The organism is Nocardia sp. NPDC049707 (assembly GCF_040674855.1).
Taxonomy (GTDB): domain Bacteria; phylum Actinomycetota; class Actinomycetes; order Mycobacteriales; family Mycobacteriaceae; genus Nocardia.
On record NZ_JBFANN010000041.1, the window covers coordinates 1 to 56,354 of the forward strand.

Below are 56,354 nucleotides of genomic sequence, written 5' to 3' on the forward strand. Positions count from 1 at the left end.
CCAACACACGGGGGGTATGAGAGGCCGGAACCAAAAATATTTGGCACTGACATTCATCGACACACTATTGAGTTCTCAAAGAACACACGCACACAACTTGACCCCAGATTCTCTCAGGGGGCTTGTTGAGGCAACTGTGCTATCTTAGCCAACCGACCGGGCAGAGTCAAGTCTGCTCGTTCGATCCGGCAATGCTGATCGTCAGGCGCTCCTCGTCCTACCTCGTTTCCCAGGCCGTTCGGCTCCGGGTCGGTGTCCGTGTCGCTCTGACTTGGATAAAGTTACGCGGCGGAGAACGTCGAGTCAAATCCGCACTACACACATGTGATTTCGCAGGTCAGAGGCCATTCGAGACCCCCGAAAACGGGCTCGGGCCACCCGAATGTGACCCGAGCCACGTGATCTTTATGCGCCCGCCCGCAGAACACCCGCGAAGTTCCGCTTACCGCGGCGCAGCACCAACCACCGTCCGTGCAGGTAGTCGGCATCGGCGGGCGTCCATTCCAGATCCGAGATCCGCTCGTTGTTCACCGACGCCCCACCTTCGTTCACCGCGCGACGTGCGGCACCGCGGCTCTCCGACAGTCCGGCGGCGACCAGCAGATCGACGATCGTGCTCGATTCACCCACACCGACCTCGGCGACTGTGCCATCGACCGCGGCTTCGCGCAGGGCTGCCGCGAGCGTCGGCTCATCGAGTTCGCGCAGATCCGCACGGCCGAACAAGGCTTGACTTGCCAACTGCACGGCCCGGGTGTTCGCCTCGCCGTGCACCAGATTCGTCATTTCCTCGGCCAGCTTGCGCTGGGCTTCCCGTGCGTGCGGACGCTCGGCGGTGGCCGTCTCCAGCTCGGCCAACTCCTCGCGGGACAGGAAGGTGAACCAGCGCAGGTACCGAACAACATCGGCGTCGGCGGTATTCACGAAGTACTGGTACCAGGCGTACGGGCTGGTCATTTCCGGATCGAGCCACAGGCTGCCGCCGCCGGTCGACTTGCCGAATTTCTTGCCGTCGGCCGAGGTGACGAGCGGTACGGTCAACGCGTGTACCGAAGCACCATCGACGCGCCGGTTCAGCTCGACACCCGCGATGATGTTGCCCCACTGATCCGAACCACCGACCTGCAGTGTGCAGCCGTAGTTGCGGCGCAGCTGCAGGTAGTCATTGGCCTGCAGCAGCATGTAGCTGAATTCGGTGTAGGAGATGCCCTCGCCATCCAAGCGGCGCTTGATGGTGTCGCGGGCCAGCATGACGTTGACCGAGAAGTGCTTGCCGATATCGCGCAGGAAGTCGACGGTCGACAGCTGGCCGGTCCAGTCCATGTTGTTGGCGATGATGGCGCCGGTGGGTGAGTCGTCGAGGTCGACGAAGCGCTCGAGCTGCGAGCGGATCCGGACCGACCATTCGGCGACGGTATCGGTCGAATTCATGGTGCGCTCGCCCACGTCGCGCGGGTCGCCGATGAGTCCGGTGGCTCCGCCGGCCAGCACGATCGGGCGATGGCCCGCGCGCTGGAACCGCTTCAGCGCTAGCAGCGGGACCAGATGGCCGGCGTGCAGGCTGGCCGCGGTGGGATCGAAACCGGCATAGAGGGTCAGCGGCCCGGCGGCTGCCGCCGCGCGCAGGGCGTCCAGGTCGGTGGACTGCGCGATCAGTCCGCGCCAGGTCAGTTCGTCGATGATGTCGCCGCTCACGCTGTCCCATCTTTCCGCACCGGTCCCCGCGACCAGCATGCCCCTCAGTGTCGCCACGCAGGGCGAACCATTTTCGGTGAACGCGACAACGATCGGCAGACCGCGGTCTGCCGATCGTGTGCGTTATACAGATGTTCAGCGAGCCAGCAGCTCCCGCGCCGCGATGATGCTGTCGCGACGCTGCCAGGCGATCCAAACGAACACCACGGCGAGTACCAGCGGGAAGGGCGCGAGCGCGGGGGCGCCGAGCAGGAAGATCTGGGTCAGCGCGGCGCAGACCGTGGTGATGGCCAGGCCGACGGCCGCGGGCCCGGTCAGGCGCGGCACCAGCAGGCCGATGCCGCCGGCGAGTTCGACCACTCCGGTGAAGTAGCGGAACCACTGGCCCCAACCGATCGTGTCGAAGGATTCGACTGCGGCATGCGCGCCGAGCAACTTCGGGGCGCTGGAGGCGATGATGAAGAACAGCGTGAGCACGATCTGCACGGTCCAGAGCGCGATATTCGTCTTCTTGCCGGGGCGGTGGGCGGCGTTGAACGGAGCGGTGGGGACGATGGCAGCCATCTGTCTTTCCTTCGGGTCGGTTGCGCCGGGTGGAGCGCGTTCAACAGATAGGACGGACGCCGCCGGAAAAACTCATCGCTGACCCCGAACTTTTGTGGCCTGGAGTTATACCGCCTCGATCGGGGCACGCGGGCTGCGCCGGTAGACCGAGACAGCCGGCGATGCGAGCCAGAATCGCCACGGCACATCCGCCGCACTGCTGACCCCGACGCGCGGTCCGCTGGAAATCTCGGCGGGGTCGATCGCGCCGTTCAGCTGCAACTGGATCGGCGAGGCCGGATCGAACAGCGGCGTTCCGTAGTCGCTCAGCGTGATTCCGAGCGCGCTGCCGAGATTCCCAGGGCCCCTTGCCAAATCGGCATCGGTGTGGACCGCTGACCGCCGCTCCCTCGCCGTCGCCAACCCGGCGATCACCTCGCCCGACCGGATGAGTACGGCACTCGCTGTGCCGTCCGGACCGCTGGTCACGTTCACACACCTATGCGTGCCGTAGCTGAGGTAGACGTAGAGCACTCCGGCGGGCCCGAACATCACCGCATTGCGCTTGGTCCGCCCGCGTCCGGAATGCGATGCCGGATCCGGCCATGGTCCGGCGGGATCGCCGCCATAGGCCTCGACCTCGACGATTCGCACGCCCACCGGTCCGGACCACAGCGTCGAGCCGAGCAATCGGCAAGCCGCGGCGGGCGGTTCGACCGCGAGTTCCTCATTACGCACAACTCACCATTGTTCCCGAAAGTCAGACGTAGTGACTGTGCTGGTCCGAGTGCAGCGTGACCAGGTCGTCGATGATCACCGCGGCATAGTCGACCGCGAGCAACACCGCCAGCTGTGCCCAGGCGACCCACGCGATACCGATCGGGATCGTCGCGGCCACCGCCACGGCGGCGAGCTGTCGCGACCACGGGCGTTGCAGAGCAGGGGCGAGCCGGAAACAGAATTGGCCGAAGAGATACCGTGCGACGCCAGCCGAGAACGTGGAGGCAGCGGCGAAGGGGGCGGCGTGCGCGATGGTCATAGTGCTGCCCGCCGTGGCGACGGTGATGCCGATCAGCAGCGGGGTAGAGCGCGTAGCCGTAGGCGAGCACCGCAGGACATGAGCGTTCCCGATCCGGGACCGCCGCAAGCGCTTGCGCACCGCGGTCGTCATCGATCCCGAAGTACCTGTCCGCTGTCGACGTTCGTTCCGCGGTCTGGTCACGGGTGGTTACCCGAGCACGTCGGTCCCCATATAGAGCCCCGCGAGCTTGCTCGGGTTCACCTGGAAGCGCAGGTTGTGGATATGGCCATCGATGATGTCGTAGGTGAACGTCGCCACCGGATTTCCATCGATGCGCGCCAGCGCACCGAGTTCCCCATTGATATGCGCGGGCTCGAGGACGATGCCCGCGACCGACGGCTTGGCCAGGACACCGAGAACCCAGCGGGCCACATGATCCGGTCCGTACAGCGGACGGCGGGCCGCGGTGACCACACCGCCGCCATCGGACCACGAGGTGACATCGGGAGCAAGCAGATCCATCAGCGCATTGAGATCGCCACCGGCGCACGCAGCCATGAACTGTTCGGTGATGTGGGCGCGCTCGGCCTTATCGGTATCGAAGCGCGGACGGCGGGACTGCACATGAGAGCGGGCTCGATGCGCGATCTGTCGCACGGTGGCTTCCGGCCTATCGAGGGTGTCGGCGATTTCGGCGTGGCTGAAGCCGAAGACCTCGCGCAGCAGGAAGACCGCGCGCTCCACCGGACTCAAGGTCTCCAGGACCACCAGCATGGCGGTGGAGACGGTGTCGGCCAACTCGGTCTCCTCGGCGATATTCGGTGAAGTCAACAGAGGTTCGGGCAGCCACGGGCCGATATAGGTTTCGCGCTTGGCCTTGGCTGAGGTGAGCCGGTTCAACGACAGATTGGTGACCGTGCGCACCAGATAGGACTTGGGATGCTGGACTGTCGACTGATCGGTTTCATTCCATTTCAGCCAGGTGTCCTGGAGCATGTCCTCGGCATCGGTGACGGTGCCCAGCATCCGGTAGGCGGTGGCAAAGAGCAGCCGCCGGTGTTCGATGAATGGGTCCTGCGCGGGCGTAGCGTCGACCATGCTCATCCGCCTCCCCGAATTTTCGGGCGATACAAGTCAGGTGTGCACCTACGTTGCGAAAGCGAATCTACCGCCCGTCGATGATTTTCTCGGCAAGCGGCAGATTTTGTGCGCTCATGCGGTAACACGCGTAGCCTTGCCGCCCTTGGACAGCTGGACCGAAACCGTCATCTTCTTGCTGAGCTCGAAGATCGGCACCGGGCTGCTGCTCACGCCCTCCTTGTACAGCACGGCGGCGCGTCCGGTCAGGTAGAGCCGGCCCGGCGCGTCGTCGGCCTTGGTGAACTGGATAACCGCATCCTTGCGGCCCAGGCTGACCGGCTGGTGGACGTAGCCGAACCGAAACGGCTTGACGGTCTTGCCCTTCAGCCGTCGCGCGATGGTGTCGGCGGTGTACGCAGCGGTCGGCATGCCGGACTGGCAGGTGCCGTGGATCTGGCCCCAAGCCTGGCGCACCGCGGCGGCATCGCCGATGGCGTGGATGTTCGGATGCGAAACCGACCGCAAGGTCGGATCGACCACGATGAGCCCGCGCGCATCGGTTTCGATGCCCGACTGCGCGGCCAGCGGTGAGACGCGGACGCCGGTGGTCCACAGGGTCAGATCGGCCGAAACCAGTTCGCCGTCGGCGAGTTCGACCGCATCCGGCAGCACCTTGGTGACCGCCTGGCCGACCGCGCGGACGACGCCGAGCCGATCGAGCGCCCTGTTCAGGTAGGCACGGGCTTTATCGCCCATCATCGCGCCTGGTTCGGTGCTGCTGATCAGCGTGACGCGCGCGCCCGGGTAACTCTCGGCGATTTCAGCGGCCGCCTCGATACCGGTCAGACCGGCGCCGCAGACCGCGACGGTGCCGGCATCGGCCGCGACCACCGCGAGGTGTTCGGAGAAGCGGTGCGCGGTGCGCGGATCGTTCAGGGTCCAGGCGTGATCGGCGGCGCCGGGCACGATGCTGGTGTCGGTGCCGCTGCCGAGCGCGTAGATCAGCTCGTCGTAGTGCAGTGTGCCGGTGCCGTCGACGTAGACCCGCTGGGCATCGGGATCGATGGAAGTCGCCCAGCCCTGGATGAATTCGACGCCCGAACCAGCCAGGATCTCCGGGATCCGGTTATCGGCCAACTCCTGTCCCGTGGCGATCTGGTGCATGCGCAGCCGCTCGGTGAAGCGGGCCGACGGGTTGACGAGGGTGATCTCGACATCGAGTTTGCGGGTCCGCCGGGCCAGTCGGACGGCGGCCAACATGCCGGTGTAGCCCGCGCCGAGTACGACGATCCGATGCGCGGTCGGCCCACCACTCCTCATCGAATCGCTACACGATGCTGTACTCATGATTGCTCCCATGGTCGGTGTCACCCGGGCTGGTTTTTTGGTTGGTGACGACCATCCGACAAAGCACCCCCATCGGACGTGACAGTCGCACGATGTGACGTGAGGCACACGCCGGATCAGGGGTGAAATGGGGACGCTCCCGGATGTGGTCGTGGCCCGGTCGTCCCTACCGTCTGAGGCATGTCTTCGGTTTCCCGGCCACGATGGTTGCGGCGGTTGCTCTTGGTTGTCGCGGCAGTCGCGACGGTGTTGTCGATATCGGTTGGCGGATGCGTCACATGGGTGTATCGCAGTGCGACCGTATCCACGGTCGGCAGTGGCGAATTCGGTAACGAGCTCGCGATTCCGCCGCTGGCGCAGTCCCGGGTGCGAGCGGATGGCACGCGCGTCTTCGATCTCGAAATGCGGTCGGGGCAAAGGGAATTCCGGGCCGGGCAGGCGACGCAGACCTGGGGCTTCAACGGGGACTATCTCGGACCGACACTGCGGGCGCGGCGTGGGGAAAAGGTAGAAGTCGAAGTCCGGAACAAGCTTTCGGAGCAGTCGACCGTGCACTGGCACGGAATGCATTTACCCGCGGCGATGGACGGCGGGCCACACCAGATGGTGCAGGCCGGTAGCATCTGGACACCGCATTGGACCGTGGACCAGCCGGCCGCCACGCTCTGGTACCACCCGCATCCGCACGGTGCGACCGAACAACACGTCCGACGTGGGCTCGCGGGGCTGTTCCTCGTCGATGACGAAGTGTCCGAAGGACTTTCACTGCCGAAGAACTATGGCGTCGATGATCTGCCGGTCATCGTCCAGGATGTGAAATTCCGTGGTGATCAGCTCGATTCGTCGCACGGCATCTTCCGTGACGTCGGGTTCCTCGGCGACCGGACCATGGTGAACGGAACCCTCACGCCGTATCGGGATGTCGGCGATGAACTGGTGCGATTGCGGTTGCTCAATGCTTCGACGGCGCGGGTCTACACCTTCGGATTCGCCGACGATCGCCACTTCGCGCTGGTCGGCACCGACGGCGGACTGCTGGCACATCCGGTCGCGCTGGATCGGGTGCGGTTGTCGCCGGGCGAACGCGCCGAGATCGTGGTTCGCGTGCGCCCTGGCGAACGCACCGTGCTGCGCAGCACGAAACTCGATGCGGGACTGGACTTCTGGACGCAGCGATTCGCGGGCGGTGACGACAGCTTCGACATTCTCGAACTGCGGGCAGCAGCGACATTGCGGCCATCGCCGGAATTGCCCGCGGCACTGGCACATCCATCCACGCCGGATGGCTCCGATTCGGTGCGCGAGCGGAGCTTCGAACTGGATCTGAGTGGCATAAACGGCAGTCCGATGGCGATGGATCGGATAGATCTGACGGTCACCCGGGGCACCGCCGAAACCTGGGTGGTGCACAACAACGACGGCATGCCGCACAACTTCCACATTCATGATGTGCAGTTCCGAGTCCTCGAACTGAATGGCGCACCACCGGCCGATGCGCTGACCGGACCGAAGGACACCATATTCCTGCCGCCGAATACCACCGCGAAGCTCGCCATGCGGTTCGACGGACCGGCCGATCCGAACTCGCCGTACATGTATCACTGCCACCTGCTCTGGCATGAGGACCTGGGCATGATGGGCCAGTTTGTCGTCGTCGAGCCCGGTCAGTCGGCGGGAACACCGGCACATCACCACTGAGGGGTCTTGTCCCGAGGACCCGAGCGCACTAAATTCATCACATAGTGAATTCAACACTCGATGAATTGAGGCGTCCCATGACGGACCTGCACTCATCCCACGCCGTCGAGGTTCGCAACCTCACCGTGCGTCGCGGCGGCCGCGAAGTCCTACACAACATCTCGGTGACCATCCCGCGCGGATCCCTTACCGGACTACTCGGACCGTCCGGATGCGGCAAGACCACGCTCATGCGCAGCATCGTCGGCACCCAGATCGTGGCGTCCGGCGAGATCTCCGCGCTCGGATTGCCCGCGGGCTCGCCGGAATTGCGGCATCGAATCGGCTACGTGACCCAGACACCGAGCATCTACCGCGATATCAGCGTGCGCGAGAACGTCGCCTATTACGCCGCGCTCTATGGCCGCGATCGCGACGACACCGATGAGGCCATCGCCGCGGTCGGCCTGTTGGATCAGGCGCATCAGCGCGGCGATGAACTCTCGGGCGGCCAGGAGACCCGCGCCTCGCTGGCCTGCGCCTTGGTCGCACAGCCGGAGGTGCTGATCCTGGACGAGCCGACGGTCGGCCTGGATCCGGTACTGCGGGTCGACCTGTGGAAGCAGTTCCACGAATTGGCCGCGAACGGAACGACATTGCTGGTCTCCAGCCATGTGATGGACGAGGCCGAGCACTGCGACAAACTGCTCCTGCTGCGCGAGGGCGACCTACTCGCCCAACTCAGCCCGGACGAACTGCGCACCGAGACCGGTGAGCAGAACCTCGAACAAGCCTTCCTCGCGCTGATCACGATGGGACGTGCGGCATGACTACCACCCTCGTACCCCGCCGCCGGACGCCGACACTGCGCCCCTACGCCGCGACGACCGGACGCATCCTGCGTCAACTGCGCAACGACCACCGCACTGTCGCAATGATTCTCGTGGTTCCCGCAGTCCTGATGGCGCTGCTCTACTTCATCTACAAGGACGCCCCGCCCAATCCGTTCAACCCGGTGCCGATCTTCGATCGCGTCGGCATCAGCATGCTCGGCATCCTGCCGTTCATCGTGATGTTCCTGATCACCGCGATCGCCATGCAGCGGGAACGCACCTCCGGCACCTTGGAGCGGCTGCTGACCACTCCACTGTCGAAGCTCGATCTGCTCGCCGGATACGGCACCGCCTTCTCGTTGGCCGCGGCGGCGCAGGCGGCGGTGGCCTGTGTGGTCTCCTTCGGTCTGCTCGGCCTCCATTCGGCGGGCAGTCCGGTCTGGGTGGTGGTGATCGCCATGGTCGACGCGATCTGCGGCGTCGCACTCGGACTCTTGGCAAGTGCCTTCGCGCGCACCGAATTCCAAGCTGTGCAGTTCATGCCGGTGGTGGTCGCACCGCAGATCTTCCTGTGCGGCTTACTTGTTCCGCGCGGACAGTTGCCCGGCTGGCTGGAGGCGATCAGCAATGTGATGCCGTTGAGCTACGCGGTCGATGCGCTGCAACAGGTTTCGACGAATGCGAACGTCACCGGTCAGATGCTGCGTGACCTGGCGATTGTTGCCGGATTCGCGATTGTCGCGCTCTGCCTTGGCGCGGCCACGCTACGACGGCGGACCGCATGACGACCGAGGACCCGATCGCGCAGGACCCGACGACCAACGGCGACCGGGGCATCCGCTCCGGTCGCCGACCGGGTCGATCCGGCGCCCGCGAGGAGATCCTCGCGGCGGCCCGCGCCCGCTTCGCTGAGATCGGATTCGACAAGACCTCGATTCGCGCGGTCGCCGCCGATGCCGGGGTCGATCCTGCGCTGGTCCACCACTACTTCGGGACCAAACAGCAGCTGTTCGCCGCGGTGGTCGAACTTCCGGTCGATCCGGAGGTCACGCTGCGCCGGATCGAGGCGGCGCCGCTGGATCGGCTCGGCGAAACCATCCTCGGCGCGGTGCTCGCGGTGTGGGACTCCCCCGCAGGTCCCGGGGTGGTCGCGGTGGTGCGCAGCATTATCGCGGGCGGCGATACCGCGCTGGCCAGGACGTTTGTCCTGGATGTCGTGCTGGAGCGGGTACGGATGCGGATCGCGAAACCCGAGGATGACGGCCGCGCCCGGGTCGCGTTGGTGGGTACCCAGATGATCGGCGTGCTGGTCGCGCGCAAAATCCTGGAGATCGAACCACTGGCCTCGATGCCGATTCCCGAAATCGTCGCGGCCGTCGCCCCCACGCTCCAGCGTTATCTCACCGGTGAAATCGATACTCCCGCACCGTAATTCGCGGTAGCGCAGGCTATTGTGCGCCACCGAGCGGATGACTGCTCAGGCGTCGGCGTGCTGACCGGTGAACGCGGCGTGCTCGGCGTCGGTGATATCGCGGGCCTCGTCGATCAACAGCACCGGAATGCCGTTTTCGATCGGGTAGGCGCGGCGCAGGCGCGGGTTGTAGAGCACGGTGGCGCCCTTGTCGTCGCGGACCAACAGCAACGGACCCTTGTCCTGCGGGCAGGCGAGCAGGCTCAACAGTGTGGCGTCCAAGGCGGTTTCTTCCGGCATGATGGATAACTTACCCGGCGCCTAGAGCCGTTGCGCACCCGAACCGGACCGCGGCTGTGCCACCGGTTCCCGCCGGAACGAGATGTAGCGATGGCCGAAATAGCTGGCGACCGCGACCAATCCCATCACCACGACCGCCGACGGCTTGCTCGGCAGATGCAGCACCGAGACGGCCAGCGACAGCAGCGCCATATTCATCAGCAGCCCACCGGAATTCACCCCGACGAACCGGATGAAATCGCGCACCAGGTGGCCCCGCACCCGGAATACCAGTGTCCGGTGCAGGACGAAGGCGATCACGATGCTGATGGCGTAGGCCAGTACCACCGCGACCGCGGGCGGCATGCTCGCGCCGAGGATCGCCAACCACATGACGGTCAAGCCCATGCCCAGCGCGGTATTCACCCCGCCGACCACCGCGAATGCCAACTCCTGGCGCTTGACAATGCGCAGCAGCGGTCCCGGGTTCTCGGACTCGGCGGGCTGCGCCGCAGTTGCCGGGGCGCCGGGCGGATCATCGGCGCGCGGCGCGACCGACTCCACGCGCGCCGGATCATCCGCATTCACCGAATTCGCCGGCCCCGCGGTCACCGGACCGCGTCTGCCAGGTCGGGTTCGGCCGTCGCCGGTTCCTCCGTCACCGCATCCCCGGTTCCCAGCTCGGCGGGTTCGTCCTCGCGCCGCCGAGCGCGCAAATACAGCCACTGCAGCACACCCAATCCGGCCAGTCCGAGCACCGCGGTCGCACCGCCGATCTTCCAGCCCGGCGGACGCCAGCTCAACACCAGGTCACCGTTCTTCGTCCCGGCCGGAATATCAACCGTCACGAAGAGCTTCGCGACCACCTTGATCGGGATGTTCTTGCCGTTCAAGGTCGCCCGGTAGCCCGGCCAGCCGAGTCGCGCGAAGACGATCTGGCCACCGCTCTCCGAATTCACCCGCACCCGGCTGGTCATATCCGATTCCGAAACCGACGTGGCGGTCACGCCGTTGGTGTCGGCGACTCGGCCGTTCTGCGTGGACAACAGCCCGTTCTCGCGCTCGAGCACCGAAATGTAGCGTTCGTGGCCCGGGTAGTCGACCCACTGCCAGCCGGGCGGCGCGGGTTGGTTGCGCGCGTCTGGATACAGCGCGCGCTGCAGCACCACCCGGTCGACCTTCATCAGGTCGACAATGGTCCGACCGGTCGTCGGTTCGGTCGCGAACGCACGGCGATAGGCATCCGGGCAAACGCTGGTATCCCAGCGCATGCAGAGCATGTCGCCGAACCAGTAGTGCCCGTTCGGGGTGTAGCCGCTGACGTAGGTCAGCTCGAGGTCCTTGGCGTAGTTACCGAAGACAAGTGATCCATACGCACCCTGCAGCGTGCGCTCGTTGGGCTGGATCAATCCGCGATCGGCGAGTTGCAGTGTGGTGCCGGGGAACTTCGGAAACGCGCCCTTCATCTCCGCCCGGTTCTCCGGCAGGTTCCAGCTCATCGGCGTCGGCTGCACCATATTCACCTGTAGGAACGCGATCGGGAACACCGCGACAATCGCCAGCGCGCAGGCCACGCCCGTGCCCCGGTTCCGTCCAAGCCACACTACCGCGGCACCGAGCGCGGCCACGGCGGCCGCCGAGACCAGATGCCAGCCGATGCGGTGTGGATCGGCCGAGAAGGTCCGCGCGAGCAGCAAGCCGATCAGCAGCGCACCGGCGATACCGCGCCGCCGCCAATCCGCGAAGGTGGCGTAGCGCCCGAGCAGCACACACACCAGCACCAGCAGGCCGAGCGCCACCATCGGCAGCACCCGGGCGGGCCAGCGCAGCGGGCCGATGGTGCCCGGCCCCGCAGTCCACATCAAGGCCATGATCGCGAAGAGCGCGGGTGCGGTGAGCTCGCGGACGCCATCGCGCGCCTTATGCCAATCGATGAAGGCCAGCGCGGGAATCAGGAACCAGGCGATGTAGACCACCGGCAGCGGTTGGATGTAGCCCCACCAGGAGGTGAAGGCGGGCATCGCGGTGGGCAGGCTGGCATTGAGCGATTCCGACCACGGCACGGTCAGGAACTGGTCGTTATTGATCTGGGACGTGCCGCGCCAGGTCACCTTCGCCGAGAGCATGCTCGGCAGGTAAGTGGCCAGTCCGGCCAGAGCCGCGAACCCGGCCACGGTCAGCAACCGGACCGCGGGTCGCCACGTCTTCTGATAGACGAGTTCACCGATGACGACCGCACCGATCATCAGCCCGGCTTCGACAGCCGGGAAGATGTACTGCACCGAAATCGCCAGATACAGAAAGATGAAAGTCGGAATCGGCCCGCTGTGTCCACGCGCGTACCGGACGCCGGAGGCCCAGGCGTGCACCATCCACGCGGTACCGGTGAATGCGGTGAACCAACTGGCCTCGTCGAAGAACAGCAGCCATCCGCTGAACGGAATCGACACGCCCGCCACCGCGGCCCAGGCCGGTTTCGCGCCGTACACCACGCAGATCCGGAACACGCCGAGGCCGAGGATGATCGCGAAGATCAACTTGACCACGGTGGCGTAGAGCGCGAGATTGTCGACCGAAGGCGCGATCAGATCGATCAGCAGCTGCGGCGGATTGAGCAGACCCGCCTCTTCGATCGTGTAATTGCCCGCCATCCAATGCTCGGGGACCAGCGCGGGGAAATGTCCGTCGCGCAACTGTCGCCCGAGCATCACCCATAACGGGGCGTACTGGGATTCCGTGTCGTCGGTGTAGAAATGCCGGACATTGGCCAGCAGTACCGCAACATATCCCGCGATCACCCCGAGCGCGGTAATGATGCCCCATTTGTACACGTCCCGCGGGGCGCGGACGCTACTTTCCACCACGAGATCCAGACCCTACAGGGCAACACCGTCCGCTCGCATCGCCCGTTGGCCGCGGGCTCGAATCCGACGCCTGGCGAACATGATCAACGGGACCGGCAGCGGGTGTCGGACACCGTGTTAGAGTTCACGACGGCTCGGGCTCAGCCACCAGCGACGAGTACCGGCACGCACCGTCATCGAAAGTCGATCTCGCCAATGCCGATTCCCAACGCACGTACGCCCCGGCCGGTTCCGGGGACGTCGAGCGAACGTCCATACGCCCGGTCCGAGCGCGACCAGCGGCGCTCGGTCTCCGTCGTCGTACCCGTCTATCGGGGCGAGGACACCATCTCCGCGCTCATCGCCGAACTCGACAAATTCGCCGAGCCGACCACGACCCCCGGTGGCACCACCTTCGTCGTCGACGAGATTATCCTGGTCCACGACAACGGCCCGGACCGCTCGGATGTCGTGATGCAGCAACTCGAGACTGCCTACGGCCAGGTCAGGGCGGTGTGGCTGAGCCGGAACTTCGGCCAGGACGCCGCGACCATCGCCGGGATGGCGGCCGCGCGCGGCGAATGGATCGTCACGATGGACGAGGACGGTCAGCACGATCCCGCATTCATCGCCGCCTTCCTGGACGCGGCGCTGGCCCAGCGTGCCGATCTGGTCTACTCCAAGCCGACCAATACCCGCCCCCACGGCTTCCTGCGCAATCTCACCTCCCGCGGCGCGAAGATCGTGCTCGCCACCGTCTTCGCCTTCCCGGATTCCACACGATTCGAAAGCTTCCGGCTGATCCGCGGCGATATCGGCCGTCAGCTCGCCGAGGTCGCGGCCAATGGCGTCTACCTCGATGTGGCACTGACCTGGGTGGTCGGCAATGCGATCTCGGTGCCGGTGGTGCTGCGCGCCGAGGGGCGCGAGGAGTCCGGCTACAACTACCGGCGGCTGTTCTCGCTGTTCTGGAAGATGGTGCTGTGCAGCGGAACTCGCGGCCTGCGACTGGTGAGTCTGCTCGGCGGCACGCTGGCGCTCGTCGGCGGGATCATGGCCGCGGTGATCATCTTCAAGAAGCTGATCGGCGATAACCACGATCCGGAGGGTTGGACCTCGATGATCGTCGTGATGCTGCTCTGCTCGGGGGCGATTCTGTTCTCGCTCGGGCTGATCGCCGAATATCTCGGTGTGGCCCTGCACGTTCTGGTCGGTAAACCGCTCTATCTGACCGTAGACTCCCCCACTCCGCGCCCGGCTACCATCGAGGCGCCGGACACCACCCGACGAGTCGACACCGCGGTACCGGCAGCCGCGGGTGAGAAGGGCAATGGGGAGTGAGTACCGAGCGCATTATCTTCAGCAGGCCGTTTCGCGCGAGTCGCGAGCTGGCGAACCTCGAGACCGTCCTCGGCTCCGACCACAGTCACGGCGACGGCGCGTTCACCGCATCCGCGACGGCCAAGCTGAAGGACATCACCGGCGCGCCGCACGCCCTGCTGACCACCTCGTGCACACACGCCCTGGAATTGGCCGCGCTGCTGCTCGAACTCGGCCCCGACGACGAAGTGATCGTGCCGAGCTTCGCCTTCACCTCGGCGGCGACCTCGATGGCGCTGCGCGGTGCGACGTGTGTCTTCGTCGATATCGATGAGGCGAGCGGCAATATCGATCCGGAATCGGTAGCCGCGGCGATCACCGACCGAACCAAGGCGGTCGTTGTCATGCACTACGGCGGTGTCGCCGCCGATATGGAACAGCTGCTCGCGCTCACCGAACAGCACGGCATCGCGCTCATCGAGGACAATGCGCACGGCCTGGGCGGTAGCTGGCGCGGTCGCAAACTCGGCACCATCGGCACCCTCGGCACGCAGAGCTTCCACGACACCAAGAATGTGCACTGCGGTGAGGGCGGCGCACTGCTGCTCTCCGACGAAATCCTGATGGGCCGCGCGGAGATCATGCGGGAGAAGGGCACCAACCGGGCCCGGTTCCTGCGTGGTCAGGTCGACAAGTACTCCTGGCAGGACATCGGCTCCAGCTACCTGCCCAGTGAGCTGAACGCGGCCGTACTCGACGCGCAGCTCGACGAGTTCGACGCGATCCAAGAACAGCGCTTCCGGGTGTGGAACACCTACGCCGCGCAGCTGCCGGAGTGGGCCGAACGCACCGGCGCGCGCCTGATGGCGGTGCCCGAGGATCGCGAGCACACCGCGCATATGTTCTTCATCCAGCTGCCGACCGAGGAGAGCCGGGACGGGCTGATCCGGCATCTCGCGCAGCAGGGCATCGTCGCGCCGTTCCATTACATCCCACTGGATTCCAGCCCGGCCGGGTTGAAGTACGGGCGCACGCCGGTGCCGTGCACGCGCAGCGCACGCTTCTCCGCGACGATTCTGCGGCTGCCGCTGTGGCCGATGCTCACGCAGGCCCAGCTAGAGCGCGTGGTCGAGGCCATTTCTGCCTACGGCTGCTGACCCTGCTGGCGGGCGGCTTCCTCACGGATCTCGCGGAGTCGGGTCGCCGCATCCTTGGTCGGGCGGGTCGGAATCGCGGGCGGTGTGGTGGTAGGCAGCTGTGGGGCCTGGGTTTTCGCCTCGGTGGCTTTGCCGCGACTGCCGACATAGAGCCGGTACACGCCGTAACCGGCCAACAGCAGGATCGCCAACGGCACCAGGGACAACACCAGACTCTTCACGAATCCGATCAGCATCAGCGCGCCCAGCAGCGCCAATATGCCGACACCCAGTTTGACCTTCCACGACATCTCGAAACCTCCGTTGTGGCCGCGGACCTGGCATCCACGCTACCCCGCCGTTCCGGCCGATACCGGGACCGCGGGGCGCGGACTCATTCGGTGCCGAAGACGCTTCCGGCCGGGTCCTCGGTGAGGATCTCGTAGGCGTCGGATTCCCGGTTGTACCACCAGGTATCGGGTCCCGGCCGCGGCTGGCCCGCCGCCTGCACGGCCCGCGTCGACGGGCGGTAGGAGGAGCTGCGCGGAATCTCATCGACGACGTACACGATGTCGGGCCGCTGGTCCGGATCGAGGGCGCGCATCGTCTCGGTCACATCCTTGGGTTCCAGTCGGAAGTCGTCGCGAACACTGACCGCCGCCACCGCCAGCGCAGATTCGCCGACGGGCAGTGCGTAGGCGACCTCCATGTCGACCGCGGTGACGTCGTTGAGCACGTCGATGATGGGCTGGGTGAAGACCGGACCACGGTCGGTGTGGATCACCGTATCCGCGCGATCGACCAGCCAGTAGTCGCCGTCGCTGTCGCGGCGGAAGAGATTTTCCGTCGGCATCCACGCATCGCCCGCCGCAAATACGCCGCGGAGCCCGCCGTCGGAGAGGTCGATGCCCTCGGTCGCCTTGCCGATCAGCAGACCGACCTCGTTCTCCGCGCACCGACGCGCGAAGCCGGACGCGTCGGTCCGGATCTGTTCGGTGGTCGGGTCGTACGCGACCAACTCAACCTTGGCGGTGCCGGGCACGGGGCGACCCTTGCAGCCCACCTTCACACCGGTCACATTGGCCAGCACCACATCGCCCTCGATGGAGGCATAGAACTCCAGCACCCGTGCGGGCGCGAACTGTTCAGTAGTGCGCCGCCACAGGCCCGCGGGCATGCCCGAGCCGATGAACAGCCGGATCGGGTGCCAAGCGGGGCTGGTAGTCGGCGAAGCCGACGGGGTGGGCGAATACTGCCCGGGCGAGAAGACCTCGGCGTCGAGGATGTCGCGCAACATGGTCCAGGTATAGGTGACCACCGTGACGCCGTAACGGTGCACCTCCTCGCCGAACCGGGCCGGATCCAGCGACCTGGCCAGTGCGATCCGACTGCCGCCGGCGATCGCACCGCCCAGGCTCACCAGCAGACCGGATGAATGGTGCAGCGGCGCAAGGCAGTAGACGGTGTCCTTGCGATCGAGATCGGCCGTGGTCGCGGTGCCGAAGGCGGACAGCGCCCAGCGGTGGTTGGTGATGTACTTGGTCTCCAGCCGGTCGCCGGTACCGGAGACCAGCACGAAGGCCAGTTCCCGAGCCAGCCCCGGATCCGGGCGGAACCAGGCAGGTAGCTGCACCTGCGTGGGATCGATCTGTTCCAGGTCGATCACGTGATCGCTCAACGGAATATCGAGAGTGCGCGCGTTACCGCCGCCGAGCACCAATACCCGAGTGCCGGTAGCCGCCGCCGTGCGCAGATTCTCCGGATCCGAGACCAGTGCCTTGATGCCGGTGAGTTCGATGGCCCGATCCAACTCGCTACCCGGGGCGAGCAATACCGACACCGCGCCGATACGGGATAGCGCGGCGACGGTGGCCAGCGCGCTCGGCCGGGTCTCCATCACCACGCCGACGCGCATGGCCGGGCGGACACCGACGGAGATGAGCCCGCGCACCACATTGTCGATGCGCGCGTCGACGGCGGCGTTGGTGTGCACGCGATCGTCGAAGAGGAACAGATCACGCAGCGGCGCCCGCCGTGCCTGCTCGGCGACCAGGCTGCTCAAGGAGATGCGGGTATGCGGCTGGATCATGCCGAGTCGGGTCAGCCGGGGCAGTGCGCGTGCGGCCTCGCCGGCGAGTTCGATCGAACCGCGCACGGTATTACCGGCAATACCCTCCAGTGCCCTGCCAACGCCCGCCCCTGCCTCGGCCAGGGTGGCCGCGGTGTGCACGACCCGGGTGGCCGCCGAATTCGGCCGGTTGGTCGCCACATGTTCGGCCATCGGCACGATCTCCGGCGGCAGCGGCTGATCGCGGTCCATCCAATCGATCCACTGACGCACCAGCGGCCAGGTGTGCCTGGTCGCCATGCTGCCCGCGACAAGACCGAAATGTCCGGCCACCAGACTGGCTTCGTATACCTCGGCATTGGGTGCGGCCCGGACGATGCCGCGCACCGCGGCGGGCTGGCCGACATCGTCGACCTCGCCGACGAAGGCCAGGATCGGGCATTTCAGCTCGGCCAGCGAAATCGGCTGGTCCCGGATCACAAAGCCACCGAGCATCATCCGGTTGTGCGCGACGAACTGCTTGAGCAGATCCGCCGCTGCCGGACCGGCGTAGCCGACCCAGCCGTCATTACTGAGGAATCGACGCTGACGTTCCTTGGGCAGCAACGCTTCCCGGTCGTGCAGCTGGCGCAGGAAGTCGATGCGCGATTTGGCGGTCTTCACCGGGTCGAGCAGCTGGAAGCCGAGCCGGACCATCGAATCGGTGATCGGCAGCCGGGTGACCACATGGTCGGCCAGGAACTCCGCGACATCGGAGACCATGCCGTACGGCAGCCCGAACGGCAGACCCGCGACCACATCCACCGGGCTGCCGAAGGTCACGATGCTCTCGACACCCTTACCGAACCGGTAGGCAGTGGTCTGATAGGCGAACATGCCGCCCTGCGAGTACCCCATCAGGTGCACATTGCTGCCGGTCGCGTCGCAGACCGTATCGATCGCGCTGTTGACCGCGAGGACGTGATCGGCCAGATCCCGTTCCCAGCCGCCCTCCTCACTGGCGGGCGAACCGAAATCGACCACCCAGCAGTCGATTCCGCCGCGATGCAGAATGCCGACCGCGCCGTCGTCGGCATTCACATCCCAGATATCGGCATTCACCATCAACGGCGGTACCAGGACCGCGACCGGGCGGTGTCCTCGGCGGCCTTCCCGTGGCCCTTCGTGGTTACGCTCGCTGCCTCCTGCGGGCCCGTCGCTCAGGCCCCGACCAGGCGTCGCGTCGTCGGGGAAGTAATGACGCAGTCGATACATCCTGCGCCGTTCGACGATCTCGAACGGCGACGACTCGACATCGTGGGTCAACCCGCCGAAGCGGATGACCTCGAGGCCGTTCTGGGCCGTTGCCATCAGCCGCCGCACCGGCCCGACCAGACCTTCCACATTGAACTTCACGATCGCTCCTGGCCCTACCCCTCAAAGTGATCCACATCACACGCCCGGCGTGCGCAGACGAGCTTCCCACACCGTGTGTCCATTATGGGTCGGCTGCTCGGCCTCGGTCAGCTGGATCGACGCCCATTACGCTGCATGGTCCAGCCACGCAGCGAGTATTTCCGGGCTGTGGCCGGCCACAATCTGGTGCCGGTCGATGTCATCGATCCGACCGACGCCACGATCCCCTACTGGGAGCTGCGCACCCAATCCGAACTGGCGACAGGCATGGAGAAGCAGTTCCCGACCGCCTACAAGGAGGGCAGCTTCCAATGCCTGCTGATCGCCGCCGATAAGGTGGGGCGATGAGCGATCGGAGCGAGCCATCCATAGGCACAGCACCATCGGTCACAACGGAGCCGAGCGCCAGCGAGGCGGGGCTGTGACCGAAACGCTGGCCGAACCCAGCACCGACCGCGAAGCCCTGCCCGTCGAACTCGTCGATGCGGCCGGGCACGCGGTCGGCGCGTGCCCGGTAGCCCAGGCGCATACCGCGCCTGGGCTGCTGCACCGCGCGTTCTCGGTGCTGCTGTACGACGATGCCGGCCGGGTGCTGTTGCAGCAGCGTGCCGCGGTGAAGACGCGGTTCCCGCTGCTGTGGGCCAACTCCGCCTGCGGTCATCCGGCACCGGGTGAACCAGTGGCGGCGGCCGCCGCCGTCCGGTTGGCCGAGGAATTAGGGTTGGCCACCGCGCTGACCGAGGTCGGCATCTTCCACTATCACGCCGAGGATTCCGCGTCCGGTCGGGTGGAGCACGAATGGGATCACGTGCTCATCGGACGGCTCGATGCCGAGTTCCTACGGACCGCGGCGCCGCGGCCGGATCCTGCGGAGGTCGCCGATTACGCGTGGATCCAACCGGAGGCGCTGCGCGATGCGATCGCCGACGATCCCGGGAACTACACCCCGTGGCTGCTCGGTGTGCTCGATATCGCGGAAGAAGCGGTGCGGGTCGTCTGAAGGTCCTTCCACTGCCCCGCCGATGCCGGTGGGCCGGGCCGAGGCAGCCACCGCTCATCTCATAGTCGACGATGATCGGCGTGTGGTGGCCCCGGTCGAGTCCGTAGCACGGAGAGGGCCCACACCTCTTTGCCGCTTTTCGGTTCAATACACACGGCTGGTCGTCTTGGGTCTTTTCCAAAACATGAATTAATGCGCATATCTACGTTTCCGCAAGGAAATTCGGTACTTGGGACTCCGCACAAAGCCTTCGGGAAATCACAGGAATGGCACAGCATGTGAACAGGAGCGACTCGGATCCTGGATCAGGTACGAGGTCTCGAGTTCAGCGAGGTGCACCATGGTCGAAGTCGAAGTCACCGACGATAAGGTGACCGTTCATGTGCTGGGTGGGCACCGACTGCTGGCCCTACGCGAGCACGTGACCTTCGATCGGGCCGATATCAAAAAGGTGACCACTGCCCCGGTCGATCTGCGTCCGCCGTGGCTGCGCACTCCCGGCACCTTCTTTCCTGGCGTGATCGCGGCGGGCACCTACCGTGGCAAGGGGCGAAAAGAGTTCTGGGACACCAGGTTCGACGGCCAAGCTATTCTCATCGACCTCGCCGGTCCCGGCTTCACCCGTCTCGTCGTCGATGTCGACGATCCCAATGCGGCCATGGAAACCTTGACCGTCGCCGCCTGACAGCTCAGTCAGTGTTGTGACGCCTCCCGCACCGGGAGATGGCTGACGCCGAATAATTCGGCGACCTCGCGCAGCGGGATCACGGTGCAGGGCGACACGGCCCCGTCCAGGATCACCTGACGCAGTTCGCCGAGGATCACTTGCGGTCGGCCAGGTTCGTCGACAACCAACCTGGCTAGGAGCGCCGATCGTCGTCTCAGGCATGCGGCCACGCCAGGTGAGCAGTGTTGCGGTCGCAGATGTGACGGTCAGGACATGCTCACCGAACCAAACCGACTGGTCTGGTGGTCGGAATTTCGACACCCCGATGGGCCGCATCGCCGTCATGACATGCTGTTGGTCGGTCGAGAAGACAGGGGTATTCCGATGGCACTTACGACAACGCAGTCGGTGGATCGTCGCTATGTGCGCCTGGTCGCCGAATTCGACAGGCTGTTCCGCCGGCCGAGCGATGGCGGCGGCGCACTGGTGGTCTACCAGCACGGTGAACCGGTGGTGGATGCGTGGGCCGGATTCGCGCATCCCGGTGTGCCATGGGCCGCCGATACCGTGGCGATGGCCTATTCCACCGGCAAGGGTGTGGTCTCGACGCTGGCACACCGGTTGGCCGAGCGTGGACTGTTCGATTACGACGAGCCGGTCGCCACCTACTGGCCGGAATTCGCTGCGGCGGGCAAGCAGCGCATTACGGTGCGGGAGATGCTCACCCACCGGGCGGGTCTGCATCGGTTGCGCGATCTGCTACCCGGTCCGGTCGCGCGGTTCTTCGACGATGCCGAGGTCACCGCCGCACTCGCGGCCTGCTCCCCCGATCCGCGTCACGCGGTCACCAGTGGCTATCACGGAATCTCCTTCGGGCATTTGGTCGCCGAGTTGATCCGCCGGGTCTCCGGTTCGGACTTCACCAAGTTGTTACGCACGGAGATAGCGGAACCGCTTGCGGCGGAAGAACTCTGGTTCCAGGTGCCGGAATCCGAGCGCGGGCGCATTGCCACCAACTTTCCTCGGCTCACCGTCGCGGGCATGAGTTGGGAGAACGGTGCGCGGCTCATGGGGCGGACGCGTTTGGCGGCAGCCGCCGAAACCACACCGCGCGGGTTCGCCGATCTGGTTTCCGATCCGCGCCTGCATGATTCGGTGATGCCGGGCGTCAACGGGGTCTTCTCGGCGCGTGCCCTGGCGAAGATGTACAGCGCGCTCGCGACCGATGGTCGGTTCGGGGACTTCCAGTTGCTCCGACCGGAGACGATCGAGCAGATCACCCAGCGTCAGGTCTTCACTCCGGATTACGTGCTGGCATTCCGCATTCCATGGGCACTGGGTTACCACGGTGTACCGATGAAGCCGTCGAAAGCCGAACCCGTCTCCGCCTTCGGACATTTCGGCCTCGGCGGCTCGGGGGCATTCGCCGATCCGGCCACCGGGATGTCGCTGGCCTTCGTCACCAATCGACTCGGCGGGAAGCTGACGCCGTTGGGCGATGCCCGGCTGGCGCGACTTGGTGCCGTTGCCCACAATCTCGCCAAGGCCGGATAGGCGGGCCGGATTCGGCGGGTCGACTCGAGTCGCGGAATCGAGTCCAGAAGTCATCGGATGATTCCTGGCCATGTGGCAGCGCATTCGCGGTGTGGGCTGGCAGCATGGGCGCATGGAGTTGCTGGGACTGGAGCGAATCGAGGCGGCCACGGCGGCGCTGGCGCCGGTGATTCGGCGGACGCCGGTGGTCGCGTCACGGGTGTTATCCGAGCGTGCCGACACCGAGGTGCGACTGAAGTGCGAGAACCTGCAGCGGACCGGCTCGTTCAAACCGCGCGGGGCATACTTTCGGATCGCGAACCTCCCGTCGGAAGACCGGGCGCGCGGTGTGGTCGCGGCCAGTGCGGGCAATCACGCGCAGGGAGTGGCATGGGCCGCGGCTTCGCTCGGGATTCGCTCGACGGTATTCATGCCGGTGGGGGCCTCGCTGCCGAAGTTGGTGGCCACCAAGGCGTATGGCGCCGAGGTGTGGCAGGTCGGTGAGACCGTCGACGACTCGCTGGATGCCGCAGTGGATTTCGCCGAGCGGACCGGCGCGACGCTGATCCATCCGTTCGATCACGCCGATATCGTCGCCGGGCAGGCCACGGTGGCCCTGGAGATCATCGAGCAGATGCCCGAGGTCGGGACGGTAATCGTGCCGACCGGCGGCGGTGGGCTGCTCGCCGGGGTCGCCATTGCGCTGCACCATGTCGCACCGCAGGTGCGGGTGATCGGGGTGCAGGCGGCGGAGGCGGCCGCATGGCCGGATTCGCTGGCGGCGGGTAAGCCGGTGCGGGTGGCGCGGATGTCGACCATGGCCGACGGTATTGCGGTCGGGCTGCCGGGGGAGGTGCCGTTCGCGCACGTCGCGGCGCATGTACCCGCGCTGGTGACGGTGGATGAGGATGCGCTGGCCAAGGCGCTGCTGCTGTGTCTGGAACGGGCGAAGCTGATCGTCGAACCCGCCGGTGCCGCTGCGGTGGCGGCCCTGATGAGTTGCGAACCAACCGAACTCGGGTTGCAAGGGCCGGTGTGCGCGATCCTGTCCGGTGGAAATATCGATCCGATGATGTTGACCAGGATCATCGGTCATGGTCTGGGTGCGGCGGGGCGCTATCTGGCTGTGCGCGTGACGATTTCGGATCGGCCAGGTGCGTTGAGCGGATTACTTACGGTGGTCGGGAAGACCGGTTCGAGTGTGGTGGATGTGGTGCACTCGCGGACCGGTGGCCGGCTCGCGGTCGACGAGGTCGAGGTCTCGCTGACGTTGGAGACCCGGGGTCCGTCGCATCGCGATGATGTGCTTGCCGCGCTGGAGAATTCGGGATACGTGGTGCGGGTGCAGGATTAGGGGCCGATGGGTCCGAACGTGTACTTTCGCTCGAATTCAGCGGACACGTGCACACTCGGACCCCGACCTGCCGACCTGTCAGCACTTCCGCTTGTAGAAGTACTTCGAGTTGGCATCCATATCGGCCTGGGTGATGGCCACCATATCGGTCTGGATGCTGCGGGTGACCGGCTTACCCTCGAGTGCGGCCGCGGCCTCGTCGACGCCTTTGGCACCGATCCCGGCCGGATCCTGCGCGATAAGTGCCTGCACGGTACCGGCTTTCAGATCCTCGACCTGTTTCGGACTCGCATCGAAGCCGACCAGTTTGACCTGGCCGAGTTTATTGGCATTGCGCAATCCGGTGGCCGCGCCCTCGGCCGAGCTGAGGTTGGTTGCGAAGATCCCGGCGAGGTCGGGATGGGCCGCCAGGGTCGCGGTGACGATCGAAGCCGCCTGTGCCGCTTCGTTATTGTTGTATTGCACGCCGAGCGAGGTGATGCCCGGATAGGCCTTCACCCCATCTTCGAAGCCCTGTGCACGCGCGTCGGTAGTGGAAGTTCCGGCCTTGGTATTGATCACCAGCACGGGTCCCTTGTCACCGATGAGCTTGGCCAACGTCTGTGCCGCGAGCTCGCCGCCCTTCTTGTTATCGGATGCGATCGACGACAACGCGATCGAGGTGTCATCGAGTGCGGTATCGACCTCGATAATTTTGATTCCGGCATCCTTGGCCTGTTTGATCGGATTCGCCATCGCCTGTGCATGTGTCGGGGCGATCAGAATGCCGCCGGGCTTATTGGCCACCACACCGGTCAACACCGGAGTCTGCGTGCCGGCATCGAATGTGGTGGGCGCCTGGGTTTCCAGCTTGTAGCCGAGTTTGCTCGCCTCGTCCTGCGCGCCGCACTGCATGGAGATGTAGAACGGTTCGTCGGCGACACCGGGTATCAACACCAATTTCTTGGCGTCGGTGCCGCCGGAAGTGTTCACCGAGCCACCACATCCCACCACCAACGCGCCGACCGCCGCCATCGCGCCGATCATCACCGCGGTCCGCTTCGCCACCCTCATCTGGCTACCTCCGCCTTATTCTCTTATCGCGCAGTGTTGTCACCGCTTACCTCTACTTGCGGTCCCGGGCTCGGCGGCGCAGTTGGTCGAACCACACCGCCCCGACCAGAACCGCGCTCACCGCGATCGGCTGCCAGAACACCGGCACCCCCGCGATGACGAAACCCTTGCGCAGCACCGACGGTATGAAAACGCCGATGACCGTGCCGACAATGGTGCCGATACCACCGAAAAGGCTGGTCCCGCCGATGACTACGCCAGCGATGGCATCGAGATTGTCGGTACCGTGTCCGCCGATGGTTGTGGTCCCGAAGTAGGCCAGATTCATGAACCCGGCCAGTCCGGCGAGTAGTCCGGTCATCAGATAGACCAGCACGAGATGACGGGCTACCGCGATGCCCGAACGCCGCGCGGCCTCCGCATTGGAACCGATCGCGTAGGTGTAGCGGCCGAATCGGGTGGTGTGCAGCACCCAGGCGGCAAGCACCGTCACGGCCGTCGCGACCAGCACCAGATTCGGTACGCCGCCCAGTGATGTGCCGAAACCCAGGGAGTTACGCAGCTTATCGGGCACAGTCCTGGTATCGACGCCGCCGGTGATCAGTTGTGCCGCACCGAGTGCCGCACCGAACGAACCGAGGGTGACGATCAGCGGTGGAATCTTGGCCTTTGCCACCAGAATTCCATTGAGTAGTCCCCAGATACCGCCGCCCGCAATGGAAATCAGGAAGCCGACACCGATGATCCCCCACCCCGCTCCGGTGGCGTTCTCGTCGGGGCTCAGCCATTCCATCGTTTTCGCGCCGAGCACGCCGGCGAAGATCAGCACCATGCCGACCGACAGGTCGATGCCGGAGGTGATGATGACGAAGGTCATACCGACCGAAAGAACCAGCAGCACCGAGGTTTCGATCAGCAGGGTCTGCAGGGTGAAGCGGGTCGGGAAGGCGTCGGGGCGGATGATGCTGAAGACCACAGACAGTACGACGAGCACCACACCGATCCACAGCGTGCTCGCGCCGAGAAGTCGTTGCAGCACAGTACGTTCCGGCAGACCGGACCCGCCATTGGACTCCACGACTGCGTTGGTCCCACCTGTCACCTGACCACCACCCCGCTCGGAATCACTGCGCGATACTGCATTCATTGGGCGTCCTCATGCGACAGCGCTCCGGTCATCGCGCCGACCAACTGCTCCAGCGTCGCGTCGGCGGCGACGAATCGAGCCACCCGCTTGCCGAGGCGCAGCACCTCGATCCGGTCGGCCACGGTCAGCACCTCGGGCATATTGTGGCTGATCAGGACGACGGCAATGCCCTGGTCGCGCACCTTGCGGATCACCTCGAGCACCCGCCCGCGCTGCACAACGCCGAGGGCGGCGGTCGGTTCGTCCATGAAGACGACCTTGCTCGCCCACAGCACCGCGCGCGCCACGGCGACACTCTGGCGCTGTCCGCCCGACAGCGCCCCGATCGGAACATCGGTGCGCTGCAGTGTCACCCCGAGGCGGCGAAAGTGTTCGACGGCTTGGGTCCGCATCGCCCGCTTGTCGAGCATGCCGAGTCTGCCCGCCAACCCGCGGCGAACCAACTCCCGGCCCAGGAAGAGGTTGGCCGCCGGGTCCAGATCGGGTGCGACGGCCAAGTCCTGGTATACGGTTTCGACGCCGAGCTTGCGCGCGGCCGTCGGCGTGCTGAACACCGTTTCCGAACCGTCGAGCAGGATGGTCCCCGAATCCGGTTGTTCCGCCCCGGAAAGGCATTTCACCAATGTGGATTTGCCCGCGCCGTTATCGCCGATCAATGCGACGACCTCGCCGGCGCGGACCTGAAAGTTGGCTCCCCGCAACGCCTCGACCCCGCCGTAGCGCTTCACCAACGCCTCGGCCTCGAGTACTACATCGCCCGCATCCGATGCCATACCGTCACCTGCGTCGACTCAGTTGAGCAAACGTCCGATCCATCGGCCGATGCTACGTTCGCCGCCACCTCCCAGGGGACGAATTCGGCAAAATGCGCAGGGCGCAACGAGACCGATCAGTCCCATTCAACAACCACCCACCGACAAGTTCCGCGCGTATGTCAGTGTGCGCCACCGAGTTCCAGTGCCAGGACGCCGATAGTCACCAAACCGATACCGCCGACCTGGATCAACGACAGTTTTTCGTCGAGGAATAGGACACCGATGACGGCGATGGCCGCGACGCCGACCGCCGACCAGATGCCGTAGGCAACGCCGATCGGCATGCCGCGCTTCAGCGCCCGGGACAGGAAGAAGAAAGTGGCGCCGTAGCCGATGACCACGATGATGGAGGGCACAACTTTGCTGAAACCGTCGGAGATTTTGAGCGATACGGTCGCGGTGATTTCGGAGACGATGGCCAGCGCCAGGAACAGCAGGGTCATCGGCGCAGCGTAAACCGGGGTGGGTGCCGACATGCGGTTGGGGCCGCAAGGTTTCGGGTGCCTCGACGACAAGGTCGATGGCGCAGACTCCGGTCGCGGGGTTGCCCTGGCGGCAGTGACAGGTCCGGCACTCGCCGGTCAGGAGCTGCTGAGCTATCGCCCGGGCCAGCTGCACCACCCGGACGCGGTCCCTGCACTCGCCGCACCACGCGTACATGTGGCCGATCTGCTCGGCCGCGACTTAGCCCAGCGACCATCGACGCGGACGATCGACAGTGACTACCCCAGCGCACCGCAGCCGAAGCCGACTCCGTGACGCTGGAACACGATCCGGGCGGGTCAGGCGCGCAGTTCGGCGACGGCGGTGCGGATCTCGTCGAGTTGCGCCGCGACCTGAACGCCCGCGGTTCCGCCGCGCGCATTGCGGGATGCGATCGAGCCTTGCACGGTGAGCACTTCGCGGACCTGTGGAGTCAACCCCGGATCGATGGCGGCGAATTCCTCGTCGGTCAGCTCGTCGAGGCCGACACCGCGCGCTTCGGCGGCGCGCACGCACGCACCCGCGGCCTCGTGCGCGACGCGGAACGGAACACCCTGCCGGACAAGCCATTCGGCGATATCGGTGGCGAGGGTGAAACCGGCCGGGGCAAGCTCGGCCATCCGGTCGGTGTGGAAGGTGAGCGTCGAGACCAAGCCCGCGATGGCGGGAAGCAGCAGTTCGAGCTGGGCGACCGAGTCGAACAGGGGCTCCTTGTCCTCCTGCAGGTCCCGGTTGTAGGCCAGCGGTTGAGCTTTCAGAGTGGCCAGCAGTCCGGTCAGGTTGCCGATGAGGCGGCCCGCCTTGCCGCGGGTGAGCTCGGAGACGTCCGGATTCTTCTTCTGCGGCATGATCGACGAGCCGGTGGACCAGGCGTCGGCGAGGGTGACGTACCCGAATTCCGGTGTGCTCCAGATGATCACCTCTTCGGCCATCCGGCTGAGGTCGACACCGATCATGGCGAGCACGAACGCCGCCTCGGCCGCGAAATCGCGCGCGGAGGTGGCATCGATCGAATTCGCCGCAGCAGCATGGAAATCCAGTTCGGCCGCAATGGCTTCCGGATCGAGTCCGAGCGAGGAACCGGCCAGCGCGCCGGAACCGTAGGGCGATACCGCCGCGCGCTTGTCGAAGTCGCGCAGCCGATCGATGTCACGCAGCAGCGGATGTGCATGTGCGAGCAGATGGTGCGCGAGCAGCACCGGTTGCGCGGCCTGCAGATGCGTCTTGCCCGGCATCACCGCCTCCGGATGCGCGGCGGCCTGGGCGACCAGTGCGTCGACGACATCGAGGAGTCCGGCGCCGATCCGGCGGGCCGCGTCGCGCAGCCACATCCGAAACAGCGTGGCCACCTGGTCATTCCGCGAGCGCCCAGCCCGCAGTCGGCCGCCGAGTTCGGCGCCGACCCGATCGATGAGCCCGCGCTCCAGCGCGCCGTGCACGTCCTCATCGGCCTCGGCCGGGACGAACGCACCCGAATCCACATCCGCCGCGAGCTGATCCAGTCCGGTCAGCATGCCGGCGAGGTCGCTCTCCGACAGCAGCCCGGCCTTGTGCAGCACCCGCGCATGCGCCTTCGACGCGCGAATATCGTAGGGAGCCAACGCCCAGTCGAACTGGGTCGACTTGCTCAGCGCGGCCATCGCCGCAGCCGGTCCGGATGCGAAACGTCCGCCCCAGAGCGCCCCTTCGTTGGTGCTGCCGCTCTGCGTCATCGTGTGCTGTCTCCTCCGGGTCGTCGGGCAGTGAACAAATAGTCGGTCTTCAGGCGGGCGGCAGCCGCGTCGGATACCTCCCGGCCCCGGCTGCGCAGGACCGCGGCCGGATCCGCGCGCGACACCGTCCAGCCGTGTTCGGTGAACCAGTCGATCGGATCGCTGCGGCCCTCGTCGGAGTACCACAATTCGCCGACATCGACCCCGGCGGATCGCATCTCCTGCAACTCCTTCGAGTCCAGCGCGGAGCTGGTCGAGCGGTAGATCGCAACGCTACTGCCCGGTGCACTCGATGCCACGATGTTGTCGAACAGCCGGTCCTGGGCGTCCGCAGGGAGGTAACGTAACAGTCCTTCGACCAGCCATGCGGTCGGCAGGGCCGGATCGAATCCATTGTCCCGCAATGCCGCTGGCCAATCCTGGCGCAGATCCACCGCGATCGCGCGGCGCTGGGCCGCGGGCGGGAAATCCGCCAGCGCGCCCTCCTTGAACTCCAGCACCTTCGGCAGATCCAGCTCGAGAACCGTTGTGCCGACCGGCCATTCGATCCGGTAGGCCCGAGCGTCCAGGCCTGCGGCGGGGATGACGATCTGGCGGATGCCGTCGGCGGCCGCCTCCCGCACATAGGCGTCGAGGTAACAGGTGCGGGCGATCAAGGCGGAGATGATGGGACCCATCGACGCCATGGCGGCCTCCTCGAGATCCGGGATCTCGCCGCGCGCAATACGCGTCCAGGATTCCGAACCGACCGCGGTCACCAGCATTTCGGCGTACGGGTCATGGAACAGTGCGTCCGGGCGGCGGCTCTCGGCGGCCCGCATGGCCGCGACGCCGAGCGCCGTGGCGCCCACGCTCGATTCGATATCCCAGCTGTCGTCATCGGTCCGCATAGCGCTCCCTTCGGGTCGGCCACCGTGGCGCCCGACCCGTGCGAGCCTAATGGCCAGCGTTGGACGTGGTCCCGCGCGCTCGCTACTTCTGGTTCAGGTCGCGACGTGCCGCGACCTTCGAGGACAGGCCGTGGATCTGCACGAAGCCCTTGGCCAGCGACTGGTCGAAGGTGTCGCCCTCGTCGTAGGTGGCCAGGTTGAAGTCGTAGAGCGACCGCTCGGAGCGACGGCCGTTGACCACGACGGATCCGCCGTGCAGCACCATGCGGATCTCACCGGTGACATGCTCCTGAGTTTCGGCGACGAATGCGTCCAGCGCCCGCTTGAGCGGGGAGAACCAGAGGCCGTCGTAGGCCAGCTCGCCCCAGCGCTGCTCGACCTGCCGCTTGTAGCGGCCCAGTTCGCGCTCGATGGTGACGTTTTCCAGGGCCTGGTGCGCGGTAATCAGCGCGATAGCGCCGGGGGCCTCGTAGATCTCGCGGCTCTTGATGCCGACGAGCCGGTCCTCGACCATATCGAGGCGGCCGACACCCTGGCGGCCCGCACGATGGTTCAGCTCGACAATGGCCTCGAGCACGCTGACCTGGCGGCCGTCGATGGCGACCGGCACACCCTTGTCGAAGGTGACGATGAGTTCGTCCGGCGCCTCGAAGTTGACCGTCGGGTCCGAGGTGTAGTCGTAGACGTCCTTGGTCGGCGCGTTCCAGAGATCCTCGAGGAAGCCGGTCTCCACCGCGCGACCCCATACGTTCTGGTCGATCGAGAACGGCGACTTCTTGGTGACATTGATCGGGAGCTGGTTCTCCTCGGCGAAGGCGATGGCCTTCTCCCTGGTCCAGGCGTAGTCACGGACCGGGGCGATCACATTCAGGTCGGGGGCGAGCGCGCCGATCCCGACCTCGAAGCGGACCTGGTCGTTGCCCTTACCGGTGCAGCCGTGCGCGACGGTGCTCGCGCCGTGGAACTTGGCGGCCTCGACCAGGTGCTTGACGATGAGCGGGCGGCTGATCGCCGAAACCAGCGGGTACTGGCCCATGTACATGGCATTGGCCTGAATTGTCGGCAGGCAGTACTCATTGGCGAACTCGTCACGAGCGTCGACCACGATCGCCTCGACGGCGCCGCAGTCCAGCGCACGCTGGCGCACCACATTCATGTCCTCGCCGCCCTGGCCCAGATCGATGGCGACCGCCACGACCTCGGCGCCGGTCTCCTTGCCGATCCAGCTGATCGCGACGGAGGTATCGAGCCCACCGGAGTAGGCGAGTACGACGCGCTCGGACATGTCTATGTGCTCCTCGGTTTCGTGCTTGTCTGTAGGTCGTGCCCGCATCCCCGGGCGGGCGGGGCGCGGCGCTCACCGACGCACTCGAATCGCATGTCAGGCAGCCCGCACGGGCATGCAAATGATTATGCACGATGATGCAAGCCCATTCACAACCGGGTCCGAGTTCCACATCCCGGCTCCCACCCATTCCACCTATGTCACGCTTGACCCGGTAACTATCGGAGCGGGCAAAGGACGGACCCATGCTGCACCTCATGGCAGGAGAATTCAGCACCCTCGGCAATGCCGTCCTCGACGTCGGCCGCGCCATAGTCGACCTCATCCAAAGCATCATCAATGTCGGCTCCTCGGGCACCACCCCACGCAGCGGCGGCGGCGGCCGCTACCCCTTCGGCTGACACTGCCCGAACGGCTCCATATCCGGCGCCTACTACACATTCGTTGTGCCCGATGCGAGGTAGCCACTAGGTGTTCGTGACCAGTCGTGACCGCACGCTGGGCGAAAAGGACTGCCAAGCTGGAGGCTTCGGCAGTGAATGACCGCGTCATCGGCATAACGCTCGAACCGACCAGCGGGAACTCCCGCACCAGCCACAGGTCGAACGCATAGTGCATGAACAGGTTGGCGAGCACGAGCGAAATCGCCGATCCCTGTGAGGTTCCGCGATCTCGCTGTTGCAAGGTCCCACCGGTCAGCGGCAGCGAAGCGGCCAGCCACCACCCCGGCGGCCATAGGCCGCGTGGCTACTCTTCCACAAATTGACTAACCAGATGGTTAACAGATAACGTGTGCATAGAAGTTAACCATCTAGTTAGTTAGGGAGTCACTCGATGCCGTACTCGTTCGACAAGTTGTTCATCGACGGACGCTGGGTGGACAGCCGCGGCGACAGCAGCGCGGACGCTGCACGGGACAGCGCTGGCACCGCGGACGGAGGAGCGCTCGAGGTCCTCAACCCTGCGACCGGGCTGACGTTCGCAACGGCACCCATGGGGACCCGAGCGGATGCCGCAGCGGCAGTACTGGCGGCCCGGCGGGCTTTCGATGAGGGCCCTTGGGGCCGGACGACTCCGCGCGATCGGGCGGCGTATCTGCTGCGCCTGGCGGAGGCGATCGAGGCCCGGCGTGAGCGGTTGACCGACCTGGTGGTACGAGAAGGCGGCTTTCCGATCGCGTTCGCCGACCGGGTGCATCTGCAGACGTCGATCGACACCTTGCGGGATGTAGCAGAAAGGGTGCTGCCCGGATTCGCCTTTCAGCAGCCGCTGAACCCACACTTCGGGATGGCGATGACCGGCGCTACCCAAGCCACACAGGGGATAGTTGCCCGCGAGCCGATCGGTGTGGCATCTCTGATCGTGCCGTTCAACGCGCCGTTCGCGCTCGCTGTACACAAGCTGGCCTGGGCACTGGCGGCCGGTTGCACCACGGTCGTCAAGCCGTCGCCGTACACGCCACTGCAGGTGCTGACACTCGGCGAGCTGATCGACGAAGCCGGATTTCCGCCAGGAGTGGTCAACATCGTCACCGGAAAAGACGATGTCGCCATCGAGCTGACGACACATTCCGCGGTCGATATCGTCAGCTTCACCGGCTCCGATATCGTCGGCCGTAAGGTGATGGCCCAGGCGTCGGGCACGCTCAAGAAGACCGTCCTCGAGCTCGGCGGAAAGTCGGCCGGCATCGTATTCGCCGATGCCGACCTCGATCTGGCCGCCGTCGAGGTAGTGGGCAACATGATCGGCAACTGTGGACAAGGCTGCCTACTGCTCACCCGCACGCTGGTCGAGGATAGGGTTCACGACGAATTGGTCGACAAGGTGCTGACGCTCCTGCCTTCGGTTGCCATCGGGGATCCGGCTGATCCGAGTTCGACGCTGGGTCCTCTGATCCGGGACACGGAACGGCTACGCGTCGAGCACATGATCCGACAGGGCGAGGCGGAAGGCGCGAAGATCGCCTGGGGTGGCAGACGTCCCGCAGGCCTCGACCAGGGGTTCTTCCTGGAGCCGACGCTGTTCGTTGAGGTGGACAACACGATGAGCGTAGCGCGGAAGGAGTTCTTCGGACCGGTCGGTGCGATCATTCCGTTTCACGGCGCGGACGAGGCGGTAAGTCTCGCCAACGACAGCGACTTCGGCCTGAACGCCGGTGTCTTCACCGCGGATTTCGGTCGTGCGCTCGCCGTCGCGAGGCGAATCCGCAGCGGCAACGTGAACATCAACTCGTCCTTCGGTTTCAACCCGGATGCTCCGTTCGGGGGCTACAAGCAGAGTGGACTGGGTCGAGAGGGCGGCTCGTATGGGATCGCCGAATTCCTCGAGGAGAAGTTCATCTCCTGGCCAGTGGGGTAAACCGCATAAATAACCGGTTAGTATCGTTGGGGCATGTCACGCGCGGAGGCTACGAAGGCCCGGATCCTGCAGGCCGCCACGGCCGAGTTCGGAACATACGGCATCGCCGGAGCCCGGGTCGATCGTATTGCCGCGACGGCAGCCGCCAACAAGAACCTCATTTACGTCTATTTCGGCAGCAAAGAACGACTGTTCGATGCAGTCTTCGACCAGCATGTGGCCCGCGGTCTGAACGCGGTCCCATTCACAGCTGACGATCTGCCGGGTTACGCCGGTGCACTGTACGACTACTGCCGGACGCACCCCGACGTCCTCAGGCTTGCGACGTGGCATCGGCTCGAACGCGGCACGGAGGCAGACCACACCATCGCCGGCTCCGGATCGGCCTACGACGCGAAGACCAAGGCCTTGCGGGCGGCACAGCGCGGCGGGGTTGTCGCAAAGACATTCACAGTGCCCGACCTGCTGACCCTGGTCACTGCAATCGCCACGGCCTGGGCTCCACCGAATATTGCCGCGAACCCGCTCCATGAGAAGTCGGACGAGGGGCGACGCGCGGTCGTTGAGGCCGTCCGGCGGCTGATCGAGTAGCGGCTACGCCTCATTCTCTGCCCCGGTTCCTCGGGTGATATACAGCAGCCGTACTTGTAGCCCGCTCGCATGTCAGCCGCACAGGAGAGCATCCCGCCGGGCATCTGGACCGAATCCTGGCCGGGACCCAACCTTACCCACCATTTTCCAAGGAGCCGCATACCGCGCTGATCGAACTGGGCAGCGCAGGCGGCCGGTGTCCTTCATCGAGAACTGGCGGTATCCGCTGCCGCAAGCGACCAACGGTGAGCGGGTCGGTTCGGCTGCGCTGGACGAGGATACGTCGCTGCAGATGATTGCACTGACCGACACCGGCCAGATCGCCGCGTGCACGTTCGGTCACCCGGACGAGTTCATCGGCACGAAGCTCGAGACCGCCGGCGACGAACTGATGCGAGGCAAAAAGATCCGGGCTCTCGCGCACATCCGGTGGTTGTGAACTTGTCCGGTCGTTCGCGCCTCGGTGGTAGCTCCGAAACATGCACTGCTACAGGATCATTCATGTCACTTCAGAAGCTGAGTGTTCGGCCGCCATGCCGCGGCCACCGAATGTGCGACAGAGCCGTTGTTCTTACAGACCCTAGAAAACGGCTGGCTGGTCGAGGCAGCGGCTCGGACGCTCGCGAGGTATCAGGCCAATTCTTCGATCCTCGCAGCGAGTTCGGCGCCAGTGAGGGGTTCGCGGGCGATTACGGCGATGGTGTCGTCGCCCGCGATGGTGCCGACGATGAAGGGGAGGGCGGCGCGGTCGAGGGCGCTGGCCAGGTAGTGGGCGGCGCCGGGTGGAGTGCGCAGAACAGCGATATTGCCACTGGCGTCGGTGGATACCAGCAGATCGCCGAGGAGTTTGGAGAGGCGGTCGGTGCCGCCGGTGACGCCGCGGACGGGGCTGCCGTCTTCGGGCACCACGTAGACGCCCGCACCACCGTCGGCGGCGCGCAATTTCACAGCGCCGAGTTCATCGAGGTCGCGCGACAGGGTGGCCTGAGTGGTTTCGATGCCTTCGGCGGCGAGCAGCGCGGCGAGTTCGGTTTGGCTGCGGACCGCATGCGCCGTCAGCAATTCGATGATGCGGGACTGGCGACCGGCGCGGGTACGGGCGATAGCGGGAGCGGACTTGCTGACATCGGGTTGGGCGGTCATGGCCGAGCCTCACCGCCGTGTCTCGCACTCACTGCGCCGCACCTCGCTTGGCCAACAACCACACCAGCAGTGCCTTCTGCGCATGCAGCCGATTCTCCGCCTCGTCCCACACCACACTATGCGGCCCGTCGAGCACCTCGTCGGTGATCTCCTCGCCGCGATGCGCTGGAAGGCAGTGCAGCACAACGACATCCGGCTGCGCCTTGGCGAGCAGATCCGCGTTGAGCTGGAACGGACGGAATGGGCCGACGCGGTCGAGGCCGTCATTCTCCTGCCCCATCGAGGTCCAGGTGTCGGTCACCAGCGCATCGGCACCGGCCGCCGCGGCAACCGGATCGCCGGTGAGAGTGATGGTCGCACCGGTCTCCGCGGCCCGCTTGCGCGCGGCCTCCAGAATCCACGGCAGCGGTTCGAAACCCGTTGGCGCGGCGATGGTTACGTTCAATCCCGCGGTCACACCACCCAGCATCAGCGAGTGCGCCATATTGTTCGCGCCGTCACCGAAGTAGGCGAGATTGCGCCCGGCCAGCGTGCCCTTGCGCTCGACCAGGGTCTGCAGATCGGCGAGCACCTGACAGGGGTGGAACTCATTGGACAACGCATTGACGACCGGAACCGTTGCGGTGACGGCCATTTCGTCCAGACGCGACTGTTCGAAGGTCCGCCACACGATCGCATCGACGAAGCGCGAGAGCACCTTGCCGGTATCGCCGAGCGTCTCCTCGCGCCCGAGCTGGGTGTCACGACCGTCGACCACCACCGCATGCCCGCCGAGCTGGGCGATACCCATTTCGAAGGAGAACCGTGTGCGGGTGGAGTTCTTCTCGAAGATCACCCCTACCCCGCGCGGCCCCTCCAGCGGCCGGTGCGCGAACGGATCCTTCTTCAATTCCGCTGCGAGCGCGAGGATTTCGGCCTGCTCGGCAGGCGTCACATCATCGTCGCGTAGGAAGTGCCGAAGAGGCCCAACGGTCTCCCGGCCGCCACCCCGCACGGAATCGCTCCGCGATGCTGTACTCATTTGCCCCCCTTGGCGTCCGCGATCGCACCGTCCAGGATCTCGGGCAGATCGCCGACGAAACTATCGGCCTGGGCCTCGGTGAGCACCAGCGGCGGCGCGAGCCGAATGATGTCGGGCTTCGGCGCATTCACCAGATAGCCCGCCTCCCGCGCCCGGTTCTCGACCTCGGCCGAGATATCGTCGGTCAGCACGACACCGAGCAGTAGACCCGCGCCACGCACGTGATCGATCAGCGGATGCTCGAGCTGTTCGATGCCGTCGCTGAGCCGCTTGCCGACGGATTCGACATGGGCGAGCAGACCGGTCTCATCGATGGTCCGCAATACCGCCAGAGCCGCCGCGGCGCATACCGCATTGCCGCCGAATGTGGTGCCGTGCAGCCCTGGCGTCAGCAGGTCGGCAGCCGGTCCGGTGGCCAGCACCGCACCGATCGGCAGCCCGCCACCGAGCCCCTTGGCCAGCGTGATCACATCCGGCACGATGCCGAATGCCTGGTGCGCGTAGAACTTTCCGCACCGGCCGATACCGGTCTGCACCTCGTCGAGGACCAGCAGGGCACCATGACGCGTGGTGATCTCCCGCGCCTTGACCAAATAGTCGATGGGCGGCACGACAACGCCGCTCTCCCCCATGATCGGCTCGAGGAATACCGCCGCGGTGTCCGCGTCGACAACCGCCTCGAGCGCCGCCGCATCGCCATAGGGCACATGGACGACACCGGGCGGCATCGGCTCGAACGGCGCCCGCTTGGACGGCTGTCCGGTGAGCGCGAGCGCGCCCATGGTCCGGCCGTGGAAGGCCTCATCGGCCGCGATGATCTTGGGGCGGCCGGTCAGCCGCGCCATCTTGAACGCCGCCTCATTGGCCTCGGTACCAGAGTTGCAGAAGAACGCGCGGCCATGGCCGTCCCCGAACTCCCCGTCGCCGAAGTGCGCGAGCAGCCGTTCGGCCAGTTCGATGACCGGTTCGTTGACGTAGATATTCGAGGTGTGGCCCAGCGTGCCGAGCTGCTCGGTAACCGCCGCCAGAATCGCAGGATGGGCGTGGCCGAGGCTGTTGACCGCGATGCCGCCGAGGAAGTCGACGTAGCGGTTGCCGTCCGCGTCGTAGACCACCGCACCCGCACCGCGCACCAGCGCGACCTTGGGGGTGCCGTAGTTCTTCATCAACGCGGCGGACCACCGTTGCCGCAGCTCTGCCGTGTCGCTCATGACTCCACCTCGCCGGCGCTCGGCTCCGTCACGACGGACAGGTCAGCTGTGTTGATTGTTTGCTCGCTGCGCTCGCTCATATTCTCGTTCCGTTCAGCGTGTCCGCCGCGCTCGTCGGGAGCGGGGCGGGCGTCACCATCGTTCCGATTCCTTCTCCGGTGAACAGTTCCAACAGCACCGAATGCGGGACGCGACCGTCGATGACATGCGCGGTCGGCACCCCACCCTGCACGGCGCGCAGGCAGGCTTCCATCTTGGGCACCATGCCCGCATCCAGTCGCGGGAGCAACTCGGCCAGTTCGGCCGTATCGATGCGCGAGGTGAGCGACGAACGGTCCGGCCAGTTGGTGTACAGGCCCTCGACGTCGGTCAGGATCACCAGTTTTTCCGCGCCGATGCCCTCGGCAAGTGCGGCGGCGGCGGTATCGGCATTGATGTTGTGCACCACGCCGTCGGCGTCCGGCGCGATGGTGGAGACCACCGGAATGCGCCCCGCGCCGATGAGGTCGAGCACCGCGTCGGCATTCACCTCGGTGACATCGCCGACCAGACCGATATCGGTGGCCTCTCCGTCGACATCGACGGTGCGCCGGGTCGCGGTGAACAGCCGCGCGTCCTCACCGGAGATGCCCACCGCGTACGGACCGTGCGCATTGATCAGCCCGACCAGTTCCCGGCCGACCTGACCGAACAGCACCATCCGCACCACATCCATCACCTCGGGTGTGGTGACGCGGAAGCCGCCGCGGAATTCGCCTTGCAGACCCAGCTTTTTCAGCATCGCGCTGATCTGCGGTCCGCCGCCGTGCACCACCACCGGATGGACGCCGACGGTGCGCAGGAACGCCATATCGGCGGCGAAGGCCTGTTTGAGTTCCGCATCGATCATCGCGTTGCCGCCGTATTTGACGACCACGATCTTGTCGCGGAACTTCTGCAGCCACGGCAATGCGTCGGCGAGGACGTGTGCCTTGTCCAATGCCGAAAGCTCCTGCACCGCTTCGCTGGTCATGAGCTGTAAGCCGAATTCTCTTCGACATAGGCGTGCGACAGGTCGGTGGTCCGCACGGTGGCGGTGCCGGCACCGACATTCAGTTCGATCCGCACCTCGATATCGGCGCCGGATAGATCGACCTCGCGCGCGCCCGGCGCGCCGACACTGTCGACGCAGACCGGATTCCCGTTGAACGACACCGAGATCCGGTTCGGATCCAGGGTGATCGGGGCGATGCCGACGGCGGCGAGCACCCGGCCCCAGTTCGGGTCGGAACCGAACAGCGCGGTCTTGACCAGACTGTCGCGGGCCACGGCGCGGGCCGCGATCAGCGCCTCGTCCTCGGAGACCGCACCGGCGACGGTGATCCGCACCCGCTTGGTCACGCCCTCGGCGTCGGCCATCAATTGGGCGGCCAGATCGTCGCAGACCGCGAGCACGGCCGCATCGAGGTCCTCCTGTGCCGGCGTGACCTCGCTCGCCCCGTTGGCGAGCAGCAGCACCGTGTCATTGGTGGAGCAGGAGCCGTCGACATCGAGCCGGTCGAAGGTGAGCCGAGTCGCGTTGCGCAGTGCGCGATCCAATTGTTCGGCGCTCGCGGCGGCATCGGTGGTCAGTACCACCAGCATGGTCGCCAGCGACGGTGCGAGCATGCCCGCACCCTTGGCCATGCCGCCGACGTTCCACTTGTCGCGGTGGTGGAAGGCCGCTTCCTTGGGCACAGTGTCGGTGGTCATGATCGCGTGGGCGGCATCGAGTCCGCCGGACAGCCCGCCGGCCATTTCGTGCACGATCTCGGTGACCGCCGGGACGACCTTGTCCATCGGCAGCCGGTCACCGATCAAACCGGTTGAGCAGACTGCGATTTCGCCCGCGCCGGTTTCGGTGCCCCAATTACTCAGTGCCTTGGCCAATTCCTCGGCGGTCCGGTGGGTGTCCTGGAATCCGCCCGGACCGGTACAGGCATTGGCCCCACCGGAATTCAGGATCACCGCGCGCAACCGGCCACCGGTAAGCACTTGCTGCGACCACAGCACCGGCGCGGCCTTCACCTGGTTGCGGGTGAACACGCCCGCGGCCGCGTACTCCGGCCCCTCGTTGAATACCAGTGCCAGATCGGGTTTTCCGCTGGCCTTGATGCCCGCGGCAATGCCCGCCGCCCGGAAACCGAGCGGTGCGGTCACGCCCTGGCTCCGGACCAGCTTGCCCGCCGGGGTTTCGATCGTTGTCACGGTGCCACTCCTACGGTGGAAAGTCCTGCGGCCTCGTCGAATCCGACCGCCAGATTCATGGATTGGACCGCGGCGCCCGCGGTGCCTTTGGTCAGGTTGTCGATCGCACCGATCACCACGAGCAGTCCGGCATCGGCATCCACCGCGACCTGGAGGGTGACGACATTGGAGCCGAGCACCGAACCTGTCTGCGGCAGTGTGCCTTCCGGCAGCAGGTGCACGAATGGCTCGTCGGCGTAAGCCTTTTCATAGACCGCGCGCGCCTGGGCGGCGTCGACCAGGGTCGGGGCAGTGCAGGTCGCGAGGATGCCCCGCGGCATCGGCGCCAGCACGGGGGTGAACGATACGGCGACCTCGGTACCACCGGCGGCCCGCAGGTTCTGCGCGATCTCCGGGGTGTGCCGGTGCGCGCCAGCGATGCCGTAGGCCCGTACCGAACCCATGACCTCGGAGCCGAGCAGGCCGACGTCGAGTTTGCGGCCCGCGCCCGAAGTACCGCTCACCGCAACCACATTCACCGTCGGTTCGATGATTCCGGCCGCAATCGCCGGTGCCAGCGCGAGGCTGGCGACCGTGGGATAGCAACCGGGAACAGCGATCCGGTTGGCGCCGCGCAGTCGTTCACGCCCGCCCGGCAGTTCCGGCAGGCCGTAGGGCCAGCTGCCGGCGTGGGTGGTGCCGTAGTACTTCTCCCAGGCCGCCGCATCGGTCAGCCGGAAGTCGGCGCCGCAGTCGATGATCACCGTCGACTCCGGCAGCTGCTGGGCGATGGCGGCGGACTGCCCGTGCGGCAGGCCGAGGAAGACGATGTCGTGGCCGGCCAGCTGGTCGACCGTGGTCGGGGCGAGCACGCGATCGGCGAGCGGCAGCAGATGCGGCTGGAGCTCCCCCAGCGCGCTGCCCGCATTCGAGCCCGCGGTCAACGCACCGATGACGAGGCGTCCGTCGCGGTAGGCAGGATGACCGAGCAATAGACGCAGCACCTCACCGCCGGCGTATCCACTGGCACCGGCCACCGCAACCCGCAAGACCGGGCCGCCCGACGAATCAACCATGTGATGATTATGCACGATTATGCAAGCCCATTCATGAACGGGGGTCGCTCTATCGCTGTCACCCCACCTCACCAGGCCGTTCCGGATCGCACAGGCAGTGATACCCGGGAAGGTCGCGCCGCAATCGCGTCGATGAGATTCGACACTCGATCCGATCCGACGCGCCGCGTACCGCGCAAGCTTTGTCAGACGACCGTCGCTGGATCGATACCGAGCGCCGCACGCAGACCGATCTCCCCCTTCGGCGTGAGGCGGACGGCGCGGCCGGATCCGATGCGTCGGACCCAATCCAGTGCCTGTAGCCGGCGGCACAACTGTGCGCCCGCAGCACCGCCGAGGTGAGTGCGGCGTTCGGTCCAGTCGAGGCACGGGCGGACAATCGGGCGGCGAGTGCGCAGTGTGTTCGCGTCGATGCCCATCGGCCCCGTCAGCCAGACCAAGCCCGCCTCGGTGAGGGCGAAGCCGTCGTCGACATCGAGCAGTTCGTGCTCGGTCATGGCGTCGGTGATCGCGACGCCGAGTCGGCCCGCGAGGTGGTCGTAGCAGGTCCGGCCGCGGGCCAGGGCCGCCGTCGCGGTGGACGCGCGCAATGTCGCGGATTCGGGGCGGGCCGGTTCCAGGTGGGCGACCATGGTCTCCAACAACTCGGCGACCTGCGGACTCGCCAACTGCACATAGCGATGCCTGCCCTGACGACGTTCGATGAGCAGACCGCCGTCGAACAGCCGGTTCAGATGCTCGGTCGCGGTGGATGGCGCGACCCCGGCGTGGCGGGCGAGCTCACCCGCGGTCCAGGCCCGACCGTCGACCAGGGCCAGGCACATATCGGCGCGGGTGCGGTCGGCCAGCAGGGTGGCCAGTCCGGCCAGCTCGGCTCCTCGGGTTTGCATCACACCATGATCGCGCCGGGTTATTTCGGCAAGCACCGAAGTGTCCGGCCTGAAGAAAACATGATCACCGCCGACGACCGCGATCGCTCAGTGCTTGCGCACCACTCGCTCCCCCTGTCCCGGCTTCCAAATGGTGATATCGAGGTGATCGTCGATGACCTCGACGGTGGAAGCGCCGGTCAGTTCGGCGGTGTAGAAGTGGTCGAAGTCCTGGTCGCGGATATCGAACCCGGTTTCGTCGAACAGTTGCTGGGCGAAGCGGGCGTGCACTTGCTTGTCCGAAAGGTCGGCGACGGTGCCGAAGAGCTTCGCGTCGCCGTCGCCGACCTGTGTGTCGACGGTCGCGGTGTGCAGGCAGAACCGTGGGTCACGGGCGAGATCGTTGAACTTGGTGGTGTTCGGCATGCCCACGATCACCAGCATGCCCTCGAAAATCCGCGGTTCGACGGGGCTGATGCGGGGGAAACCGTCGGAGCGCAGGGTCCCGAGCATGCAGAGGTTGCCGGTGGCCTGGTGCCGACGCGTGAACACGGTGGCGATACGTGGCGCTTCTTCGGTGAACTGGCTCCATGTGGTCATGCGCACGACGGTATGAGCCAAACCTGACATCTTCTGTCAAGTCTTATGGCTAATCTCGGATTCATGCGAGCGAGTCGACTGGTGCAGCTGTTGTTGCTGCTACAGACCCGCGGCCGGACCACCGGACCGGAGCTGGCGCGCGAGTTGGAGGTGTCGGTGCGGACGGTGTATCGCGATATCGAGGCCCTGTCCGCGGCGGGCGTGCCGATCTACAGCGAACCGGGCCGGACCGGCGGGGTGCGGCTGGTCGACGGGTACCGCACCCGGTTGACCGGTCTCACCACCGAGGAAGCCGATGCGGTGCTGCTCGCCGGACAACCCGCGGCCGCCGCCGATCTCGGACTCGGCACGGTGTTGGCGACCGCACAGCTCAAGGTGCTGGCCGCGCTGCCACCCGAATTGCGCGGCCGGGCAACACGAATCGCGGAGCGCGTCCACGTGGATGCACCAGGCTGGTTCCATCGCCCTGACGAAACACCAACGCTGGCAACGGTTGCCGATGCACTATGGCACGACCGGCGACTGGACATCCGTTATCAGCGCAAGGATCGCACCGTCCAACGCCGCCTAGATCCGCTCGGCCTCGTACTGAAGGCCGGAACGTGGTATCTCGTCGCACGTGACGGATCGGCCATCCGCTCCTATCGCGTCAGCCGGATCGCATCGGCGGAGCAGAACGGCGAATCCTTCACGCGCCCAGATGATTTCAACCTCGCTGCGCATTGGTCGGCAGCCGCCGACGATTTCGCCCGATCGATGCTGCGCGTGCGGGCTCGCTGCCGGATCGCGTCCGCCCAGCTGCGGCTGCTCCGGTTGATGAACGAGCCCGCCGCGGTCGCCGAGGCAATGGCATCGGCAACCGAACCGGACGCCGAGGGTTGGGTCGAGGTGACCATTCCCTCGGAGTCCTACGAGGTGCTGGCTAGTGCGATCCTGCCGCTCGGCGAATTCTGCGAGGTCCTGGACCCGCCCGAATTCCGCGACCGGCTCGCCACGACGGCCTTCGCGATGGCCGAGCGCTACCGCAAGCCGTGAGCCCGCACACCCGGTGCCGACTCAGCGCAGCAAGCGGAAGAATGCGCGCACATCGCTGATCAGCAGGTCCGGTGCTTCCATGGCCGCGAAGTGACCACCCCGGTCGTATTCGGTCCAGCGCACGATGTTGTGCTGCTGCTCGGCGAGCACACGAATGGAGTTGTCACCGGCGAACACCGCTGCCGCAGTCGGCACGCCAGAGTTCCGCTGCGGCATACCCCACGAATCCCCCTCCCCGTACAACCGGATCGAGGAGACGAAGGTCCTGGTGAACCAATAGAGGCTGACATTGGTCAGCAGCGCGTCGCGATCCACCGCGTCATCGGGCAACTCGACTGCGGGATTGGTCCAGCGCTGAAAGATGTCCACGATCCAGGACAGCAGCCCGGCAGGCGAATCGTGCATGCCGATGGCCAGGGTTTGCGGACGCCCCGCCTGCACCATCGCATAGCCGTACCGGGTGTAGCTCTCGCTTCCGGTGAGTTTGTCCAGCTTCGCCCGATCCGCTGGGCTGTAGTCCGGTTCCGTTCCGTCATCGGTCCAGGTCGGCAACGTGATCGGCCCGTTCACGTGGATGCCGAGCACATGGTCGGTGGCGATCCGACCCAGCTCGGTCGAGACGAAGAAGCCCGCGTCGCCGCCTTGTGCGCCGTACCGGTCGTAGCCGAGCCGTGCCATCAACTTTGCCACCACCTGCGCGAACTGCTCGGTGGCACCGTCCCCGACTTTCGGCCCGGCCGCCGAGAAGGCGAATCCGGGCAACGAAGGGATGACCAGATGGAAGGCGTCGGCCGAATCGCCGCCGTGCGCCCGCGGATCGCTCAAAGGTCCGATCACATCGAGGAATTCGATGAACGAACCGGGCCAGCCGTGGCTCAATACCAGCGGCACGGCATCGGGTTCGGGCGAGCGGACATGCAGGAAATGCAGCTGCTGCCCATCGATATCGGTAACGAACTGCGGCAGCTCGTTCAGTCGCGCTTCGACTGCGCGCCAATCGTATTCGGACCGCCAGTACTCGGCGAGGTCCTTCATGTACGAGATCGATGCGCCCCTATCCCAACCAACACCGGGGATTTCAGCCGGCCACACAGTATTCGCCAGCCGGGCGTGCAGATCGTCGATCCGGTCCTGCGCGATGTCGATACGGAAGGGTCGAATGTCGTGTTCGGTACTCACGAAGACGACGGTATGACCCCCTTAGGACAGGATCGTTCCTAAGCATCTGACATGCTGGAATTCGTGTTGGAGACCTCGGCACGACTGCTCAAACTGCTCACCCTGCTGCAAACCCGTCGCGACTGGACCGGCACCGAACTCGCCGAACGACTCGGCGTCACCGGCCGCACGGTGCGCCGCGATGTGGATCGGCTGCGTGAACTCGGCTACCCGGTGCACGCCACCCGGGGCACCGCGGGCTATCGGCTCGGCGCCGGGGCCGCGCTGCCGCCACTGCTGCTCGACGACGAGGAAGCCGTCGCGGTGGCGGTCGGCTTGCGCAGCGCCGCCGACGGCACCGTCGCGGGCATCGAGGGGGCATCGCTGCGCGCGCTCACCAAACTCGAGCAGGTGCTGCCGCCCCGCCTGCGCCACCGGGTCCGCACATTGCGCGGCGCGACCGTCCGGGTCGGCACGCCGGACGCAACCGTCCAGCCGGATACGTTGATGGCCGTCGCCGAGGCCTGTCAACGGCACGAGCGCCTGCGTTTCGACTATCGCGCGCACAGCGGTGCGACCACTCGTCGTACGGTGGAGCCGCACAGCCTGGTGCACTTCAGCAGGCGCTGGTACCTCGTCGCCTGGGATGTCGATCGCGGTGACTGGCGTACTTTCCGAGCCGACCGCATCGCACCACGAGCACCCACCGGCCCACGTTTCACGCCACGCGAACTCCCGGAAGGTGATGTCGCGGCCCACCTTTCGTTACGGCTGTCCGCCCGCGCCTGGCCACATCAAGCAATTGCCCTGCTGCACAGGTCCGCCGAGGACGCTGCGGCGAACGTGTGGCCCGGCATGGGCGTCATCGAAGCCGTCGACGATCACAGTTGCCAACTGCACGTCGGCGCGGACACACCGGAGGCACTGGTCTGGATGATCACCTCGGTCGATATCGACTTCACACTGCTCAGTGGCCCGCCCGAACTCGTCGCGGCCATTCGTGCCCACGCCGACCGCTGCGTCGCCGCTGTGCGGAACTTCGACTGATCTGCACGAATCGTCCAGCCCGGCGTCGGGATTCGGACCGACGCCGGGCTGCGACGCGGCTCAACTCACCATCGCGAACAGGACCGCCGCGACCGCGAAACTGACCACCGACAGCACGGTTTCGAGCACCGTCCAGGTCTGCAGTGTTTGCTTCACCGTCAGGTTGAAGTACTTGGAAATGATCCAGAAGCCACCGTCGTTCACGTGGCTGAGGATGATCGAACCCGCCGCGATCGCCATGGCGATGAGTGCGATGGCCAGCTGCGAATAGCCTTGCCCGGTGACCAGCGGCGCGACAATGCCACCGGTGGTCACGATGGCGACGGTGGCCGAGCCCTGAGCAATGCGCAGGCCGCAGCTGATGATGTACGCGAGCACGATCACCGGCAGACCGGCCGCCGACATGGTGTCGGCGAGTGCGGTGCCGATTCCGGTGGCGGAGATGATCTTTCCGAAGAACGCACCCGCACCGACCACCAGCAACAGCATGCCGACCGGCTTCAGCGATTCCGCGGTGAGCGTACCGAGTTCCTGCACACTGGAACCGCGCCGCACACCGAGCAGATAGAAGGCGACGAGCACCGCGATCAGCAACGCCACGGCCGGTGTGCCGAGGAAGGTGAGCACTTGCAGCAGTTGTGAATCCTTGGCCAGCCATTGGCTGCCGAAGGTGGCACCGAGAATGAGCACCAGCGGAATCGCGATAATGCCGCCGATCAGGCCGACCGCAGGCGGCCGCGTCTCGATCCGGGTCGTCTCCGGAACCATTGCGGCGCCGGGACCTTCGCCCTTCGCCGCGGGCTCGACTTCCGGCCGCACCAGGAATTCGGCGGGCACCTCGACCCGCACCCGCTTGCCGATGTAGGTGCCCCACACGATGCCAGCGGCAACAAAACCCGGTATGCCGCACACGAATCCCATGACGATCAGCCAGCCCAGGCTCACCCCGAGCAGACCGCCAAGTGCCACCGGACCCGGATGCGGCGGCAGGAAGGCGTGGGTCATGGACAGACCGGCCAACATCGGCATGGCGTAGAGCACCAGCGAACGGCCACCGCGCTTGGCGGCCACATAGATCAGCGGTGCGAGCACGAATATGCCGATATCGAAGAAGACCGGGATGCCGAAGATGAGCCCGAGCAGACCCATGGCGACCGGTGCGCCCTTCTCGCCGAAGATGCCGAGCAGCTTGCCGGTCAAAACATCGGCACCACCGGAGCGTTCGAGGATCGCACCGAGCACCGTGCCGAGGCCGATGATAACCGCGATATGCCCGAGGATGCCGCCGAAGCCGGTCTCCAGCAGCGAATCCCCCGGCTTGATCGCCGTACCGACGATCTTCGACACCGGTAGTCCGGCGGCGAGCGCCAGCCCGAGTCCGGTGAGCAGCAGCGCGATGAACGGCTCCAGCTTGACCTTGATGATGGCGAACAGCAGTACGGCAATCGCGAGACCGCACAGCACCAACAATCCGGGTGTCGTGGTGCGCAGCCAGTCGACAGTGGCGCCCATATGGGTACCTCTCAATTCATGGATCGAACGAATGACGCCGCACGCGAGGCGATTTCGGACCATCGGCCCGTGGCGACGTCGGTTGGGGCCACGACATCGGTACCCGCGGTCACGGCCACGGCTCCGTTGGCGAGGAATTCGGCGGCATTGCCCGCATTGACGCCCCCGGACGGAATGAGCGCCACATCGGGAAAGGGGCCGCGCAGGTCTTTCAGATAGCCGGGACCGAGCGCCCTGGCGGGGAAGATCTTCACCGCCGCGGTGCCGAGGTCGAGCGCGGTGAGCACCTCGGTGGGCGTGAAAGCACCCATGACGACCGGAATGTCGTGCTCGGCCGCGACGGCCGCGACCTCCGCGCGCACACCCGGCGTGACGAGGAACCGTGCACCGTTATCGATCGCGGCCTTGGCTTGGTCGGCGTGCAGTACGGTTCCGACGCCGACGACCGCATCGGGAGCCGTTGCGGCAATACGCAGGTAATCGAGCACGCCGGGCGTCGTGAAGGTCAGCTCCAAGGTACGAATTCCGGAGCGCGCCAAGGCATCCACCAGCGCCAGCGGATCCGGAATCTCCGGCGCCCGCACCATACTCAGCACGCGATCGGCGCGCATGACTTCCATGGCGCCGAGGGAGCCCGTGGCGTTCAATATGTCTCCTTCCGCGTGGTATCCATGCGCAGCGCGCGCCCGGCGAGCGTGCCGGTGGGCGCACCGTCCTCGATGGCGAATTCACCGTTGACCAGCACATGCCGAATGCCGCGCGCCTGCTGCTTCGGGTTGTCGAAGGTCGCGGTATCGGCGATCGTCGATGGGTCGAACAACACGAGATCCGCTGCATACCCGGTGAATACGTGTCCGCGATCGCTCAGCCGCAGCCGCTCGGCGGGTCGGCCGGTGAGGTGGTGCACACACTCCTCGAGCCCGAGCACGCCGAGTTCGCGGACATAATGGCCCAGATAGCGTGGGAAGGTGCCCCAGGCGCGCGGATGCGGCCGATCGCCGACGAGCAGTGCGTCGCTGCCACCCATATGCGCCGGATGCACCATGATCGCGCGCACGTTCTCCTCGTGCCCGACATGCTGCAGGATGGTGGTGGCCAATTGATCTCGGCGCAGCAGGTCGAAGAACACCGCAACGGGTGCGCGATCGGTATCGGCCGCGATTTCCGCGACGGTCTTGCCGACGTACTCTGCCAGCTCCGCCTTCGCCACACCGCTGATCTGAATGGTCTCCCATTCGACTGTGACGCCGTGGCAGCCGTCGGAACCATGTACGTTCACGTCCACTGTGATTCGCGCACGCATCTCGGGATCATCGATGCGCGCCAAGGCCGCATCCGGCCCGCCGGACATCGCCCAACTCGGCAGCAGCGCCGAAAGTGTGGTGGAGCCGGGCAGATACGGATAGGTGTCGAGGGTGATGTCGCAGCCTTCGGCCCTGGCCGCATCGATCAAAGCCAGGAATTCCGGTGCGCGCCCACGGTTCACGCCGAAGTTCATGGTCGCGTGGGTGAGATGCAGTGCGCAGCCGGTGCTGCGAGCCAGGCCGATCATCTCGGCGTATGCCGCCAACGCACCCTTACCGTAGGAGCGCGTATGCGGCGCGTAGAACCCGCCGTATTCGGCGACGATCTCGCACAATGCCGCCAATTCCCCGGTGTCCGCATACATTCCGGGCGGATAGGTGAGCCCGCTCGACATACCGACCGCACCCTCGCGCAACCCTTGTGCGAGCAGCTCCCGCATCCGCCGGATCTCCGCTACGGTCGCAGGCCGCTGTTCGCTACCGACAACCAGCAGCCGCAGGGTGCCCTGCGGCACGAGATAGGCGGCGTTCGGCGTTATGCCTCGATCGAGCCGGTCCAGATACTCCGCGACCGTACGCCAGGAGAAGTCCAGGTCGGGATTGCCGTTCCATCCGGCGATCTGACGCCGCAACACCGCAAGGGTGGCGTCATCGATCGGGGCATACGAGAGTCCGTCCTGTCCGATGACCTCGGTGGTGACCCCCTGGCTGATCTTCGGAAAATGGCCGGGCTCGGTGAGCAGATGCAGATCGGAGTGCGCGTGCATATCGATGAAGCCGGGGGCGAGCACCGCACCAGGTGCGTCGATGAAGCGGTCCGCCTCGGCGATCGTTCGCGGATCGGCGATCGCGCAGATCCTTCCCCGATCGATGCCGACATCAGCGCGGAAGCGCGGCGCCGCGGTGCCGTCTATGACGTCGATATCGCGAAACACCAAGTCCGTCATGGCCGCTCGTCAGAAGAAGGTGTGAACGAGGTCGACCACGCGTGGCCGTTCCGCATCGGCATTGTCGACCACCGGGATCAACCGCCACTTGTCGAACGCCGTGCACGGATGCGACAGACCGAGCCGCACCACACTGCCGACCGGCAGGTCACCGACCGCGGCACCCGGCAGTCGTAGGAACGCGTGCTGATCATTGAGCGCACTGACATGTGCTGCCGAATTCAACGAACCTTCCTGCCCAGCAACGAATTGCGGGACCGGAAGCCCCGCATCGAATGGCAGATCGCGCCTGCCCGCATCCAGCAGCGCGAGCTCCGCTTCGGGTCGCGAAACGGTCCGCGCCCACCCGTGCATCGCCGAGCGCAGCGGTCGTTCGCTGCGTGGTGCGGCCAGCGGCGAGATGCCCGCATAGAAGCCGTCGTCGTGAATGATGTACGCACCCGAGCGCAACACCACCGTGGTCGGAACACCTTGCGCACCGGGCTCATCGGCGAGTTCGGCCAGACATTCGACGACCAGATCCGGGAAGGCGCTGCCACCCGCGGTGACGATCGCGCCTGCCCGATAGCGTCCGGCCGCGGCGAGTTCGCGATGTAGGCGGGCGATTTCGTGCAAGTAGTGCCGGACAGCGGTAATCCCGTCCGGACCGCGATCGTGGGCGAGGGCACCTTCGTAGCCACCGACACCGGCCAAGGTCAATCGCTCGGCGCGGCCGACCGCCTCGGCGATCGCATGCGCCTGCTCGACCGTGCGTGCGCCCGTACGTCCGTGCGGCCCGCCGAGTTCGACGATCACCCGAATGCGCGCATCACCGGTCAGATGCGCATCCATCAGCGCGACGGTTTCGACACTGTCGACCCAGCAGCAGAATTCGAACTCCGGATCCCGCGCCGATTCCATAGCGACCCAGCGCAATCCGACCGGGTCGACGAGCGAGTTGGCCAGCACGATCCGTGCGACACCGAACGACCGCGCCACCTGTACCTGCCACACGGTCGCGAAGGTGATCCCCCAGCTCCCGGCCGCCAACTGCTGCGCCCACAGCTGCGGGGCCATGGTGGTTTTGCCGTGCGGAGCCAGGCGGACACCCACGGCCGCCGCCCAATCGGCCATGACCGCGACATTGGCCGCGACCGCCGCGCGGTCGACGGTCAATATCGGGGTTTCGAACTCGTCGAGGTGCGGCGCGGAGTCCAGGAAGTCGCGAACCGTGCGGCCCCATGCCGCCGGCGGCAGACCCTTGTGCTCGGGCCCGAGTGTCCGATCCGCCAGTGCGGCAACAGCTTTCTCGTCGATCGCCATGTCGCCCCTTCCCGCGGAATCACGTCCGCCGATTCATATCTCGCATGCATTGCGTATTTTGCAACGATGGTTGCGCATTGTGTTTCGTGTGGCTATTCTGCACTGGATGACCGCTGGCCGCAAGGGTAGAAGAGAGATTGATGTGACGTGGCCTACTACATCGCTCCGCCCGCGGGCGGTGACCATCGGTGAAGGGCTCGCCGTGCTGGTGGCGCGTCCCGGTCCGCTCGAGGACTCGGACAACTTCGAGCGAACAGCGGGCGGCGCCGAGGCGAATGTGGCCACCGTGCTCACCCAGCTGGAGGTGGACGCCGCGTGGATCTCCCGGGTCGGCGATGACGGATTCGGCCGGTATCTGACCGGACATCTCGCGGCACGCGGCGTGGATGTGTCGGCGGTTGTCATCGATCCCGCGCGCCCCACCGCCGTCTACGTGAAGGAACGCGGCAGCGGCTCGGGTAAAGCGACCGACCTGGCTGATGGCGCCAGCCGCATGCTGTACTACCGCACCGGTTCCGCCGCCAGCGCACTGTCCGTCGCCGATCTGACGGCGGCAGCCGGACTGCTCGACCGCTGCGTCGTCGTGCACTTCACCGGAATAACCACCGCGCTCTCGGAATCCGCGACCCGACTCACCGAAACCCTTGTCGCAGTGCCCCGTCGAGGTCGGCTCGTCAGTTTCGACCTGAATTACCGTCCGGCACTGTGGGCGGGACGTGTCGAGCAGGCGACCGAGGTGCTGGCGCGCCATGTGCGCGGCTGCGATGTGGTGTTCCTCGGTGCCGATGAAGCCGAAGCTGTCTTCGGCACCGGCGACGCCGACCGTTTGCGCGCATTGTTCCCGGAGCCAGAGCACCTGGTGGTCAAGAACAATGAGCATTCGGTCACCGGATTCTCCGGAACCGAGCGCGTCGAAGTGCCCGCGCTGGAACTCGCGATCACCGAGCGAATCGGTGCCGGTGATGCCTTCGCGGGCGGATACCTGGCCGCCCTCTTGCACGGACACCCGCTGCGGCAGCGGCTGCGCTTCGGGCATCTGTGCGCCGCCGCCGCGCTGACCGGCACCGGTGATGTCGCGGAACTGCCCGCACCCACCGCGCTGGCGGGCCTGGCGGTGCTCGACGAATCCGCATGGAGGCGCGTGCATTACAGCCGCGATGTCGTGGCAGAGAATATGGCGTCATGAGCGAGCGAATCGAAGACACAGCGCCCATGGCGATGACGGAGCCGAGTGCCAGCGAGGCGCAGTCATGAGTGAGCGCAGCGAGCGAATCGAAGACACAGCGCCCATGGCGATGACGGAGCCGAGCGCCAGCGAGGCGCAGTCATGAGCCAGAGTCTGTTGCGCGCGTTGACCATCCTGCTGTCGCTCGGGGAGGATGCGCGCTCGCTCGATCAGCTGGCCGGTGAACTCGGCGTACACAAGTCGACGGTGCTGCGGCTGCTGCAGACCATGGAATCGCAGCGCTTCGTCACCCACGACAGCCAGCACCGATACATCCTCGGCTCCCGACTTTTCGAACTCGCCAACCGCGCTTTGGAACAGCGTGACGTCCGCACCCTCGCCCGCCCGCATCTGAGCGCGCTGAATTCCGCTACCGGACAGACGATTCACCTGGCCACCTATGAATCCGGGGATGCCATCTATATCGACAAATTCGACGCGATTCAGAGCGTGCGGATGTATTCCCGCATCGGCCGGCTCGCCCCACTGCACTGCACGGCGGTCGGGAAGGTGCTTGTCGCCGCACAGCCGCGCGCGGAATGGCGGACGATCGCCGATCGCATCGACTACCGCAAGTTCACCGACCGCACCATCCACACGCCGGAGCGTTATCTGACCGAGCTGGAACTTGTTGCCGCACAGGGCTATGCGGAAGACCACGAAGAGCACGAAAGCTTTGTGAACTGCATCGGCGTCCCGGTGCGCAATGGCACCGGCACGGTGGTCGCCGCGGTCTCGATGTCGGTGCCGGACATGCTGCTCGACCACGATCAGGTATTGGCCGAACTGCCACGGGTCCGCGCGGCGGCCGATGCCATCTCCGCCGAACTCGGCTGGACCCCTGGCAGCACCACACACCCGACCACAGCGAAAGGCCAGTCATGAGTGAGAAGATCGCCGTCCGTACCACCGATGCGCCCGCACCCGCGCATACCTTCTCGCAGGGCGTGCGCAAGGGCCCGTTCGTGCAGGTCTCGGGTCAGGGCCCGGTGGACCCGGCAACCAATGCATACGTGTTCCCCGGTGACGTTGCCGCGCAGACGATTCGGACCCTGCAGAATGTCAAGGCGATCGTCGAGGCGAGCGGCGCCAGCTTCGACGATGTGGTGATGCTGCGCGTCTACCTGACCAAGCGCGAGGATTTCGCCACTATGAACGAAGCGTACGGCGAATTCGTCGCCGCCAATAGCACGGGCGATGTATTGCCGTGCCGCACAACGGTATTCACCGGACTTCCGCGGGAGGAAATGCTGGTCGAGATCGATGCGGTCGCCATCGTCTCGGGCTGAGCGCTAACCGGAGTTGCGCAGCGCGGTGGCGAGTCCGTTCATGGTCAGCAGAATGCCGCGTTTGACGAGTTCGGAATCGTCGCCCGCCCGCAGCCGTCGCAGCAACTCGACCTGCATCTGGTTCAACGGCTCCAGGTAGGGGAAACGGTTGTGGATCGACTCCGCCAGTGACGGATTGTCGGCGAGCAGGTGATCATTGCCCGTGATCGCGGCGTGCATGCGGATGGTGCGGGCGTGCTCGTCGCGGATCATCCCGAAGATCTGCTGGCGCAAGGCCACATCGTCGACGAGTTCGGCGTACCCGGCCGCAATATCCAGGTCGCTCTTGGCCATGACCTGGGCCAGATTCGACAGCACCGTGCGGAAGAACGGCCAGCGGTTGTAGAGGTCGGACAGGATCGCCAGGCGGTTGGGATCACCGCCGACCCACTCCTCGAGCGCCGCACCGGTCCCGTACCAGCCCGGCAACATGACGCGGGCCTGACTCCACGACATCACCCACGGAATGGCCCGTAGATCGCGCACCGAATTCGTCGGCTTACGGGAGGCGGGGCGACTGCCGATATTCAGATCGGCGACCTCGGCGACCGGCGTGGACTGCCGGAAATACTCTACGAATCCCGGTGTTTCGTGCACCAGGCGCGCGTACGCAGCACGGGCGCGCGCCGCCAGATCGTCCATGAGCGCATAGGACGGTTCGGCATCGGGACCGAGCCCCTCCACATCGAGCAGCGTCGACTCCAGGGTGCCCGCGATCAAGGATTCCAGATTGCGATGCGCCGCACCGGATTCCGCGTACTTGGCCGCGATGACCTCACCTTGCTCGGTCAGCCGCAGCGAACCCCGCACGGCGCCGACCGGCTGGGCGAGAATCGCGTCATAGCTGCGCCCGCCACCGCGACCGACCGTGCCGCCGCGACCGTGGAAGAGCCGCAAGCGAATTCCGGTCTTGCGCGCCACCTCGACCAGATCCAGCTCGGCGCGGTAGAGCGCCCAGTTGGCGGCCAGATACCCACCGTCCTTATTGGAATCGGAGTAGCCGAGCATTACCTCCTGCCGCATTCCCTTGGCGGCCACCAGTTCTCGATACACCGGGACATCCAATACCGCGGCCAGGGTCGCCGCACCGGCAGCCAGATCCTCGATGGTTTCGAACAGCGGCACGATATTCACCGAACAGCTCGGCGGTCCATCCGGCTCGCCGGGATCGAGCAGTCCACCCTCTTTGAGCAGCAATGCCGCCTCCAGCATGTCGCTGACCGAGGTGCACATGCTGATGATGTAGTTCGGCACCGCCTCGACCCCGAAGGTGACGACGACATCCCGTGCGGCACGGACGATGTCGAGTTCCTTCGCCGCGAGTTCGCCGAGTCGGGCATGCGGGCCGAGCAGCGGACGGCGGGTCCGCAACTCGGCGGCGAGCAGTTCCACCCGCTCGGGCTCGGCGAGACTCGCGTAATCCTGATGCACACCCGCCCAGGCCAGCAGCTCGGCGACGACCTGCTCGTGCACCTCCGAGTTCTGGCGCATATCCAGGCCCTGCAGATGGAATCCGAAGGTTTCGACGGCATACCGCAATGCGGCCAACCGGTCATCGGCGAGCAGACCGTCACCACTGGCCCGCATCGAGACATCGACCGCATCCAGGTCGTCGAGTACCGCCTGCGGGGTCGGGTAGGCCGGTGCACCCATATCCAGCCCATCCGCGGGCAATTCGCCGAGCGCGGCGACCGCCGATGCCGACAGGCGCGCCCGAATCCGATGCAGTGCACGGCGATACGGCTCATCCACATGCGCCGCAGGATCCGGATAGCCGGCATCGGCCAGTGCGGCCAGCTCCGGTGTCACCCGCACCAGCCGCGCCGATTGCGACAGCGACTTCTCCAGCTCCACCAGCTCGCGCAGATACCGGCCGAACGCCACCGCCGACGCCTGCGACGCCGCCTGACGCACGACATCCGCTGTCACATAAGGGTTGCCGTCACGATCGCCACCGATCCACGATCCGGGACGCAGAATCGGCCGCGGCAGCAATTCCGCACCCGGCCACCGGGACCGCAGCGCCGCCCGAACCTCCGCGTTGATCGCCGGAATAACATCGAACAGCGTGATGTCGTAGTAGCGCAGACCGACCGCGATCTCGTCCTGAATCCGCAAGCGCTGCAATCGAATCAACGCAGTGCGCCACAGTGAGAGCACCTGGCGGCGGATCCGCAACTCCAGACCGGCACGCGCCGGCTCGGTCTCGGTATAGCGCTGCCGCAACCGCATCAACTCGGTGATGCGGGTCTGCACATCGAATACGGTGCGGCGCCGGGTTTCGGTCGGATGTGCGGTGATCACCGGCGATACCAGGGCGTCGGCGAGAAGATCGGCGACCTCGGCGCCATTGAGGGCTGCCGCGTCGAGTTTGCGGTAGGTCGCCGCCAGCGAGGAATCCTGCGGCGGTTCCCCCGCCACCTCATGCGCCGCGCGCCGCCGATCGCGCTGGATATCCTCGGCCAGATTCGCCAATAGCACGAAATAGCTGAACGCCCGGATCAACGGCAACGCGACCGAGATGTCGACGCCGTCCAGTAGCTCGGCCACCGCGCTGCGCTCGACCTCCTCGCGCCGCACCCGGAACGCCTCGATCCGCACCCGCTCGATCAGGTCGAAGACCTCGGGGCCCTCGTGATCGCGGATGGTGTCACCAAGGACGCCACCCAGGAACCGGATGTCATCGCGCAGTGGCCGGGTCGCGTCCTGTGCCGTCTCGATCCGCGCTCGGGTCATATTTCGACCCTAGTGCCCGGTGCAACACGGTGACGGTGACATTCGCCTCGGTGGGTGCTCGGCGAATCAGCCGAGCAGCTGGGAGAACCGCAGGTGGTTACCCCACGGGTCACGGAAACCGCAGTCCCGTACGCCGTACGGCTGGGTGATCGGCTCCTGATCGACATCGACACCCGCGTCATACAGCCGGGCGAAGGTGTCGTCGACGGCCTCGGTGCTGAAGATCAGGGTGCCCTGCGCACCGCTGGACAGCCGGGCCTCGGCGGCCTGGCGCGCGGCATCGCTCGGGTTCATCTCCGGGTTCTCCAGGATGAATTCGATGCCCGGCTGCGACGCCGGTCCGACGGTCAGCCAGCGACCGCCCGGAAACGGCATATCCTGGCGGACCTCCAAGCCGATGACGTCCCGGTAGAACTCCAGCGCCTTGTCCTGGTCGCCGACCAGCACCGCCACGTGGGTCAGAGTGAAATCCTTGCCGGTGCTCATTGATATCTCCTTGTGTCGAGCGGGATCACCGGTAAAGACGGCGAGTGGGTCCGAACTTCATCGGTGATCTCGCGAAAATCTACCGACTGCACAGCGGATTCGCCGTGCATGATGCGCGCCAGCCGCTACGTCGGTTCTCGGCAGTCGCACCCTCATCGTGCTGGCGACCGATCGCCAGCGCATCGCCGCGAAATGATCAGCCGCGCCGGTGAAGAGGCCCGCAACGGCGATCAGTTCGCACGCCGAGCATTCAGCTCGCGACGCCGCCCAGGATCGCGAGCACCACATCCGAGGTGTAGAACGGCTCCAGCCGCTCCCGAATCAGCTTGCCCAGCACGCCATTGCGCTTGGCACCCTCGATGACGGCGGGGCCGTACCGCAGAATCTCCGTGGCGATATCGTCCCCGGTCAGACCGAGTTCCGGCAGCATCGCGGCCAGTGTGTAATCGCCGTATTTGGTGAAGAAGACATCCACGCACTCGTCCACGAGCAGCCTGAAATACTCCTTCTCCCTGGTGGTGACCGCGATCTCGTAGCAGAGCAGCACCAGTTCGTTCAGATCCTGCTGGGTCAGGTAGTCCCGCAGTCCGCTCACCGGCTGATTGGCGTGCAG

At 65.9% G+C, this 56,354-nt stretch carries 55 protein-coding genes and 1 pseudogene (1 of these 56 running past the window's edge); 21 read left to right on the forward strand and 35 right to left on the reverse strand.

The window, feature by feature from the left end; translation table 11 throughout:
• Positions 1–405: 405 nt before the first annotated feature.
• The 6 genes from tyrS to AB0J29_RS28600 all read right to left on the reverse strand — a co-directional run bounded on the left by tyrS (position 406) and on the right by AB0J29_RS28600 (position 5,686).
• Entirely contained in the window at positions 406–1,695 is a 1,290-nt protein-coding gene (gene tyrS, locus AB0J29_RS28575; RefSeq protein ID WP_364793094.1) for a tyrosine--tRNA ligase, read from the reverse strand.
• 135 nt (positions 1,696–1,830) lie between these two features.
• Positions 1,831–2,259, reverse strand: a complete 429-nt coding sequence (locus AB0J29_RS28580; protein ID WP_364792918.1) for a DoxX family protein — start codon at positions 2,257–2,259, stop codon at positions 1,831–1,833.
• A gap of 105 nt (positions 2,260–2,364) precedes the next feature.
• Positions 2,365–2,976: a DNA-3-methyladenine glycosylase gene (locus AB0J29_RS28585; protein ID WP_364792921.1), complete on the reverse strand. Its 612-nt coding sequence runs from the start codon at positions 2,974–2,976 to the stop codon at positions 2,365–2,367.
• A 22-nt stretch (positions 2,977–2,998) separates the two neighbouring features.
• The gene (locus tag AB0J29_RS28590; protein ID WP_364792924.1) at positions 2,999–3,409 is read right to left on the reverse strand and encodes a hypothetical protein; all 411 of its coding nucleotides are present in this window, start codon (positions 3,407–3,409) and stop codon (positions 2,999–3,001) included.
• A gap of 57 nt (positions 3,410–3,466) precedes the next feature.
• The gene (locus tag AB0J29_RS28595) at positions 3,467–4,363 is read right to left on the reverse strand and encodes an RNA polymerase sigma-70 factor (protein WP_364792927.1); all 897 of its coding nucleotides are present in this window, start codon (positions 4,361–4,363) and stop codon (positions 3,467–3,469) included.
• Between the two features lie 108 nt (positions 4,364–4,471).
• A complete protein-coding gene (locus tag AB0J29_RS28600; RefSeq protein ID WP_364792930.1) occupies positions 4,472–5,686 on the reverse strand; it encodes an FAD-dependent oxidoreductase in 1,215 nt (404 codons plus the stop codon).
• Between the two features lie 180 nt (positions 5,687–5,866).
• Between AB0J29_RS28600 and AB0J29_RS28605 the strand changes: the two genes are divergently transcribed.
• The 4 genes from AB0J29_RS28605 to AB0J29_RS28620 all read left to right on the forward strand — a co-directional run bounded on the left by AB0J29_RS28605 (position 5,867) and on the right by AB0J29_RS28620 (position 9,628).
• Positions 5,867–7,384 carry a multicopper oxidase domain-containing protein gene (locus AB0J29_RS28605; RefSeq protein WP_364792933.1) on the forward strand — a complete coding sequence of 506 codons (1,518 nt, stop codon included), beginning with the start codon at positions 5,867–5,869 and terminating at the stop codon, positions 7,382–7,384.
• Between the two features lie 77 nt (positions 7,385–7,461).
• Positions 7,462–8,193, forward strand: coding sequence for an ABC transporter ATP-binding protein (locus AB0J29_RS28610; RefSeq protein ID WP_364792935.1), 732 nt, complete (start codon positions 7,462–7,464; stop codon positions 8,191–8,193).
• The gene (locus tag AB0J29_RS28615) at positions 8,190–8,981 is read left to right on the forward strand and encodes an ABC transporter permease (protein ID WP_364792937.1); all 792 of its coding nucleotides are present in this window, start codon (positions 8,190–8,192) and stop codon (positions 8,979–8,981) included. The genes AB0J29_RS28610 and AB0J29_RS28615 overlap by 4 nt, the downstream gene beginning before the upstream one ends.
• Complete coding sequence (locus tag AB0J29_RS28620) at positions 8,978–9,628, forward strand: TetR family transcriptional regulator (RefSeq protein WP_364792940.1); 651 nt, start codon at positions 8,978–8,980, stop codon at positions 9,626–9,628. Before AB0J29_RS28615 ends, AB0J29_RS28620 begins: the two co-directional genes overlap by 4 nt.
• Before the next feature lie 45 nt (positions 9,629–9,673).
• Here the strand turns inward: AB0J29_RS28620 and AB0J29_RS28625 are convergent, their stop codons facing one another.
• The 3 genes from AB0J29_RS28625 to AB0J29_RS28635 all read right to left on the reverse strand — a co-directional run bounded on the left by AB0J29_RS28625 (position 9,674) and on the right by AB0J29_RS28635 (position 12,717).
• On the reverse strand, positions 9,674–9,907 hold the full coding sequence (locus AB0J29_RS28625) for a Trm112 family protein (protein WP_364792943.1): 234 nt from the start codon (positions 9,905–9,907) through the stop codon (positions 9,674–9,676).
• Between the two features lie 21 nt (positions 9,908–9,928).
• The gene (locus tag AB0J29_RS28630) at positions 9,929–10,363 is read right to left on the reverse strand and encodes a GtrA family protein (protein ID WP_364793097.1); all 435 of its coding nucleotides are present in this window, start codon (positions 10,361–10,363) and stop codon (positions 9,929–9,931) included.
• A gap of 131 nt (positions 10,364–10,494) precedes the next feature.
• On the reverse strand, positions 10,495–12,717 hold the full coding sequence (locus tag AB0J29_RS28635) for a hypothetical protein (RefSeq protein WP_364793100.1): 2,223 nt from the start codon (positions 12,715–12,717) through the stop codon (positions 10,495–10,497).
• Between the two features lie 228 nt (positions 12,718–12,945).
• Between AB0J29_RS28635 and AB0J29_RS28640 the strand changes: the two genes are divergently transcribed.
• Together AB0J29_RS28640 and rffA are read left to right on the forward strand one after the other, a co-directional pair.
• Positions 12,946–14,070, forward strand: coding sequence for a glycosyltransferase (locus AB0J29_RS28640; protein ID WP_364792946.1), 1,125 nt, complete (start codon positions 12,946–12,948; stop codon positions 14,068–14,070).
• Complete coding sequence (gene rffA, locus AB0J29_RS28645) at positions 14,067–15,206, forward strand: dTDP-4-amino-4,6-dideoxygalactose transaminase (protein ID WP_364792949.1); 1,140 nt, start codon at positions 14,067–14,069, stop codon at positions 15,204–15,206. The genes AB0J29_RS28640 and rffA overlap by 4 nt, the downstream gene beginning before the upstream one ends.
• Here the strand turns inward: rffA and AB0J29_RS28650 are convergent.
• Positions 15,194–15,496, reverse strand: coding sequence for a hypothetical protein (locus AB0J29_RS28650; protein ID WP_364792952.1), 303 nt, complete (start codon positions 15,494–15,496; stop codon positions 15,194–15,196). The genes rffA and AB0J29_RS28650 overlap by 13 nt on opposite strands.
• An 83-nt stretch (positions 15,497–15,579) precedes the next feature.
• Positions 15,580–18,648, reverse strand: a complete 3,069-nt coding sequence (locus AB0J29_RS28655; protein ID WP_364792955.1) for an AMP-binding protein — start codon at positions 18,646–18,648, stop codon at positions 15,580–15,582.
• Between the two features lie 135 nt (positions 18,649–18,783).
• On the opposite strand from AB0J29_RS28655, the gene AB0J29_RS28660 reads away from it, so the two are divergent.
• From AB0J29_RS28660 to AB0J29_RS28670, 3 genes are all read left to right on the forward strand, one after another.
• Positions 18,784–18,996: a hypothetical protein gene (locus AB0J29_RS28660; protein ID WP_364792958.1), complete on the forward strand. Its 213-nt coding sequence runs from the start codon at positions 18,784–18,786 to the stop codon at positions 18,994–18,996.
• Between the two features lie 73 nt (positions 18,997–19,069).
• Positions 19,070–19,648: an isopentenyl-diphosphate Delta-isomerase gene (gene idi, locus AB0J29_RS28665; RefSeq protein ID WP_364792961.1), complete on the forward strand. Its 579-nt coding sequence runs from the start codon at positions 19,070–19,072 to the stop codon at positions 19,646–19,648.
• 340 nt (positions 19,649–19,988) lie between these two features.
• The gene (locus AB0J29_RS28670) at positions 19,989–20,333 is read left to right on the forward strand and encodes a hypothetical protein (protein ID WP_364792964.1); all 345 of its coding nucleotides are present in this window, start codon (positions 19,989–19,991) and stop codon (positions 20,331–20,333) included.
• A gap of 20 nt (positions 20,334–20,353) precedes the next feature.
• Here AB0J29_RS28670 and AB0J29_RS28675 read toward each other — a convergent pair.
• A pseudogene (locus tag AB0J29_RS28675) lies at positions 20,354–20,533 on the reverse strand (GntR family transcriptional regulator); the annotation flags it as partial.
• Positions 20,534–20,699: 166 nt separating this feature from the next.
• Between AB0J29_RS28675 and AB0J29_RS28680 the strand changes: the two are divergent.
• Both AB0J29_RS28680 and ilvA read left to right on the forward strand, forming a co-directional pair.
• The gene (locus AB0J29_RS28680) at positions 20,700–21,869 is read left to right on the forward strand and encodes a serine hydrolase domain-containing protein (RefSeq protein WP_364792967.1); all 1,170 of its coding nucleotides are present in this window, start codon (positions 20,700–20,702) and stop codon (positions 21,867–21,869) included.
• A 112-nt stretch (positions 21,870–21,981) separates the two neighbouring features.
• Positions 21,982–23,202 carry a threonine ammonia-lyase gene (gene ilvA / locus AB0J29_RS28685; protein ID WP_364792970.1) on the forward strand — a complete coding sequence of 407 codons (1,221 nt, stop codon included), beginning with the start codon at positions 21,982–21,984 and terminating at the stop codon, positions 23,200–23,202.
• Between the two features lie 78 nt (positions 23,203–23,280).
• Here ilvA and AB0J29_RS28690 read toward each other — a convergent pair whose 3' ends face one another.
• The 4 genes from AB0J29_RS28690 to AB0J29_RS28705 form a co-directional block, all read right to left on the reverse strand.
• Complete coding sequence (locus AB0J29_RS28690; RefSeq protein WP_364792973.1) at positions 23,281–24,255, reverse strand: ABC transporter substrate-binding protein; 975 nt, start codon at positions 24,253–24,255, stop codon at positions 23,281–23,283.
• A 52-nt stretch (positions 24,256–24,307) separates the two neighbouring features.
• Positions 24,308–25,402: an ABC transporter permease gene (locus AB0J29_RS28695; protein WP_364792976.1), complete on the reverse strand. Its 1,095-nt coding sequence runs from the start codon at positions 25,400–25,402 to the stop codon at positions 24,308–24,310.
• Positions 25,399–26,175: an ATP-binding cassette domain-containing protein gene (locus tag AB0J29_RS28700; RefSeq protein ID WP_364792979.1), complete on the reverse strand. Its 777-nt coding sequence runs from the start codon at positions 26,173–26,175 to the stop codon at positions 25,399–25,401. Before AB0J29_RS28700 ends, AB0J29_RS28695 begins: the two co-directional genes overlap by 4 nt.
• A 161-nt stretch (positions 26,176–26,336) precedes the next feature.
• Complete coding sequence (locus tag AB0J29_RS28705; RefSeq protein ID WP_364792983.1) at positions 26,337–26,660, reverse strand: multidrug efflux SMR transporter; 324 nt, start codon at positions 26,658–26,660, stop codon at positions 26,337–26,339.
• Between the two features lie 19 nt (positions 26,661–26,679).
• Here AB0J29_RS28705 and AB0J29_RS28710 point away from each other — a divergent pair, with 19 nt between their 5' ends.
• A complete protein-coding gene (locus AB0J29_RS28710; RefSeq protein ID WP_364792986.1) occupies positions 26,680–26,976 on the forward strand; it encodes a hypothetical protein in 297 nt (98 codons plus the stop codon).
• A 23-nt stretch (positions 26,977–26,999) separates the two neighbouring features.
• On the opposite strand, the gene argH is transcribed toward AB0J29_RS28710, so the two are convergent.
• The 3 genes from argH to AB0J29_RS28725 form a co-directional block, all read right to left on the reverse strand.
• A complete protein-coding gene (gene argH, locus AB0J29_RS28715) occupies positions 27,000–28,412 on the reverse strand; it encodes an argininosuccinate lyase (protein WP_364792989.1) in 1,413 nt (470 codons plus the stop codon).
• Positions 28,409–29,302: a class I SAM-dependent methyltransferase gene (locus tag AB0J29_RS28720; RefSeq protein WP_364792992.1), complete on the reverse strand. Its 894-nt coding sequence runs from the start codon at positions 29,300–29,302 to the stop codon at positions 28,409–28,411. The genes argH and AB0J29_RS28720 overlap by 4 nt, the downstream gene beginning before the upstream one ends.
• Before the next feature lie 82 nt (positions 29,303–29,384).
• Entirely contained in the window at positions 29,385–30,587 is a 1,203-nt protein-coding gene (locus AB0J29_RS28725) for an argininosuccinate synthase (protein WP_364504052.1), read from the reverse strand.
• Positions 30,588–30,832: 245 nt separating this feature from the next.
• Here AB0J29_RS28725 and AB0J29_RS28730 point away from each other — a divergent pair, with 245 nt between their 5' ends.
• The 4 genes from AB0J29_RS28730 to AB0J29_RS28745 all read left to right on the forward strand — a co-directional run bounded on the left by AB0J29_RS28730 (position 30,833) and on the right by AB0J29_RS28745 (position 33,975).
• Positions 30,833–30,988 carry a hypothetical protein gene (locus tag AB0J29_RS28730; protein ID WP_364792995.1) on the forward strand — a complete coding sequence of 52 codons (156 nt, stop codon included), beginning with the start codon at positions 30,833–30,835 and terminating at the stop codon, positions 30,986–30,988.
• Between the two features lie 433 nt (positions 30,989–31,421).
• Positions 31,422–32,945, forward strand: coding sequence for an aldehyde dehydrogenase family protein (locus AB0J29_RS28735; protein ID WP_364792998.1), 1,524 nt, complete (start codon positions 31,422–31,424; stop codon positions 32,943–32,945).
• A gap of 33 nt (positions 32,946–32,978) precedes the next feature.
• Entirely contained in the window at positions 32,979–33,536 is a 558-nt protein-coding gene (locus AB0J29_RS28740) for a TetR family transcriptional regulator (RefSeq protein ID WP_364793001.1), read from the forward strand.
• A 196-nt stretch (positions 33,537–33,732) separates the two neighbouring features.
• Complete coding sequence (locus AB0J29_RS28745) at positions 33,733–33,975, forward strand: hypothetical protein (RefSeq protein WP_364793004.1); 243 nt, start codon at positions 33,733–33,735, stop codon at positions 33,973–33,975.
• A 191-nt stretch (positions 33,976–34,166) separates the two neighbouring features.
• On the opposite strand, the gene AB0J29_RS28750 is transcribed toward AB0J29_RS28745, so the two are convergent.
• The 8 genes from AB0J29_RS28750 to AB0J29_RS28785 all read right to left on the reverse strand — a co-directional run bounded on the left by AB0J29_RS28750 (position 34,167) and on the right by AB0J29_RS28785 (position 41,661).
• Entirely contained in the window at positions 34,167–34,679 is a 513-nt protein-coding gene (locus AB0J29_RS28750; RefSeq protein WP_364793007.1) for an arginine repressor, read from the reverse strand.
• A 28-nt stretch (positions 34,680–34,707) separates the two neighbouring features.
• Entirely contained in the window at positions 34,708–35,700 is a 993-nt protein-coding gene (gene argF, locus AB0J29_RS28755) for an ornithine carbamoyltransferase (protein WP_364793010.1), read from the reverse strand.
• Positions 35,697–36,911: an acetylornithine transaminase gene (locus tag AB0J29_RS28760; protein ID WP_364793013.1), complete on the reverse strand. Its 1,215-nt coding sequence runs from the start codon at positions 36,909–36,911 to the stop codon at positions 35,697–35,699. Before AB0J29_RS28760 ends, argF begins: the two co-directional genes overlap by 4 nt.
• Positions 36,912–36,987: 76 nt before the next feature.
• The gene (gene argB / locus AB0J29_RS28765) at positions 36,988–37,923 is read right to left on the reverse strand and encodes an acetylglutamate kinase (RefSeq protein WP_364793016.1); all 936 of its coding nucleotides are present in this window, start codon (positions 37,921–37,923) and stop codon (positions 36,988–36,990) included.
• The gene (gene argJ / locus AB0J29_RS28770; protein ID WP_364793019.1) at positions 37,920–39,137 is read right to left on the reverse strand and encodes a bifunctional glutamate N-acetyltransferase/amino-acid acetyltransferase ArgJ; all 1,218 of its coding nucleotides are present in this window, start codon (positions 39,135–39,137) and stop codon (positions 37,920–37,922) included. The genes argB and argJ overlap by 4 nt, the downstream gene beginning before the upstream one ends.
• Complete coding sequence (gene argC, locus AB0J29_RS28775; protein ID WP_364793022.1) at positions 39,134–40,192, reverse strand: N-acetyl-gamma-glutamyl-phosphate reductase; 1,059 nt, start codon at positions 40,190–40,192, stop codon at positions 39,134–39,136. The genes argJ and argC overlap by 4 nt, the downstream gene beginning before the upstream one ends.
• A 185-nt stretch (positions 40,193–40,377) precedes the next feature.
• Complete coding sequence (locus tag AB0J29_RS28780; RefSeq protein ID WP_364793025.1) at positions 40,378–41,082, reverse strand: winged helix-turn-helix domain-containing protein; 705 nt, start codon at positions 41,080–41,082, stop codon at positions 40,378–40,380.
• A gap of 87 nt (positions 41,083–41,169) precedes the next feature.
• Positions 41,170–41,661, reverse strand: a complete 492-nt coding sequence (locus AB0J29_RS28785) for a pyridoxamine 5'-phosphate oxidase family protein (RefSeq protein WP_364793028.1) — start codon at positions 41,659–41,661, stop codon at positions 41,170–41,172.
• 63 nt (positions 41,662–41,724) lie between these two features.
• Between AB0J29_RS28785 and AB0J29_RS28790 the strand changes: the two genes are divergently transcribed.
• Positions 41,725–42,696 (forward strand): YafY family protein, encoded by a 972-nt coding sequence (locus AB0J29_RS28790; RefSeq protein WP_364793031.1) that lies wholly within the window; start codon positions 41,725–41,727, stop codon positions 42,694–42,696.
• A gap of 21 nt (positions 42,697–42,717) precedes the next feature.
• Here AB0J29_RS28790 and AB0J29_RS28795 read toward each other — a convergent pair whose 3' ends face one another.
• Complete coding sequence (locus tag AB0J29_RS28795) at positions 42,718–43,875, reverse strand: epoxide hydrolase family protein (protein ID WP_364793034.1); 1,158 nt, start codon at positions 43,873–43,875, stop codon at positions 42,718–42,720.
• A gap of 63 nt (positions 43,876–43,938) precedes the next feature.
• Here AB0J29_RS28795 and AB0J29_RS28800 point away from each other — a divergent pair, with 63 nt between their 5' ends.
• Complete coding sequence (locus AB0J29_RS28800) at positions 43,939–44,901, forward strand: WYL domain-containing protein (protein WP_364793103.1); 963 nt, start codon at positions 43,939–43,941, stop codon at positions 44,899–44,901.
• Between the two features lie 60 nt (positions 44,902–44,961).
• On the opposite strand, the gene AB0J29_RS28805 is transcribed toward AB0J29_RS28800, so the two are convergent.
• From AB0J29_RS28805 to AB0J29_RS28820, 4 genes are read right to left on the reverse strand one after another with little or no spacing between them, the layout of a single operon-like run.
• The gene (locus AB0J29_RS28805) at positions 44,962–46,413 is read right to left on the reverse strand and encodes a gluconate:H+ symporter (RefSeq protein ID WP_364793037.1); all 1,452 of its coding nucleotides are present in this window, start codon (positions 46,411–46,413) and stop codon (positions 44,962–44,964) included.
• 11 nt (positions 46,414–46,424) lie between these two features.
• Positions 46,425–47,033, reverse strand: a complete 609-nt coding sequence (locus AB0J29_RS28810) for a bifunctional 4-hydroxy-2-oxoglutarate aldolase/2-dehydro-3-deoxy-phosphogluconate aldolase (protein ID WP_364793106.1) — start codon at positions 47,031–47,033, stop codon at positions 46,425–46,427.
• Positions 47,034–47,056: 23 nt separating this feature from the next.
• The gene (locus AB0J29_RS28815) at positions 47,057–48,664 is read right to left on the reverse strand and encodes a D-aminoacylase (RefSeq protein WP_364793040.1); all 1,608 of its coding nucleotides are present in this window, start codon (positions 48,662–48,664) and stop codon (positions 47,057–47,059) included.
• Positions 48,665–48,673: 9 nt separating this feature from the next.
• The gene (locus AB0J29_RS28820; protein ID WP_364793043.1) at positions 48,674–49,966 is read right to left on the reverse strand and encodes an amino acid deaminase; all 1,293 of its coding nucleotides are present in this window, start codon (positions 49,964–49,966) and stop codon (positions 48,674–48,676) included.
• Positions 49,967–50,144: 178 nt separating this feature from the next.
• On the opposite strand from AB0J29_RS28820, the gene AB0J29_RS28825 reads away from it, so the two are divergent.
• The 3 genes from AB0J29_RS28825 to AB0J29_RS28835 all read left to right on the forward strand — a co-directional run bounded on the left by AB0J29_RS28825 (position 50,145) and on the right by AB0J29_RS28835 (position 52,480).
• Entirely contained in the window at positions 50,145–51,152 is a 1,008-nt protein-coding gene (locus AB0J29_RS28825; RefSeq protein WP_364793046.1) for a sugar kinase, read from the forward strand.
• Positions 51,153–51,293: 141 nt separating this feature from the next.
• Positions 51,294–52,076 (forward strand): IclR family transcriptional regulator, encoded by a 783-nt coding sequence (locus AB0J29_RS28830; protein ID WP_364793049.1) that lies wholly within the window; start codon positions 51,294–51,296, stop codon positions 52,074–52,076.
• Positions 52,073–52,480, forward strand: coding sequence for a RidA family protein (locus AB0J29_RS28835; RefSeq protein WP_364793052.1), 408 nt, complete (start codon positions 52,073–52,075; stop codon positions 52,478–52,480). The genes AB0J29_RS28830 and AB0J29_RS28835 overlap by 4 nt, the downstream gene beginning before the upstream one ends.
• A gap of 3 nt (positions 52,481–52,483) precedes the next feature.
• Here the strand turns inward: AB0J29_RS28835 and ppc are convergent, their stop codons facing one another.
• From ppc to AB0J29_RS28850, 3 genes are all read right to left on the reverse strand, one after another.
• Positions 52,484–55,255 (reverse strand): phosphoenolpyruvate carboxylase, encoded by a 2,772-nt coding sequence (ppc, locus tag AB0J29_RS28840; protein WP_364793055.1) that lies wholly within the window; start codon positions 55,253–55,255, stop codon positions 52,484–52,486.
• A gap of 66 nt (positions 55,256–55,321) precedes the next feature.
• A complete protein-coding gene (locus tag AB0J29_RS28845; protein WP_364793058.1) occupies positions 55,322–55,741 on the reverse strand; it encodes a VOC family protein in 420 nt (139 codons plus the stop codon).
• Between the two features lie 250 nt (positions 55,742–55,991).
• Positions 55,992–56,354: the final stretch of a hypothetical protein gene (locus tag AB0J29_RS28850; RefSeq protein ID WP_364793061.1), read on the reverse strand. Its footprint extends 666 nt past the window's final position; 363 of the gene's 1,029 nt are visible here — the last part of the coding sequence; its start codon lies off the right edge, out of view; it ends in the stop codon at positions 55,992–55,994.

Coding starts and splice junctions, on each gene's coding strand:
- AB0J29_RS28640 (WP_364792946.1), top strand. CDS start 12,946: ATGCCGATTCCCAACGCACGTACGCCCCGGCCGGTTCCGGGGACGTCG.
- AB0J29_RS28735 (WP_364792998.1), top strand. CDS start 31,422: ATGCCGTACTCGTTCGACAAGTTGTTCATCGACGGACGCTGGGTGGAC.
- AB0J29_RS28695 (WP_364792976.1), bottom strand. CDS start 25,402: ATGAATGCAGTATCGCGCAGTGATTCCGAGCGGGGTGGTGGTCAGGTG.
- AB0J29_RS28605 (WP_364792933.1), top strand. CDS start 5,867: ATGTCTTCGGTTTCCCGGCCACGATGGTTGCGGCGGTTGCTCTTGGTT.
- AB0J29_RS28835 (WP_364793052.1), top strand. CDS start 52,073: ATGAGTGAGAAGATCGCCGTCCGTACCACCGATGCGCCCGCACCCGCG.
- AB0J29_RS28815 (WP_364793040.1), bottom strand. CDS start 48,664: ATGACGGACTTGGTGTTTCGCGATATCGACGTCATAGACGGCACCGCG.
- argF (WP_364793010.1), bottom strand. CDS start 35,700: ATGAGTACAGCATCGCGGAGCGATTCCGTGCGGGGTGGCGGCCGGGAG.
- AB0J29_RS28660 (WP_364792958.1), top strand. CDS start 18,784: ATGGTCCAGCCACGCAGCGAGTATTTCCGGGCTGTGGCCGGCCACAAT.
- argH (WP_364792989.1), bottom strand. CDS start 28,412: ATGACGCAGAGCGGCAGCACCAACGAAGGGGCGCTCTGGGGCGGACGT.
- AB0J29_RS28700 (WP_364792979.1), bottom strand. CDS start 26,175: ATGGCATCGGATGCGGGCGATGTAGTACTCGAGGCCGAGGCGTTGGTG.
- AB0J29_RS28595 (WP_364792927.1), bottom strand. CDS start 4,363: ATGAGCATGGTCGACGCTACGCCCGCGCAGGACCCATTCATCGAACAC.
- AB0J29_RS28625 (WP_364792943.1), bottom strand. CDS start 9,907: ATGCCGGAAGAAACCGCCTTGGACGCCACACTGTTGAGCCTGCTCGCC.
- AB0J29_RS28720 (WP_364792992.1), bottom strand. CDS start 29,302: ATGCGGACCGATGACGACAGCTGGGATATCGAATCGAGCGTGGGCGCC.
- AB0J29_RS28705 (WP_364792983.1), bottom strand. CDS start 26,660: ATGACCCTGCTGTTCCTGGCGCTGGCCATCGTCTCCGAAATCACCGCG.
- ppc (WP_364793055.1), bottom strand. CDS start 55,255: ATGACCCGAGCGCGGATCGAGACGGCACAGGACGCGACCCGGCCACTG.
- AB0J29_RS28740 (WP_364793001.1), top strand. CDS start 32,979: ATGTCACGCGCGGAGGCTACGAAGGCCCGGATCCTGCAGGCCGCCACG.
- AB0J29_RS28615 (WP_364792937.1), top strand. CDS start 8,190: ATGACTACCACCCTCGTACCCCGCCGCCGGACGCCGACACTGCGCCCC.
- AB0J29_RS28805 (WP_364793037.1), bottom strand. CDS start 46,413: ATGGGCGCCACTGTCGACTGGCTGCGCACCACGACACCCGGATTGTTG.
- AB0J29_RS28690 (WP_364792973.1), bottom strand. CDS start 24,255: ATGAGGGTGGCGAAGCGGACCGCGGTGATGATCGGCGCGATGGCGGCG.
- AB0J29_RS28600 (WP_364792930.1), bottom strand. CDS start 5,686: ATGAGTACAGCATCGTGTAGCGATTCGATGAGGAGTGGTGGGCCGACC.
- AB0J29_RS28650 (WP_364792952.1), bottom strand. CDS start 15,496: ATGTCGTGGAAGGTCAAACTGGGTGTCGGCATATTGGCGCTGCTGGGC.
- AB0J29_RS28750 (WP_364793007.1), bottom strand. CDS start 34,679: ATGACCGCCCAACCCGATGTCAGCAAGTCCGCTCCCGCTATCGCCCGT.
- AB0J29_RS28820 (WP_364793043.1), bottom strand. CDS start 49,966: ATGGCGATCGACGAGAAAGCTGTTGCCGCACTGGCGGATCGGACACTC.
- AB0J29_RS28620 (WP_364792940.1), top strand. CDS start 8,978: ATGACGACCGAGGACCCGATCGCGCAGGACCCGACGACCAACGGCGAC.
- AB0J29_RS28845 (WP_364793058.1), bottom strand. CDS start 55,741: ATGAGCACCGGCAAGGATTTCACTCTGACCCACGTGGCGGTGCTGGTC.
- AB0J29_RS28725 (WP_364504052.1), bottom strand. CDS start 30,587: ATGTCCGAGCGCGTCGTACTCGCCTACTCCGGTGGGCTCGATACCTCC.
- AB0J29_RS28760 (WP_364793013.1), bottom strand. CDS start 36,911: ATGAGCGACACGGCAGAGCTGCGGCAACGGTGGTCCGCCGCGTTGATG.
- argB (WP_364793016.1), bottom strand. CDS start 37,923: ATGACCAGCGAAGCGGTGCAGGAGCTTTCGGCATTGGACAAGGCACAC.
- AB0J29_RS28580 (WP_364792918.1), bottom strand. CDS start 2,259: ATGGCTGCCATCGTCCCCACCGCTCCGTTCAACGCCGCCCACCGCCCC.
- AB0J29_RS28590 (WP_364792924.1), bottom strand. CDS start 3,409: ATGACGACCGCGGTGCGCAAGCGCTTGCGGCGGTCCCGGATCGGGAAC.
- AB0J29_RS28780 (WP_364793025.1), bottom strand. CDS start 41,082: ATGCAAACCCGAGGAGCCGAGCTGGCCGGACTGGCCACCCTGCTGGCC.
- AB0J29_RS28830 (WP_364793049.1), top strand. CDS start 51,294: ATGAGCCAGAGTCTGTTGCGCGCGTTGACCATCCTGCTGTCGCTCGGG.
- AB0J29_RS28790 (WP_364793031.1), top strand. CDS start 41,725: ATGCGAGCGAGTCGACTGGTGCAGCTGTTGTTGCTGCTACAGACCCGC.
- argC (WP_364793022.1), bottom strand. CDS start 40,192: ATGGTTGATTCGTCGGGCGGCCCGGTCTTGCGGGTTGCGGTGGCCGGT.
- AB0J29_RS28785 (WP_364793028.1), bottom strand. CDS start 41,661: ATGACCACATGGAGCCAGTTCACCGAAGAAGCGCCACGTATCGCCACC.
- AB0J29_RS28670 (WP_364792964.1), top strand. CDS start 19,989: ATGGTCGAAGTCGAAGTCACCGACGATAAGGTGACCGTTCATGTGCTG.
- ilvA (WP_364792970.1), top strand. CDS start 21,982: ATGGAGTTGCTGGGACTGGAGCGAATCGAGGCGGCCACGGCGGCGCTG.
- AB0J29_RS28810 (WP_364793106.1), bottom strand. CDS start 47,033: ATGGAAGTCATGCGCGCCGATCGCGTGCTGAGTATGGTGCGGGCGCCG.
- AB0J29_RS28730 (WP_364792995.1), top strand. CDS start 30,833: ATGCTGCACCTCATGGCAGGAGAATTCAGCACCCTCGGCAATGCCGTC.
- AB0J29_RS28680 (WP_364792967.1), top strand. CDS start 20,700: ATGGCACTTACGACAACGCAGTCGGTGGATCGTCGCTATGTGCGCCTG.
- AB0J29_RS28610 (WP_364792935.1), top strand. CDS start 7,462: ATGACGGACCTGCACTCATCCCACGCCGTCGAGGTTCGCAACCTCACC.